Source organism: Pseudoalteromonas sp. SR45-4 (assembly GCF_014163535.1).
Classification (GTDB): Bacteria; Pseudomonadota; Gammaproteobacteria; order Enterobacterales; family Alteromonadaceae; genus Pseudoalteromonas; species Pseudoalteromonas nigrifaciens.
Window position 1 is genome coordinate 1 of the sequence record NZ_JACJDO010000013.1, and the last position, 57,671, is coordinate 57,671.

Consider the following 57,671-nt stretch of genomic DNA (forward strand, 5'->3'; position numbering starts at 1 on the left):
CCACCAATACTGCCGAAACAGGTTACGGTTAGTTGTGTACCTCTAACTTCTTATGGCTTCCTTCAGACCCCACCGTTGGCCAGTGACGCCCTTGCCATTCAGATTATCTTCCCCTTAGTCAGGGTAATAAGGCATCTTTCAGCCTATCGGGTTTGCCAGCTTCGCTGGGCAAACAAAAAACCCAGTAATGACACTGGGTTATGGTATGCTTAGATCTTTATTCTTACACTCTTAGTTTAACTGTGTGCTAGAACGGTATGTCGTCATCAAAATCAATGGTTGGTTCCATTGGGTTAGACGCGCCGCCTTGTGGAGCACTTTGCGGTTTAGGAGCAAAGCCACCTTGCTGTTGTGGTGCACTACTTTGCTGTGGTGCAAAACCACCTTGTGGCTGCTGATATTGGTTATTTTGCTGTGGTGCAGGAGCAGACTGTGGCTGTGCTGCTGGTGCAGACTGCTGTTGTGGAGCATAACCACCTTGCTGTTGGTTATTCTGCCCTTGGTTGTTTTGGTAACCACCACTTTGTTGGCCGCCTTGTGATTGATTATTTTGATAACCACCACTTTGCTGTCCGCCTTGAGATTGATTACCTTGGTAACCACCACCTTGCTGGTCGCCACCACGACTCCCTAACATTTGCATTTGGCCGGTAAAACCGTCAACTACAATTTCAGTCGTGTATTTTTCTTGGCCTTGTGGGTCAGTCCATTTACGTGTTTGAAGTTTACCTTCAACATAAATTTGTGAACCTTTACGGCAATATTCACCAACAATTTCTGCTAACTTGCCAAAAAATACCACACGGTGCCACTCAGTTTTATCAACCATTTGGCCAGTGTTTTTGTCTTTGTAGCTATCTGAAGTTGCTAAGGTGATATTTGCTACACCGTTGCCATTAGGCATATAACGTACTTCAGGATCTTGTCCTAAATTACCAACCAAAATTACTTTGTTCACACCGCGTGCCATGGAACTATCTCCTATAAACGTTAGATTAAACCAGCTACTTTACGTGCTTGGTCTAGGTCAAATTCTTTATCATTAATCTTTAAGTAGCTGCGGCTTTCGTCGCGCACTACAGTTGCTTCTATTACGCCAGGTAAAGCAACTAACAGAGAAGCAAGCGACTGTGCCTGCTCTTCTGAGTCTAATTTGGTCATTAAGCTAATAACTTTACTTTTGGGTGGGACTTGCATTTTCCACGCAATAATAAGCCATATTAACCCAACAAGTGCCGCTGCCGCAAACACCGCTTGCGTTGTTGTGGTTTGTGCTACATAACCGCCAAGCATACCGCCTAAAAAGGCACCTAAAAACTGGCTAGTAGAATACCCACCCATGGCAGAACCTTTTTGGCTTGCTGGTGCAATACGCGATACTAGCGCTGGCATGGTGGCTTCTAAAAAGTTAAATGCAACAAAATACAACAGCATACAAACAGCAATACCTACAATACTGTTAACCCATACCGACATAGCCAGCATGCTCAACATTAACAGTATAACGGAGCCAATAAATGCCTGCTTTTCTTTCTCTTTTTTAATGGCGATTATCATAATAGGCACCATTAATAAAAAAGCTAAAAATAATACTGGGATATATAAATGCCAGTGATTATCGGCCACTAAGCCATCTTTAATAAGCTGACTCGGTAACACTACAAAAATAGTAGTGAGGGTTAAATGTAATAGTAATACGCCCGCATTTAAGCGCGCTAGCTGCGGGTGTTTAATCAATTTTTTAATATCGCTAAAGCTGGCGAGGGTATCGCCTTTAGGGGCTTTATTAACCGCATTAGGCACTAGCATAGTCACTATAAATATGCCGATTATAGCTAATATTGCGGTTAACCAAAATACCCCCGAAATACCCCACGAGGCAGCAACGATTGGCCCAAGTAACATAGCAAACGCAAAGCTCATGCCTATGCTCATACCAATAACGGCCATTACTTTAGGGCGTTGTTCATCGCGGCTTAAATCGGAAGCAAATGCCAGTAATGCACTGGCTATAGCGCCCATGCCTTGTAGCGCACGCCCAACTGTAACCATTTGAATTGAATCGGCTAATGCAGCTATTACCGAACCCAGCGCAAACATTAGTAAGCCGCCAACAATAACCTTTTTACGGCCAATTTTATCAGACAGTCGGCCCATAGGTATTTGCAACACCGCTTGAGTTAACCCATACGCGCCAATAGCAAAGCCTATCCAGATAGGCGAAAAGCCCTCCAATGATTGGCCATAAATAGCTAATACAGGCATCAGCATAAATAAGCCGAGCATTCTAAATGCAAACACACTAGCTAGCGATATGGCAGCGCGTTTTTCTCGTGAATTAAGTGAAGATGCGGTCATTATTTGCGTGATCTTACTGTGTGGAAAATTTAGGCTGATATTCTACCATAAGCTTACTAATAATTAATCGTCATAAGTAAGGATTTTTCATTGATCATAGATTAATAATGTTACGTATTATGCGATACTGGACAAATAATTTTGGTAATAGACGAGATAGCATGGAAAACATTGAAGTCCGAGGCGCCCGCACGCACAATTTAAAAGACATCAGCCTAACCATCCCACGTGATAAGTTAATTGTTATTACTGGCCTATCTGGTTCGGGTAAGTCTTCGCTTGCATTTGATACTTTGTATGCAGAGGGGCAGCGTCGTTATGTTGAATCACTTTCTGCGTATGCAAGGCAGTTTTTATCACTGATGGAAAAACCCGATGTAGATCATATTGAAGGTCTTTCTCCGGCTATTTCTATTGAGCAAAAGTCAACATCGCACAACCCGCGTTCGACTGTGGGTACGATTACCGAAATTTATGACTATTTACGTTTAATGTTTGCCCGCGTGGGCGAACCGCGTTGCCCAACTCACGACCTACCGTTAGCCGCACAAACTATTAGCCAAATGGTCGATACTGTTTTAGCTCTGCCTGAGGGCAGTAAACTCATGTTGCTTGCACCGGTAATAAAAGAGCGTAAAGGTGAGCATGTTAAGCTCCTTGAGCAATTGGCGAGCCAAGGCTACATTCGTGCCCGTATTGATGGCGAAGTATGTGACCTATCGGATCCACCGCCACTTGATCTACATAAAAAACATACTATAGAAGTAGTTGTAGACCGCTTTAAAGTAAAAGATGGCCAACAACAGCGTTTAGCTGAGTCATTTGAAGCTGCATTAGAAATGTCGGGTGGCGTGGCTAACATAGCTTATATGGATGACAGCAGCGCAGAAGAAATGCTGTTTTCGGCTAATTTTGCCTGCCCTACTTGTGGCTATGCCATGACCGAGTTAGAGCCAAGATTGTTTTCGTTTAACAATCCAGCCGGAGCATGCCAAAGCTGTGACGGCCTAGGCGTACGCCAATATTTTGATCCAAACCGCGTAGTACAAAACCCTGAACTAAGCTTGGCCGGTGGCGCAATTAAAGGCTGGGATAAACGTAGTTTTTATTATTACCAAATGCTACAAGCCGTTGCGCAGCATTATAATTTTGATTTAGATGTGCCATATCAGGATTTAGATAAAACCTCGCAAAAAATCATTTTAGAAGGCTCAGACACTACTAAAATAGCCTTTAGCTACCGTAACGACCGCGGCGATTTGATTACCCGTAATCACGAGTTTGAAGGGGTACTTAATAATATGTACCGTCGCTACCGTGAAACTGAATCAAACTCGGTACGTGAAGAACTAGCAAAGTATCAAACCAGCCAGGCTTGCCCTAGCTGTCATGGCTCGCGTTTACGCCAAGAGTCACGCCATGTATTCATTGGCCAAACTAACTTACCCACTATTACTCATATGAGTATTGGTGAAGCAATGGACTTTTTTGAAGGGTTAAAACTAACCGGACAAAGAGGCCAAATAGCTGAAAAAATATTAAAAGAAATTCGCGACCGTTTATCGTTTTTAATTAACGTGGGTTTAAACTACCTCTCACTCGATAGAAGTGCCGATACGCTTTCGGGCGGTGAAGCACAACGTATTCGCCTTGCAAGCCAAATTGGCGCAGGCCTAGTGGGTGTTATGTATGTACTGGATGAGCCATCAATTGGTTTGCATCAGCGCGATAACGACCGATTATTAAAAACATTGGTGCATTTACGTGATTTAGGTAACACGGTCATTGTGGTTGAGCACGACGAAGATGCCATTCGCGCAGCCGATCACATTATTGATATTGGCCCAGGTGCTGGTGTGCATGGCGGGCATATTATTGCCCAAGGTACTCGCGACGATATTTTAGCCTGTAAAGAGTCGGTTACTGGGCAGTTTTTATCCGGCGTACGTAGAATAGAAATACCTAAATTACGCCACCCCACTAACGACAAATGGCTGGAGTTATTTGGCGCTACTGGTAACAACTTAAAAAATGTTGATTTAAAAATTCCATTTGGCTTAATGACCTGTGTAACAGGTGTGTCTGGCTCGGGCAAGTCTACGCTCATAAACGACACCTTATTTAAGCTTGCGCATACTGAATTAAATGGCGCAACAACTGCCGAAGCTGCTGCGTATAAATCAATTTCAGGGCTTGAGCATTTTGATAAAGTGATCGACATTGATCAAAGCCCCATTGGCCGCACACCACGCTCTAACCCGGCTACTTATACTGGTATTTTTACTGGTATTCGTGAATTATTTGCCGGTACGCAAGAGTCGCGCTCTCGTGGTTATAAAGTAGGTCGCTTTAGCTTTAACGTTAAAGGCGGACGCTGTGAAGCTTGCCAAGGCGATGGCGTAATTAAGGTAGAAATGCACTTTTTACCTGATGTGTACGTGCCGTGCGACGTATGTAAGGGTAAACGATATAATCGCGAAACCCTTGAAGTACTGTATAAGGGTAAAAATATTCATCAAGTACTCGACATGACAGTGGAAGATGCCCACGACTACTTTGATAAAATACCGGCCATTGCACGCAAACTTAAAACCCTGATGGACGTAGGTTTATCGTACATTCGTTTAGGCCAAGCAGCTACAACGCTTTCGGGCGGTGAAGCACAGCGAGTTAAATTAGCCCGCGAGCTGTCAAAACGCGATACCGGTAAAACGCTATACATACTTGATGAACCAACAACAGGCTTACACTTTGCCGATATTGAACAGCTGCTTGTTGTACTTCATCGCTTGCGCGATCACGGTAATACTATTGTTGTTATTGAGCATAACCTCGATGTTATTAAAACCGCAGATTGGGTTATCGATTTAGGCCCTGAAGGCGGAGCTGGCGGTGGTGAAATACTCATTGCAGGTACACCTGAGCAAGTAGCCGAGTGTGAGCGCTCGCATACTGGTCGTTATTTAAAAGAACTGCTTAAATAACGAGTGCAGCTTAGCTGGGTAGCTGGGTAGCTATTCATTTTTTTGTGTATTTGGTGGTTAACTTCTTTTATTAACCGCCAAATATACTAATAAAACAAAAATGCCGCTTTATAAATAAAGCGGCATTTTTATTGATCATTTTAACTAGCAAGGTTTAGCCGCGAGGAATAAAACCGAGTGCATCGTACACAGCTTTTAACGTACCTTCGGCTTGGCTGCTGGCTTTTTCTGCGCCACGCTTCATGATGTTATTAAGGAGTGTTTGATCTTCTCTGATCTCTTTAAAACGCGCTTGAATTGGCTCAATCATTGCCACCACCGCATCTGCTGTGTCTTTTTTCAGATGGCCGTACATTTTGTCTTCGTACTCTGGCACTAAATCTTCAATTGAACGTTTAGTTGCCACACTTAACAAGGTAAGTAAGTTTGACACTCCAGGCTTTTCAGCTCGGTCAAAGTAAATACGCGCTTGTTCGTCTGAATCGGTAACTGCTTTTTTCAGTTTTTTCTCAATCTTTTTTGGCTCATCTAACATCATAATAAAACCATTTAGATTTTCATCAGACTTAGACATTTTTTTCAGCGGATCTTGCAAGCTCATTACTCGCGCACCAAACTCTGGAATATACGCTTGAGGTATTTTAAATACCTCGCCATACAGGTTGTTAAAACGTGTTGCGATATCGCGGGTTAGTTCAAGGTGTTGCTTTTGATCTTCCCCTACCGGCACTTGCTCTGCTTGGTATAATAAAATATCGGCCGCTTGTAATACTGGGTAAGCAAATAAGCCCACGTTAATATTGTGCGCGTGCGTTGCCGACTTATCTTTAAACTGGGTCATACGATTAAGTTCGCCCATTTGTGCATAACAGTTTAATACCCAAGCAAGTTGTGCATGCTCTGGTACTTGCGATTGCACAAATAACGCGGCTTTTTCTGGGTTAATACCACAAGCAGTATAAAGCGCTACACCATCTAAAACTCGCGAGCGAAGTAATTCAGGGTCTTGACGCACAGTTACTGCGTGAAGATCTGCAAGCATAAAGTAGCTATCATAGTCTTCCTGTAACTTTAGCCACTGGTTAATAGCGCCAACATAGTTGCCTATTGTCATACCACCGGTTGGCTGCACGCCACTTAAAACTACTGGTTTACTCATGATTTTCCTTTATTTTGCTTAATTAACAGCACTTAGCGCTGTGTAAGAACAGGTATTATATCTAAGAAGTTATCGCATAGGTACTGTGGATTATAGTCCTTAAGGTTTTCACCTTGATTATAACCATAGCTCAGTGCAATAACGTCAATTTTAGCTGCATTGGCAGCTAGTATATCGCTTTTAGAGTCGCCAATCATAATCGCTTTACTGGGCTCAACATTTAGTTTATTACAGGCAAATAACAACGGCTCTGCTGATGGCTTTTTAGCCATGTCATCACCACAAATTATTAGCTCAAAATGACTCGTTAAGGCTAACTTATCCAGTAATTTTTCGGTAAATAAACGATCTTTATTAGTGATCAATGCCTTGGGCATACCACGTAGGGCAGCAAGCCCAGTTTCAACATGTTGGTAAAGTACGCTATATTCACCTACTTGCTGTTCATAATGTTGGTAAAATAATGTAAATGCTTTATCGCTAAGTACTTTATCTAAATGCTCACTTATTTGCATTTCGCCACTCAGTGCGCGTTTTACTAATACTTCTATACCATTACCAACCCAGCTTTCTACTAAGCGCTGGCTAACAATCGGAAATGCTAAGTCGCTCAAAGTAAGATTAAGTGCTATGTATAAATCGTATACACTATCTACTAAGGTGCCATCTAAATCAAACAGGGCTAGGTCGTACTTCATTATTTAACACTTCCTAATTGCTCACGCATTTGATCGATAACTTCTTGGTAATTTGGCTGGTTAAAAATGGCTGATCCCGCTACAAACATATCAGCTCCTGCCTCTGCAGCAGCGGCAATGTTATCGACTTTTATTCCGCCATCAACTTCTAAGCGTATATTGCGACCCGATTCTACAATACGTTGTTTTGCTTGGCGTAGTTTTTCTAAAGTATGCGGAATAAAGCTTTGCCCACCAAACCCTGGATTAACCGACATAATTAAAATAACATCAATTTTATCCATCACATGATCAAGAAAGCTCAAGCTAGTACCTGGATTAAACACTAAACCAGCTTGGCAGCCATGATCTTTTATTAATTGTAATGTGCGGTCAATATGCTCACTGGCTTCTGGATGAAAGGTAATAATTGAAGCACCGGCCTCGGCAAACTGAGGAATAAGGCTATCAACCGGTTTAACCATTAAATGCACATCAATAGGCGCTTTAATGCCGTAATTTCTGAGCGCTTTACACACCATAGGGCCAATAGTTAAGTTAGGCACATAGTGATTATCCATCACGTCAAAGTGAACCACATCGGCACCCGCAGCAAGTACACTATCAACATCTTCACCTAGTTTAGCGAAATCAGCAGATAAAATAGAAGGGGCTATTAAGTATTTTTTTTCTGGGTTCAACATAGTTAATCCGGCAATGAATAATATATTGCGTTAATGTAACTTAATTAATGATGTTACCCAAGTAATCGCGACAAATATAATGGCTTAATAAAAATAAAGATTATTGATAAGCCTTTATTTTCATTCGACTTTAGAAGCTAATGATAAAATTTAAGTTTGTTATTTAAGCAATTTTTGTTATGCTTAAAAAAGGATCAAATTATTAGGTTTAAATCATGCGTGCTTTTAAAACGGGGATATTAATGGCGTCAGCACTTTTGTTTGTTGGAGCGTTAAATTTTATCTCAAGTTCTGAGCAAGATTTAACAGCAATTAACAATTGCCAGCAAAAACAAACAACCACTACAGATACAGCTGTAAGTGCTTGCCTTAAAGTAACAGATGAGTCGTCTTGGTCTTCATGGATAACAGGCGACAGCCGCAGTGCACAGTTTCATTATTTAGATTTATTAGAGTTGCTTACAAGCTCTGGTGATTCTAAAAAGCTTCCCTCTTTAAAACCATCATTTTAAATATGCGACAGTTTTTTAGCGCCTTACAAAGTGTACTTGCTGCATTTTTTGGGGTGCAATCTAACCATAAACGCCACGCAGACTTTAAACACCACTCGCCAGTTAGCATTATCATAATAGCTATTTTGCTTTTTATTGTTTTTATTATTTCGATTTACGCGATTGTTGTTTCGGTGCTAAGTACATAGCCATTAGCTCGCTCACTTTATTACGCGATCCGCCTTTTGGGCTAATAGTACGCTTTACCTGAATTTGATCTAATGTGGCTTGGCTATAAATTTTACGCGTCCATACCGTATCATGGTTAGAGATAAGCACTGGAGTATCGTTTTCAAACGCCGCTTGCTCGGCTAAATTTGCTAGATTTGCTTGATCATCTAAATTAAAACCGCCCTTCGCATACGAGGTAAACGAGGCTGTTTTACTTAAAGGCACATACGGTGGATCACAATAAATAACTGCATTTTTAGGTACTAGTTTAAAAATATCATCGTAATCAAGGCAGGTAAACGTAGCCTGTTGCGCTTTTTTAGCAAAAAAGTACATTTCTTTTTCGGGAAAATAAGGCTTTTTGTATTTACCAAAAGGTACATTAAAAATACCCTTTAAGTTATACCTACAAAGCCCGTTATAACCGTGTCTATTCATATATAAAAACAGCATTGCGCGTTCGTATATATCGCTACTTTGATTAAATTGCACGCGGTATTCGTAGTAAGCATCGGGATGATTATTTAAATCCACAAACAGCTTTTTAGCATCACTTATAAACTCATCGGGCGAGTTTTTAAGTTCTTTGTATAAATTAATTAAATCGGCATTAATATCATTAAGAATGTAGTGTTTAAAATCGCTATTTAAAAACACTGAGCCGGCACCAACAAAAGGTTCAACCAAAGTATCAGCCTGCTGGCTAGCTTGCTTTAGTCGCGCGTTAATATCTTCAACTAGACTGTATTTTCCGCCAGCCCATTTAAGGAAGGCTCTACTCTTTTGCTGCATTGGCTCTTTACTTCAATCTGGTGTTGCGCGATTTTACACTAAAGTTGCTTAGTTTACTGATCAACTAATACAATTTCTTGTTTTATTTTGCTTATTTTTTTATAGAAAGGCTTATTTATTTTAGCCTCTGCAGGCAAAGCGCTCATAGCTAACTTTGCAGCATCCATATTAGTAAAACTACCTACAGTTACCACCCACCAAGTTTTATTATTTCTTTTAGTTTGATAGGTATGCGCTACTTTTTGTAGTTTATGCTGGCTAATAAATTCAGCACTGACTTGTTGCTGAGTAATCGCTAATAATTGAATAACTGTATTTGTGTCGGGCTGTTGTAAGTACCATGCATTACCTGTGAGTATTTTGCTCTCAACCTGAGCTGAAATATTACTGTGTGGCTGCGTTGCTAATATCTTTGGCTCTACCGATGGTGTATTTTTAGAGCTGGGAGTTGTTTGCTTCGCAGTCAGACTTTGCATAATTGCAGGCACATCATTATGCGGTGTTTGTAGCTCAACTGTGCTTGCAGGTAAGTTAGGTGACGCTGCAATAGCGCTATTGTCGCTAGCTATCGCTAATGGCTGCTGTATTTGCTTAACCGAAATTGCCGTTGTGAGCACTTCAGGCTCAGCTTGCTGATAATATTGTTGCCACCATTGGGTCATGTCTGATTTATATAACAAGCCAATTATTAAAAACAGAATAATTAACATCAAAATTAATAAATGCAAACGCCAAGATACTTTATCTTTTACAACAACATCCGCTATGTGTTCTGTTGCTTGCCAGCTCAGTAATAAATTGGGATTACCCTGTGCCGCGGCTATAAAAGCTTGGTAAACTGGGTCTTCATCATAAGGCAGGTCGCTAAAATACCAACGCATTAACTGCTTACTTTCACTTTGGTTTAATGGCTCTAAGTGAATGTTTATTGCCGCTGCAAAGGCCAGTTTTGACTGCGCAGCAAGCATAATATAAAGCGTACTGGGGGAGTTTTTAGCCAGTAGTTCTAACTCTACCTGTAATTCTTCTGATAAGTGCCTGGCGTTATCTAGCACCCATAAACAAGGGCCACAAGCTTGCTGTTGTAATAATTGATAAAAGTTTTCGGATAGGCTCAAGCTATGATCAATTAAAGGTGCATTAAAGCTTTGCTCTAATAGCTCGCTCATTAATTGAATGTCTGTCATTTGCGCTGTTACTTGCACAAATGCTTTATTAAAATCGTTATATTTATCAGTAATAAAAGTTTCGAGTAGGTAGCTTTTACCTAGGCCAGAGGTGCCTAGTAAAACAATCAGGTTTTGTCCGTACTCAAATTGCAGTGCGATTCTATCCACCAATGCCGCACGGCTTGGTAAAATTTGTGGCTGCATTATTGCTCGATTAACGCTCGAACTTGGTCATCTGAAACATCATCCACTAATGCACATTGTCCAAATTGGGTGGGCAGAATAAAGCGGATAGTACCCTTTTTATTCTTTTTGTCTTTACGCATATGCTGCAAAAAATGCTCGCTGGTCATTACCGGCGGGATCTGCGTGGGTAAGCTATATTGCGCAATTAAACCAGAGATACGAGTAACGTCCTCAGCGGTTAAATCTTGGCGTGTATATGCTAGTTTTGCAGCAAGTACCATACCTGTTGCTACTGCTTCGCCATGTAGCCAAACACCGTACCCCATTTGCGCTTCAATTGCGTGCGCAAAGGTATGACCTAAGTTTAATAGTGCTCTTAGGCCTTGCTCTTTTTCGTCTTGAGCTACAATTAGCGCTTTAATTTCACAGCACCTATAAATTATATGCTGTAAACAGGCTTCATCTAATTGCTGTAAACGCTCAACATTTTGCTCTAAGTAAGCAAATAGCTCAGTATCGTAAATCAAACCGTATTTAATCACTTCAGCCATACCGGCTGCAAACTCGCGCGCAGGTAAAGTATGTAATGATTGTGTGTCGATAAAAACAGCTTGTGGCTGATAAAATGCCCCAATCATATTTTTACCTAGTGGATGATTTACCGCTGTTTTTCCACCTACCGACGAATCAACTTGTGATAATAGTGTCGTTGGCATTTGAATAAAGGGAATGCCACGCTGATAACATGCAGCAACAAAACCAGTTAAATCACCAACAACGCCGCCACCTAATGCAATTAAGCAGGTGTCACGACCACAGTTATTTTCGAGTAAGAATGCCGATATTTTTTCAAACCAGGTAAGCGATTTATATTGCTCGCCATCAGGAATAATAAAGTGCAGTGGATTCAATGTTGCTAACTGCGCTAATAAGCCCTGTAAATACAAAGGCGCAATAGTGTCGTTAGTAATGATGATAGGCCGACAATCACCAATGTGATGAACTAGGCGGCCATTATCTTGAAGTGTAGATTGACCAATATAAATAGGGTAACTTCGCTCGTCTAAATTAACAGATAATTCAAGCATGCTTAGCTATTTCCTTTAATATTAGTAATTAAAAATCCAATTTCTCGATGATTTGGTTAGCAACAACTTTAGCGCTTTGCTCATCAGTGCGTACAACAAAATCAGCCACTTCTTTATATAACGGTTCGCGTTCTTCTGCTAAACGTTCTAATACATCACGAGGTGCTTCTTCTGTTTGCAGTAATGGGCGACGCTTGTCGCGTTGTGTGCGTGCAACTTGTTTTTCAATCGGTGTCTCTAGGTATACTACAATACCGCGAGCCGAAAGCTTGTTTCTAACTTCTTTACTCATTACTGAACCACCACCGGTTGCAAGTACAATACCCTGCATTTCGGTTAGATCGCCAATAACAGATTCTTCACGAAGTCTAAAGCCTTCTTCACCTTCAAGATCAAACACCCAGGCAATATCTGCACCGGTACGGCGTTCGATTTCTTGATCAGAATCAACAAATTCAAGGTGTAATTGGTCAGCGATGTGACGACCAATCGTACTTTTGCCAGCCCCCATGGGGCCAACTAGAAATATATTACGTTTCTCAGCCATATCTTTTAGTACAAACGAACTCTAAAATTTGAAATAAAACCCCGCCTAACGACCTGGCCCCAAAATTAAGGAGAGGATTATCTCAGTAATCGGTTGGGTATTTCAAGTCAATTAGCATAAAAAGCCATATAACGAGCAATTAATCTAAATAATCATCCATTAGTTAACAAAACATTAGCTTATTTTAGGGAGTATTTATTTTTCATGGTTAAAATTTGTGCAACCCAAAGTTATATTTATCAAATTACTGATAACTTTACTACGTAATGTTATGTAAAACTCACACAGTAAAGCGCAAAATAACACTAGAGTGCACCCGAAGGGCAGCGCATGTTGGTTTTATGCTGCTATCGCATATTTTGGGAAGTAACCACACTGCATATTCTCTACTTAGTAAACTAAGTAGAGTGCTGCAAAATCAATATTCAAATATAATCACGCCCTAATCAACTTGTATCTTAGGAGTGACGAAAATCAGTAGTTCACGCTTTTCGTTAAACTCACTGGTACTTTTAAACAGTCTTCCAATGTATGGAATGTCGCCCAATAAAGGAACTTTTTTGGTCGAATTAATAATTTGCTGTTGAAAAATACCACCCAAAACAACTGTTTGGCCATTTTCTACCAGTACCTGCGTTTCAATTTGTTGCGTATCAATTGCAACCGCAGGGCCTGTTCCGGTCTGTACTGTATCACCTCGGGTATCTTGAGTGATAATTAAATTCAAAATAACTTTGTTATCAGGTGTTATATGCGGTGTTACTTCTAAGCTAAGTACTGCTTTTTTAAAGCTTACTGTTGTCGCACCACTAGAGGCTGATTCAACATAAGGTATTTCGGTACCTTGTTCAATCCTCGCCTTTTGCTGGTTAGCCGCAGTAATTCGCGGACTGGCAATAATTTCACCTTTATTTTCTTCTTCAAGCGCAGTTAGCTCTAAATCAATTAACGTACCATTAGCTAGTTTAGCAATATGCATACCTATGCTAGCTGAAGGATTGGCAACCGGCAGGTTTACATTTAATCTATCAGACAAGCTTGGAATATTACCATTAGAGATGTTTTCAGCCCCCTCTAGGGTGCCTGAAATACCATCGGTTCCTTGCTGATCACTAAAGCCCCAACGTACCCCTAAATCTTCTGTAACGTTGTCGCGTACGGTTACCATGCGCGCTTCAATTACAACCTGCTTTACGGGTATATCTAGCGTTTCGACCATGCGGCGTACGCTTTCGATACTTTTTGCCGTATCTTTCATTAATAATGTATTGGTACGCTGATCAACCGACACACTCCCTCTTGGGGTTATAATGCTGTTAGTGTCCGTTTTTAGTAAATCTGCAAAATCTTCGGCCTTTGCATAATTTAAGCGAATGTACTCGCTGTACAAAGGCTCTAAATCTTCTACTTGTTGCTTTGCTTTTAAATCTTTTGCTTCACGTGCTGCAAGCTCTTCTGATGGGGCTACCATTAAAATAGAGCCATCCATGCGCTTATCAAGGCCTTTTATTCTGAGTACCACATCAAGCGCTTGATCCCATGGCACGCCATCTAAACGTAGCGTTATATTGCCCGTTACAGAATCACTGGTTACTAAGTTAAAGTCGTTGTATCCGGCTATAATTTGCAAGACTGCACGTACCGAAATGTCTTGAAAGTTCAGGGTCATTGGTCGACCTTGATATTCTTTACCACCATCAAGGTAAGCATTTTGGGTTTCGTCTTTCTCAACATTTAAGGTAAAAATATTATCTATTTGCTGATAAGTAAACGTAAATGCTGCGTTTGGCTCAATAACAATTCGGCTCAGGTTATCTTCTTTAAAGGTTTCTATATTGCTTACGATAGTACCAAAATCAAGTACATCTAATTCGTATAATAAATCATCTAAAATATCAGTGTGATGAAACTCTGCAATAATTTTACCGCCACTTTCATGTACTTCTATTGCAGCTTGAGTATCTTGCAAAAATACCAATACTTTAGCTTCGCCCTTTTCACCACGGCGAAAATCAATAGATTGAATACGATTAATGTAACTACCGCCAATGCTATCTGCAGCATCATCAGTCGTTAGCGCTTGCTCGGTTAATGGATTATCAGAGATACGCAGCGAGACCAGATTATTATTAACCTGGGTTTCATAAATTTTCAAACGCTCAAGATGTACCGTTACTTTTAAACCGTTACTTGTCATTACGCTGGTTACATTATTTATTCCAGCCAAATTAACAGCAACATCGGCTAACCCTTGATCTAACTGTGCATTGGTAAACAGCATTTCTATACGCGCTGGGCTATTGAACACTTGAATACTTGGTTGCAGGGTTAATTCTTCATCAAATACCAGTTGTAGTTCGGTTTCGCCTTTTAATAATGGATTATAGCGCACGTCATAAAGTAGCGGCTCAGCTACCGCAGTTTTGGCTATTAATAGTGCAAAAATCACTAATAAAGCTGACAATACACGATGAAGCGAACCTACATCCTTATACATATTTGTATGACCTTTTTTGTTATTAATTTGCGCCATCAATTGTCGCCTCTAACATTTCTAATTTAGTCTGACGCTCTTTCCAACAGCCAGATCCATCAGGGATTAATTCTATTAACTCAATATAGTCACTACTCACTTTTTTTACTTTTCCGTCGTAAGTGCCCAAGTAACTCCCTACGGTTACTCTATGCAGCGTTGCATCAGCAGCAGTAATAAGTGCCCATGTTTGGCTATTAGAACCTAGCGTGCCTTTCATCGCTAGGTTATCTAGCGGGTATTTTTCTAATGGCTCACGAACTCTATCTGGATCTGGGTGCAAACAATTTTTAATTTGCGTTAACTTATTTTGTATAATTTCAGGTTGTGGAGCTACAAATGGGCTACGCAATTGACCTGCATTGTATTCAAAATACTCAAACTGAATGAGCTCTGGTATTTTTTCCACTCTGGGGGTAGTACTTGCTTTTACCTGATCAATAAATTCTTTTTGTTCAGAAGTGTCACTATTACAGCCACTCAATAACATTGTAAAAATAGCCACTAAAGGGAGTTTATTCATTATTTAGTCCCCTCTTCGTAGCGATAAGTTTTTGCAATCACACTAAATGTTAACTGCTTTTCTCCAGATGATAAAATAGAAAAGTCATGTAAACTAACAATTCGCGGTAATTGAGCCACTTTACCTACAAACTGACCAAATTCATGGTAGGTCCCTACCACTTCTATTTTTATTGGCAGTTCGGTATAAAATTCTTTTTCAACTTCAGGCAACCAACCAATTTTTAAAAAGGTTAAGCCACTGGTAGTACCCACATAAGATAAGTCATCTAACAAGCCTGGGGTTTCATTAGAGGTTGGTAGGCGTTTTAATAGCTGAGAAAACTTATCTTCCATTTCAATCATTTGCAGTCGATAAATATCTAGTTTACTGGCTACCGCATATTTGGTGCGATAAGTAGTGCGCAGCTCCACCTCTTTGGCTACCGCGTTGTGATAACTGTCTATTTCATCTGAAACTAATAAGCTATAGCTAAAAAACAACACTAAACCCGCAATAAAAGCACCGCAAATAACTTTAACAATAACCGGCCATTCACCTATATTATCAAGTTCTATTTCATTCCAATCTACATCTTTAAATGCTTTAAAATCAAGGTTCATCATGTACCTCGCCAATTTTATCGAATGGTTTTACATAAAATTCCATATTAAAATCACTCAACAAACGCGAAGATTTATCGCCAGCAACAATACCTTGCATTACTGGGCGCTCTAATAAATAAGAACCTTGCACTTCACGTAACAAGGTTGAAAGGCGATTATTCGATTCGCTTTTTCCAAGTACATGAATTTGATTACCGCGTCGCTCTAGCTTAGTTAAATAAACCCCTGCAGGTACTATTTTTGCGACTTCATCCATAATTTGCGTGCCTAAATTACGACTCCTTTGAAGGTTTTCAATTAAGCGCATACGCTGCTGCAGGTTTTCTTTTTTCTTATCTAGCTCTCTAATGTCTCTTATTTCTTTATCTAGCATACTTATTTCTGCACTAAGGTAATTGTTTTTTAGATTTTGACCCTCTTTTAAAGCGCCATAAAATGAGCTCAATAAATACATACTCAAAAAACACAAAACAACAACTGCAATTAATGAAGTAATAAACTTCTTTTTTGAGTCTTCACGCTGTTGTTCACGCCAAGGCAGTAAATTTATATGTGGCATGATGAAAAGCTCCTCAAAGCGAGTCCTGTTGCAATAGCAAATTGCGTGCGATGACGCTGTAATACATTACGGTCAACTCTAGGAGATATTTCCATATTTACAAATGGCTCGGCTACAATTGTGTGTATACCTAACTCTTCGACTAATAAGCGCTCAAAACCGCTAATCATAGCTGTACCACCGGTTAATACAATATAATCTAGCTGATCTTTACCCGTGGTGGTTAAAAACATTTGCACCGCGCGGCGCACTTGTTGTAGCAAGGCTGTTTGAAAAGGTGCAAGTACTTCAAAGGTATAATTTGGCGGTAAGTCGCCGGTTGCTTTACCAATTTCAGCTTCATCAAAGCCTTTATTATAATAAGTAACAATACTATTAGTGTATTGATCGCCACCAAACACTTGGTCGCGGGTATAAATTGTATCGCCCGCTTGCACTACACTTACGAGTGTTAATACCGCGCCAATATCGACAATTGCAACGCACTTATTAAATGCATCACTTGGTAACTGTTGATAGTACACATCCATTGCTCGGCTTAATGCGTAGCTTTCTACGTCAACCACTTTAGCAACCAAGTTAGCCGCTTCTAACGCGCCAACACGTGCTTCAACGCTTTCAGTACGCGCAGCCGAAAGCAATACATTCATTTTACTAGGATCGGCGGCATTGGTTGATAGCTTTTCAAAATCAAGATTAACTTCATCTAATGGATAAGGAATTAAGCTGTCTGCTTCAATTTCAATTTGCGATTCTAATTCAGCGTCACTTAAGGTGACATCCATGAAAATCACCTTGGTGATCACGGTCTGGCCTGAAACAGCCACCGCAGCTTCTTTTAGTGATTTAGGTAATTTTCGTTTTAATTTAGTTATTACATTACCAATTGCTTCAATATCTTGAATAGTACGCTCACTCATGGCGCCTTTTGGCATAGGTTCAATTGCAAGTGCTTCTAATCGAAGCCCAGTGTCTGTTTCACTTAACAGTACAGCTTTGATAGAGTGCGATCCTATATCAATGCCTACCATCATCGGCGATGGCTTTTTAAATAGTTGACTTAGCATGTTTGCAACTTTGCCTTTGTTTTAATAATAAACAAGTTATAATTCTTATCTGAAAAAATACTATTCATTTTTTAATCAATATATACTAGCAGCCTCAACTTGTAATTGGGAGTCCATTTAGGGAAATATCAGTGATTTTATTAAAAAGAACTTTACAATTTTTTATCATTTGCACATTATTTGGACTGATCACTTTGTTCAGCCTTTATTATTACGTTAAACCTGATATCCCAAGTGTGCAAGTTTTAAAAGACGTGCAATTACAAACTCCTATGCAAGTATTCACTAAAGATGGTCTGTTGATCAATCAATTTGGTGAAAAACGACGAATTCCGGTCACAATAGACCAAATACCACAACCCCTCATTAATGCATTTTTAGCCACCGAAGACAGCCGCTTTTATGATCACCTTGGTATTGACCCAATAGGTATAGTCCGCTCTGCGCTTGTACTTATATCTACCGGAGAGAAAAAACAAGGCGCTAGTACTATTACTATGCAGCTAGCACGTAATTTTTTCTTAACCCGCGAAAAAGCCTACATTCGTAAAGTAAAAGAAATTTTTATCGCGATACATATTGAAAACTTATTAAGCAAAAACGAAATTCTTGAGCTGTATTTAAATAAAATTGAATTAGGTAATAGGGCGTTTGGTATTGGTGCAGCAGCGCAAGTTTATTACGGTAAAGAACTAAAAGACTTAACCCTTGCGCAAATGGCAATGATTGCCGGCCTGCCAAAAGCACCTTCAGCGCTTAATCCTATTCGCAATCCAGTGCGTGCTAAAGCGCGTCGTAATGTCGTACTTGGTAGAATGTTGTCTGAACGTTATATAACCCAAAGCGAATATGAAGAGACTATTAATCAACCTATAACGGCCGTTTTTCATGGCGCTGAAATAGATTTATACGCACCTTATATATCTGAAATGGTGCGTGCAGAAATGGTTGCTAAATACGGTATTGATAAAGCGTATAACTCTGGCTTTAAAATATTTACCTCGGTAGAGTCCCACGTTCAACAAGCTGCGCAAACGGCTTTAGTAAATAACTTACATAGTTACGATATGCGCCACGGTTTTAGAGGCCCAGAGCGTTTATTATGGGATGCGCAAACACAACCAGCATTAAGCCAAGCGCAAATTCTTAACCAGCTAAAAGACGTAAAACAGCTTGGCGACTTACAAGCCGCGGTAGTATTGGCGGTTAACGAAAAAACAGCCGACGTTTTACTAAAAAATGGTGAGCTGGCAACACTTACATGGGATAACTTAAAGTGGGCACGTAAATATATTACGCGTTACCGCCAAAGTTTTGCTCCTAAAGCTGCAACTGAAATATTAGTACCAGGTGCACAAATATGGCTACGTAAAAACGACGATAATAATTATTTATTGAGTCAAATTCCTGAAGCCTCTAGTGCCATTGTCTCTTTAGACCCTCAAGATGGCCGTATTAAAGCAATTGTTGGTGGTTATAGTTTTGAGCAAAGCCAGTACAACCGTGCAGTGCAAGCTAAACGCCAAGTCGGCTCAAACATTAAACCCTTTATTTACTCTGCAGCTCTGGAAAAAGGCTACACTTTAGCATCCATTTTAAACGACGCTCCAATTAATCAATGGGATAAAAGCCAAGGTATTGCATGGCGCCCAAAAAACAGCCCTGCAGTTTATAATGGCCCAATTCGTATTCGCCGCGCATTGGCGCAATCTAAAAACGTTATTTCGGTTCGTCTTCTACGTGGTGTAGGCTTGCAACGTACTGCTGATCATTTACTTAAATTTGGTTTTGATAATAAAGACATTAACCGCAGTGAATCTTTAGCGCTTGGTAGTGCTTCCATTTCTCCATTAGAACTTGCTCGTGGTATGAGCGCGTTTGCTAATGGCGGGCATTTAATAGAACCGTATTTTATATCTGAAATTCAAGATGCCTTTGGTACAGTGTTATTTAAAGCAAACCCAGCCCTAGCCTGCGATGAGAACACGCAGCCCCTCGCTATCGAAAATAACAGCAGCCTAACGATAGAAAATACTGAGCAAGGTGAAAAAGCGCAGCAAACAGTGCAATGTGCCCCACGTATTATTTCTAAACAAAATGCTTTTTTAATTGCAGACGCTATGAACAGCGCAATTTGGGGCGGCGGAAGCTGGAGCAATAAAACAGGCTGGACGGGGACTGCATGGCGAGCACAGCGTTTAGGGCGTCGTGATTTATCGGGTAAAACAGGTACCACAAACGATTCTGTTGACACTTGGTTTAGTGGTTTTAACCGCAATGTACTCACCTCAGTATGGGTTGGCTTTGACAACCCTGGCAATACTCTAGGTCGTTCTGCTTATAACAACAACCTTGATAGTGGTCAAATAACAGGGGCTGAATCGGGCGCTAAAACAGCTCAACCGGCATGGAATGAATTTATGAGGGCAGCTCTTGATGGGCAACCAGAAGCGCCAATTGAACCACCTGAAGGATTAGTTTCTATTCGTATTGATTTAGCGACTGGCTTATTAAGCCACAAAAATGATTACACTAGCCGCTTTGAATACTTTGAAAAAGGCACTACCCCAACTAGTTATGTGCTTTCGCAGCCAAGCGATATTTTTGAAGAAAATACCAAAACAGAAGAAGAGCTATTTTAACCATAAGCATATCTCTCATTAGCTAAATGGTTAATTACGCTAAAAAACGGCAACCTTCTTAGGTTGCCGTTTTTTGTTTTATTTAATTATTACTTTAAGTTTTTTATCAGCCAATATAAGTCAGAATGAACGCCTGCTGCAGTCACTTCCTTACCAGCACCTGGGCCTTGTATAATCAAGGCATTATTGCTGTACCACTGGCTGTTAATAACAAAAATATTATCACCCGGGGTTAAGTTTGCTAATGCGTCATTGGGCGTAACATACGCTAACCCTACTTTGGCCGTTACGCTATCGGGCTCAATACTCAGTAAACCTGTATAACGAAGTACCGCGTTTTGTAATTTTGCATTGCGTGCATGCTCTTCAATAAAAGTGTCGAGCTTATGTTTATTAGCTAAAAAGTCATCCCAGCTACCTAGTGCTAGCTCATCGGGCATTAACGGCGCTAAGGCAATGTCGTTAAGGTCTAATTCAACCCCTAACTCTCGCGCTAAAATAAGTAGCTTACGCTGCATATCTCGCCCCGATAAATCTTCGCGCGGATCGGGTTCAGTAAAACCCATTTGTTGCGCTTCAAGTAATAACTCAGAAAATGCAGTTGCGCCATTATACATACTACATAACCACGATAACGTACCCGAAAAAACACCTTCTATACGTGTTACTTTATCGCCACTGTTTTGTAAATCTGCAAGGGCAAAATTAATTGGTAAACCGGCACCCACACTGGCGTTATAGCGCCAATATAAATTGCGCTGCGCAATATTGTGCTGCAACGCTTTATACCAAGGAGTTGGCGCGGTACCAGCATACTTATTAGCACTAATTAAATGACAATCAAGCGCAACAAAACCTGGGTATAACTGACTAAATTGCTCGCTGGCGGTTATATCTATAACCACTTTATGCTCGTAATCAAGCTGGCCAATAGCGGTTAATAAATCTTGGCTGCTATAGTCAACAGCCTCTAACTGCCATTGGTTCTTCCAGTGCTGTACATTTATGCCGCTGGGATTAAATAGCAGTTTTTGCGAACGTGCTAATCCCACTAACTTAATATTAAAGTCGGTTGATAAGCGTGCTAGCTGCGCCGATAGTTGGCTAACAAATACATCCCCTACGTTACCAAGCCCTGCCACTATTAAGGCAATTTCTTGGCCTTTAGTGATCAGTTTATCGTGCAGCACATTAAGCACATCACTATCAATAAGCTGATCCGTCAGTAGCAATACATAACCACTATCTTGATGCACAAAGCGAGGTTCAATATTATGCAAATTGAGCAACTCGCGTGCCTGAGTACTCAATGAGTTTATATCTTGCTCAGGAGCAACTAGCGCGCAACCATGTAGGTTAGACTCGCTAATATTGGCTCTTCCTGCAAAGTAACTAACTACTTGATGGGTCGCTACTGCCGGTACTATTAGGTAAGTTTCACCCGCGCTACTAAAATGATGCAAGCTATGTTGAATAAGCTGGCTAACCTGAGTTACCTCACCCTCAACTAGCCCTTCAACACTAAGTAAATCTATATTTTCTAATGTAGTAATAAAGCGTTTTTGTTTTACACAGCCCTCTTTCACTACATTTGTTGAGCTTGCTTGCACGTCAAAACTACTGCGCACCGCAAGCTTTATATCGGTATTTTTAAGTGGCGATAATGTTTTAGCGTGTAAAACGGGGTTACCTAATCTTGCCAATAAGTTAGCTTGCGCTCTACATACCTTAGCGTATTTAATGGCCTTGTTAACTTTACGTGGGTCGGTACTAAATATCCCTTGTGTATCGGTCCAAATATATACTTGTTTAGCATTGCAATAACTTGCCAATAAGGTTGCACTGTAATCACTACCATTGCGACCAAGAGTGACCGTATCGCCTTGGGTATTAGCCGCAATAAACCCTGTTACCACGTTAATTTTGTGCTGGCTAATAAGCTCACTACACTGCTGTGTATTTTGGCTATGCAATAATTGTCCATCACTTAGCGTAAACAAGCCTCTTGCGTCTTGCATGCATGCAGCAACATTAAGTTGCTGTAAATACGCAGCGAGCAAACGAGCTGACCACAACTCACCATGGGCGAGTAGCGCCGCTTCTTGCAACTGCTCAGTACTCGCTAATTTAGCAACTAAACTTAGCTCTTCATTTAGAGTGGTTAAAGCGCTGCGCTTTAAATCGCCCTGCAGTAGCTGCGTTATTAAATCACTTTGATGATTGTTTAATTGCAATACAATATCAGCGAGCGCTTGAGTATCGTGCTGCTGATAACTTTGCCACAGTTTTACTAATGTATCTGTGGTTTTTCCTGCAGCCGATACCACTACACAATCACCGGGCTGAGCTTGCCCTATAATTATTTTTGCAACGCTTTTATAGCGCTCGGCTGAGCTTAAACTCGAACCACCAAACTTATGAATATTATTAGTCATATTAATTACCACAACGCCGGGTGAGCAGCGCTCAATTTAACATTACTACTTGCGCTAGCACCTGCTTTACCTGCGTTATTGTGCTGACCTGGTTGCACTAAATTAAATACCCGATCAAAGTCTGCTAATAAATCTGCTACATCTTCAATACCTACCGACACACGAATAAGCGTATCGCCAACGCCAGCGGCTAAACGAGCCTCGGCTTCCATTCCTGCATGCGTCATTGTTGCTGGGTGGCATATTAAGCTCTCTACGCCACCTAAAGATTCAGCTAAGCTAAATGTTTTAAGGTTTGTTAAAAATGCAGCTGCGTCATTTACATCACCTTTAATGTCAAAACTAACCATGCCACCAAAACCAAGTTGCTGTGCTTTAGCCAATTCATGTTGTGGATGCGACTCTAGCCCCGGGTAATATACTTGGCTAACAAATTTTGAGTTTTCAAGGTACTTAGCAATAGCTAAGGCATTTTCTTGATGCTGCCGTAAGCGTACATTTAAAGTACGCAAGCCACGCAAAGTTAAGTAACTATCAAACGGTGCCCCCGTTATACCAATATTATTTGCCCACCAAGCCAGTTCTTCACCTAGTTCGTCAGTTGCAGCAATAACCGCACCGCCAACCACGTCTGAGTGGCCATTTATGTACTTAGTGGTTGAGTGCACCACAATATCAACGCCAAATTTAATCGGGTTTTGTAATGCAGGCGATAAAAAAGTGTTATCTGCGGCTACCAAAGCACCGCATTGTTTCGCAATATCGGTTACTGCTTTAATATCAGTTAAACGTAAAATAGGGTTACTAGGGGTTTCTATCCAAATTAACTTAGGTTTGATTACTAAAATTTGCTGCAAACTTTCTGGTTTAGTTAAATCTAACACTTCGAGTTTTAATAGGCCGCGCTTTTGTAATGAGGTAAATAAGCGATAGCTGCCGCCATAACAATCATGGGGGATCACTAACGTATCGTCACTATTAAGCAGCTGAGTGGCTAAATGTACGGCAGCCATTCCTGTTGCAGTAATAATGCCGCGAGCACCACCTTCGAGTTCGCTGAGTGCTTGGGCTAAAGTATCACGATTTGGATTACCACTGCGGCCATAGTCATATTGACGTTTTGTATCAAAGTCGGCAAACGAATAAGTGGTTGATAAATACAGCGGAGGCACAACCGCGCCATGGTGCTTATCAGCATCGACACCACTGCGAACTGCAATTGTCGCTTTATTTTTTTCACTCATATTTATTACCTGCTTTATTTAGATGTTTAGACGTCTAAAACAGTAATTCATTCAACTTAAGAAGTCAAAACATTTAAACACCTAGCCATCTGTGCAACAAGTATTTGACTAATTTGTTTAAATCGATAGAATTTCACGCATATTCGCGCTATTTTTTAGTAGGGTGAGCAATTAATAATCTGAGGCAACGATACATCTTATGGCAAAATGGAATGGCGAGTATATTCACCCATACGCAGAACACGGGAAAAAATCAGAGCAAGTTAAAAAGATCACCGTTTCGATCCCGCTAAATGTATTAAAAGTACTAACCGATGAACGCACCCGTAGGCAAATTAATAACTTACGCCATGCAACTAATAGCGAGCTATTATGTGAAGCATTTTTGCATGCGTTTACTGGGCAACCGTTACCTAACGATGATGATTTACGTAAAGATAACGCCGAAAAAGTGCCTGAAGAAGTGAAAAAAATAATGCAAGAAATGGGCTTAGAGGTTCCTGTTTTAAACGAAGACTAAACAGCGGCTTTTAAACAAAAAAACCTCAGCCATGCTGAGGTTTTTTTATGGCTATAAATTACACTGAAGTAACTTAATACCGAGCAACATAATGCTGCTTATTCCATATAGTTTGCTGGCAGCTCTATTTGCGCTACGCCTGAAGCAATGGCTGCTAATGCAACTGCTTTAGCAATACGCGGCAATAAACGCGGATCCATAGGCTTAGGAATAATATACTCTGCACCAAACGCTAGCTTATCTACACCGGCAGCTTTTAGTACTTCTGGTGGAACCGGCTCTTTGGCAATACTACGAATAGCTTCAACTGCTGCAATTTTCATTTCATCGTTAATTTCACTAGCACGCACATCAAGTGCACCACGGAAAATAAACGGAAAACACAACACGTTATTAACTTGGTTAGGGTAATCTGAGCGTCCTGTTGCCATAATTAAATCGCTTCGTGCGCCGTGTGCCAGTGCCGGATCAATCTCAGGGTCTGGGTTCGAACAAGCAAATACGACTGGCTTTGCTGCCATTAATTTTAAATCATCGGCCGATAATAAGTTAGGGCCCGACACACCAACAAATACGTCAGCATCTTCAATTACATCTTGTAATGTACGCTTATCGGTATTGTTAGCAAATAACTGTTTGTACTCGTTTAAATCATCACGGCGAGTGTGAATAACACCTTTACGATCAAGCATATAAATATGTTCACGCAGTGCACCACACTTAATTAATAACTCCATACAAGCAATCGCTGCAGCGCCGGCACCTAAACATACAATAACTGCATCTTCAATATCTTTGCCTTGCACTTCCAGCGCATTTATCATACCTGCAGCCGTTACAATAGCCGTGCCGTGCTGATCATCATGAAAAACAGGAATACTACAGCGTTCAATAAGCGCCTTTTCAATTTCAAAACACTCTGGTGCTTTAATATCTTCAAGGTTAATACCGCCAAAAGTATCAGCAATATTAGCCACAGTATTTATAAAGTCTTCGGTGGTGCGGTGTTTTACTTCAATATCAATTGAGTCAATGCCTGCAAAACGCTTAAACAACAACGCCTTGCCTTCCATTACCGGTTTTGACGCTAAAGGCCCTAAATTTCCTAAACCTAAAATAGCAGTACCATTGGTGATCACTGCAACCAAATTACCTTTACCTGTGTACTTATAGGCATTTACAGGGTCAGCAGCAATTTCACGCACCGGCTCAGCTACACCGGGGCTATAAGCTAAAGCGAGATCATGAGCCGTTTCTGCAGGCTTGGTTAGCTCAATGCTGATTTTACCTGGAACGGGGTGAGAGTGATAATGTAGTGCTTGTTCACGAAAGTCCGACATAACGCGATTATATCCTGCAATTTAAGTTAAAGTGAGAGGGAGTAAAGCGACACTTAACATGCCTTAAAGTACGATACCCTTATTATTTTTAAATTCCAAGCAATATCAGGTCTATCCTGTTATATGCTAGATCTGTTAATTTTAAGCGAATTTTCAGCAACTTCGATAAAAACATCGCTACTTTTCATAAATATAAATTGTGCTAAAAGGCACTTTTCAAGCTTATTTTAGTTAAAAGTATTATTCACAAAACAGCGTTTTTAAAATGTGAATAAAATCAGCTAAAAGCGATTATTTATTCTGCTTTAACAACACATAGCTTCATGTTGGCTACTTTTAGAAACCGAGTTTAAAATTTAGCTATTAAAAATATAGAGAATATTAGGTCATTTGTCTGCAAAGGTTTATGCATACCGAGAATAAGAACAGGAAATAGTTATGCAAAAGCAATAAACTTAAAACTAGCGAGGTTAGGGGGAAGTTAAAGGATTTTTAGGCATAAAAAAAGCATCCTAAGATGCTTTTTTTTAACTAAATAGCAATAATTACTTTTTGCTACCAAGTGCACCGAAACGCTTGTTGAAACGATCAACACGTCCGCCAGTGTCTAAAATCTTTTGCTTACCAGTGTAAAACGGGTGACACGCAGAACAAACGTCTAGGTGAATATTTTTACACAGAGTAGAGCTAGTTTCGAATTCGTTTCCACATGAACAAGTTGCAGAAATTACTTCGTACTTAGGGTGAATACCTTCTTTCATAGAAACCTCTAGTTAAGGCCGCATCGCTCTCCAAACCCGGAGTCTGGCACCATACGTCGTTAAAACAAATTTATTGGTGGCGGATTTTATCCAACAACCATCAAGCACACAAGCATTAATTAGTATTTTTGCTAAAAAAATAACCATTTTGAGTAAACAAGGTTATTTGGTAGTAGGTTTTTAGCTGTATTTTTAGTACATTAGGGCCGAGTATTAGCACGCCCTCCCCCATTATTTTTTTAACAGTTGAGTTACTATGTATTTTGTTGAAGTTGCTATAAAAGTTCCACTACCGCGCACCTTTGATTATAAAGTAGATAGCCAGCTTGGTGAAGCTTCTGCGCCATTAAAACCCGGAATGCGGGTGTTAGTACCCTTTGGTAATCAACGTAAAGTAGCCGTGGTTTTAGCGCTTAAAACAACAACCGAAGTGCCTGAAAACAAAATAAAGGCAATTTTTGAAATTATCGACGATACGCCAATTTTATCTGCAGAGCACATAGAGTTACTGCGCTTTACTGCCCGTTATTATTGCTACCCGCTGGGTGAAACCATTCATATTGCATTGCCAAGCGCACTACGCCAAGGCGAATCGCCTGATAAAACCAGCATTAATATGGTAGCCCTAACGGAAAAAGGCGCGCTGCTGCCGTCATTAAAAGCTAAGACTCAACTTAATTTACTAAAGCAGCTATCGCAATCAGGCAAGTCGTCATTAACCGAGTTAAAAGCTTTGGGCTTTAGTAAAAAAACCATTGATAGCTTAATAGATAAGGCACTCATAACACAGTCAATTGAGCATGATAACCACTGGCAAAGTGTAGCCCCAACAGTGGGCAGCAAACCAACACTTAACAAAGAGCAAGCGGTTGCCTGCACCACAATTAATCAAAGCAGCGGTTTTAGCAGCTTTTTATTAGAAGGTGTAACCGGTAGCGGCAAAACAGAAGTGTACTTACAATGTTTAGAAGAAGTACTAAAGCGCGGCGAACAAGCACTAGTATTAGTGCCCGAAATAGGCTTAACCCCGCAAACCGTTAACCGCTTTCGCCGCCGCTTTCCCGACACCCCCATTATGCTTTGGCATTCAGCTTTAACCGATAATGAACGTTTACAAACCTGGCGTTTTTGCGAAAAAGCCAGCTGCGCCATAGTAATAGGCACACGTTCGAGTATTTTTCTGCCATTTTTAAAGCTCGGCATGATAGTGGTTGATGAAGAACATGACTCGTCTTTTAAACAGCAAGACACGCTGCGCTACCATGCCCGTGATTTAGCTGCGTATCGTGCATATCAGCATAAAATTCCGCTTATATTAGGCAGTGCAACACCGGCACTCGAAACCCTGCACAAAGCAATTAATAATAAATACCAACTACTGAGCCTTACTGAGCGCGCGCAAACCGCTACCGATAACCAATTTAAATTACTCGATATGAAAGGTCAGCCCGACCAAGCAGGCATTGCCCATGCCAGCCTTGCTACCATGCGCCAACATTTAAAACGTGGCAAACAAGTGATGGTGTTTTTAAATCGTCGTGGATTTTCGCCCACGTTAATTTGCCATGAATGTGGCTGGTTAAGCGAATGCAAGCGTTGCAGCACCAGTGCCACTTTTCATAAAGCTATTGGGCAAATGATTTGCCATCACTGTGGCGATCAATATCATGTTCCACACCAATGCCCCGACTGCGGTAGCACGCAAATTTTTCCTAATGGTAAAGGCACTGAGCAAATAGAAGAGTTTTTATCGAGTGAATTTCCACAAACCCCTGTTACACGTATCGACCGCGACTCTACTCGTCGTAAAGGCAGCCTTGAAAAAGCACTGGATGAAATAAACCTAGGCGGCGCGCGCATTCTAGTGGGCACGCAAATGTTGGCTAAAGGGCATCACTTTGCCGATGTAAGTTTAGTGGTTATTTTAGACGTAGACAGCGGCTTATACTCCTGTGATTTTAGAGCAACTGAGCATTTAGCCCAACTTGTTACGCAAGTGGCCGGGCGTGCTGGGCGCTCAGGTGAGGCAGGCCAAGTGTTATTGCAAACACATTTTCCTGAGCACCCACTATTACAAGATTTGGTTAATAATGGTTATCAGGATTTTGCTCGCTTTGCACTGCGTGAACGTGAAGATGCAGACCTACCACCAATCACAAATATGGCCATTGTTCGCGCCCAAGGACACAATATAAAACAAGTCGTCGATTTTTTGACAGATTTGGTTCCAGTAAGCGGGGTAACTGGTATACAATTGCTCGGTCCAATACCTGCTCCTCTTGAAAAAGTAGCAGGTATGTATCGTTTTCAATTACACATTCAAGCGCAAGATCGCCGCGTATTGCACCAATATCTTGCGCAAATGGTTGATTATCTAAGCACTAGCAAACTTGCACAAAAAGTACGCTGGAGCCTAGACGTAGACCCTATAGACATGATTTAGGTTAAGGCCAAAATAAAGCTATGGCACAGCACGATTACATTAACAAAAAACCAGCAAACCGCAAAAAAGCGAAATCAGCGCCCGCTAAAAAACCCTTTCCAATACTGTTAGTTTTAATTGTTACTTTATTGGTGGCAGGTTTTGCTTATGGCTTATGGTTTATTAAAAATAACGCCGATCCTGAGCTAGTTGAAAAACAAGCTAACCCTGTACCTACAACTCCTGTAGAAGTTGTTGTACCACGTACGCCTGCGTTTATTAAAGAAATTAGAAACCACGAAATTCAGGTTGAAGTAAAAGAACTTGAACAAAAAGGCCCTTACGTTATGCAATGCGGTTCGTTTAGAACCTACCCGCAGGCTGAATCGCTAAAAGCTAAAATAGCCTTTGCAGGGCTTATTTCTGAAATAAAAGAGACCACAGGCAGCAGTGGCATTTGGTATAAAGTACGCTTAGGCCCCTATAAAACCAAGCGCCAAGCTGAGAGCGATAAAAATAAACTTAAACGTGTAAAAATAGTCGGCTGCGGAATTTGGGGCTGGACTTGAAAATAAACCATTCACCCATATAACCTCTTCATAATCGTTTTTTACGAGTTGCCCCTGCAGCTCGATGATGAGGAATAATATGACTACTATCGTAAGTGTACGCCGCGGCAACAATGTTGTAATTGGCGGCGACGGCCAAGTTTCGCTTGGTAACACAGTAATGAAGGGCAATGCCCGTAAAGTTCGACGCCTCTATAATGGCAAAGTAATTGCTGGCTTTGCCGGCGGTACTGCTGATGCCTTCACCCTTTTCGAACGCTTTGAAAGCAAACTAGAAATGCACCAAGGTAACCTCACTAAAGCCGCGGTTGAAATGGCCAAAGACTGGCGCAGCGATCGCGCTTTGCGCAAGCTCGAAGCACTGCTTGCTGTAGCCGACGAAACAGCCTCTTTAATCATTACCGGTAATGGTGATGTAGTACAGCCAGAAAATGACTTAATTGCCATTGGCAGTGGCGGTAACTTTGCCCAATCGGCAGCAACTGCCTTACTGGAAAACACCGATTTAAGTGCTCGCGAAATAGTAGAAAAAAGCCTAACCATTGCAGGCAATATCTGCGTATTCACTAACGACTTTCAAACTATCGAAGAATTGTAACAGGAACCGCTATGTCTGCTATGACCCCAAGAGAAATTGTTCACGAGCTAGATCAGCACATTATTGGTCAAGCAAAAGCTAAAAAAGCCGTTGCTATTGCACTGCGTAACCGCTGGCGCCGGATGCAGCTAAGTGATGATTTACGTAATGAAGTAACACCTAAAAATATTTTAATGATTGGCCCAACGGGTGTTGGTAAAACCGAAATTGCGCGCCGTTTAGCTAAGCTTGCTAACGCGCCATTTATTAAAGTAGAAGCAACTAAATTCACCGAAATTGGCTATGTTGGTAAGGAAGTTGAAACCATCATCCGCGATTTAGTCGATGTTGCGATTAAAATGACGCGTGAGCAACAAACTAAAAAGTTTAAGCATCGCGCTGAAGAAGCAGCCGAAGAGCGTATTTTAGATGCGCTTTTACCACCAGCTAAAGATCAATATGGCGAAAGCCAACGCGATGACAGCTCTTCAACTCGTCAAACGTTTCGTAAAAAGCTACGTGAAGGCCAATTAGATGACAAAGAAATCGAAATTGATTTAGCTCAAGCACAACCAAACGTAGAAATTATGGCCCCCCCTGGTATGGAAGATATGACCAACCAGTTGCAAAGCATGTTTCAAAACATGGGTGGCGATAAGCGCACTAAGCGTAAGTTAAAAATTAAAGAAGCCTTTAAATTATTAAGTGAAGAAGAAGCCGCTAAGCTAGTTAATCCTGAAGAACTAAAAGAGCAGGCTATTTTTGCAGTTGAACAAAATGGTATTGTATTTATTGATGAAATAGACAAAATTTGTAAACGCGGTGACTCATCAGGTCCAGACGTTAGTCGTGAAGGCGTACAGCGCGACTTACTACCATTAATTGAAGGTTGTACGGTTAGCACTAAGCACGGCATGGTTAAAACTGACCATATGCTATTTATTGCTTCGGGCGCATTTCAAATGGCTAAGCCATCAGACATGATCCCTGAGCTACAAGGTCGCCTTCCTATTCGTGTAGAGCTTGAAGCACTTACTGCTGATGACTTTAAACGTATTTTAACAGAGCCGCATGCATCGCTTACCGAGCAGCAGCGTGAACTGCTTAAAACTGAGCAAGTTACTATTGAATTTAGTGATGATGCAATTGAGCGCATTGCTAAAGCCGCTTGGCAAGTTAACGAAAAAACCGAAAACATCGGTGCTCGTCGCTTACATACGGTAATGGAAAAACTAATGGAAGAAATTTCATATGACGCTTCAGAGCAAGCCGGAACATCACTGGTAGTTGACGCCGCTTATGTTGAAAAACACTTAGGTGCGCTGGTTGAAGATGAAGATTTAAGCCGCTACATTCTTTAATTAAAATTAGCTGCATAAACAGTTATACTAAAAGCCTCCGCACTGGGGGCTTTTTAATGAGATAAAAATGAAACACGTAACAAAAGTACATTACCACAGCGTTAGCAAAAATTTAGATGTTTACTTTGATGATGACAGCCAAGCCGTATTTAGTTGTGAATTTTTACGTGTGCACTCTCCTTCTGCAGAAGTGCAAGGACATGGCTCAGGGCCAATGAAATTAGTATTCAATAAACAATCCGTTGGTATTAAAAACATTGCTCATGTTGGTCATTACGCACTGCGTTTAGATTTTGACGATGGCCACAATAGCGGGTTATTTAGCTGGCAATATTTTGCAAAACTACAGGCGCAGCAAGCAACTCTATGGGATGAGTATTTAAAGCGGGTTAGTGAACACAATAACTCTAAAGACAGCGTACCCATAAAGTTTATTCCTTAAACTATACGGGTACTTTATTGCTAAGTTTTAAACCTTAAATTTGTCAATTGCAGCAAAAAGCACTCGTGCTTGCGCTGATACTTCTTCGCTTGTTTGCGCATTGTTAGCAGCGTGCCCTGAGGTGTTTCTGGCAATATCACGAATACTCACCACATTTTTATTTACTTCAGATGCTACTTGGCTTTGTTGATCAATTGCCACAGCAATTTGGGTGCTCATTTCCATAATCGTTTGCACATCTTCGGTTATTGCTCCGAGTAACTCACCAGCTCTATTTGCTTGCGATGCACTTTCATCACCTTGTGAGCGGCACTGATGCATAATACTCACCACTTCTTGAGTGCGCTGTTGTAGAGTATTTATTATACCTTCTATTTCACTTGTAGATTCTTGTGTTCGTTGAGCCAATGAGCGCACTTCATCTGCAACCACAGCAAACCCTCTGCCTTGCTCACCCGCTCTAGCGGCTTCAATAGCAGCGTTTAACGCTAACAAGTTAGTTTGATCGGCAATCGCACGAATAACATCAAGCACAGAGCCTATTGTTTCACCGTCTTTTTCTAATAAAGAAACGACACTTGACGCATGCTCTAAAGAGTCAGACAACCCTCTAATATGCGCGACGGTTGACTCAACCTCACTACGACCTTGTTGCGCACTTAAATTAGTTGATTCTGCTTTTTTAGCAGCAGCTTCGGTATTATGTGAAATATCTTGAATGGTCGCCTGCATTTCGGTCGCCGCAGTGGCCACCATATCGGCTTCATGTAATTGATCTTGCATACCCGAGCTGGTTGCGGCGGTACTTTCTGATAAATTTTCAGTCGCGATATTTAACGCATTTAAAGCCCCACTCACCTCATTTATAAGGTTATTAAAGTCACCAATTAAACTATTAAAATCTTTCGACATAATCGTAATTTCGTCATTGCCAATTTGCTCAATGGTTACTGTTAAATCATTATTGCGTCGAATCTTGTTTATAGATTGGTAAATACGCTCTACAGGTACAATGATAGAGCGACTGGTTAAGTAAACCAGGGTTAAAACTATAATACCCGATATAATAAACACCATAATAGCGACCGACTGTGCTTTAGCTATACTGGCTTCAACTTGCAATTTAGTATCTGCTACTAGCTGCATTACCAACTGATCACTTTGCTCTACACTTTGTTGCATGCGCCCAAGTGCGCCAGAGTCTAGATCAACACCTAATTCAAGCTGCGTTTTTACCAATGTTTGAAAAGCACTTTGATAATTAGACAGTAGGTTTTTTAAATTACTTTTAATGTTTTGACTTAGTGATGAGCTCGTTATTTTTTGCTGTAACGTATCAACATGATCTTGAAAACTTGCTAAATATTTTTCATCCAAACGTAACATAAAGTCTTTTTCGGCACGTCTTAGCTGTAGCATTAGGGTCAATAGCTGGTATTCATCTTGTTGATTGAGCAAACTTTCTACTTCATGTACAGCACTTCGCAGTTGCCCATAAAGCCCATCGTCTTGATGTAAGCCAATACTTTTTTGCAGTCGCACAACCTCATTAAAATCACTATAAAAGCTTTTTATTAAACGCATATAGAGGGTTATCTGCTGTGTATCAATCTCTGAATCTTGCATTTGCGATTGTAATTGAATTATTTGTTTATTTAATTGTGCGTATTCTTGTTCAAATAATGAGAGTGCTTGTGGCTGTTTATAAAACAAAAAGGTTTTTTCATGTGCACTTAACTGCAACTGATGAATGTTTAACTGCTCGGCCTGTTGCGTGATGTTAGTTAACTTTAACGTGGTTTGTGAACCTGTGATAATTACATATAAAAAAGCCAGCATGGCCAAAGCAACAGTTAAAGCATTTAGCTGTAAACGCCGCTTAATGGTCAAGTTTTGCAAAACAATCATTGTTACACCTTTAAAAATTTAATGAGCAACTCTGTTACTTACACTTAAATAACTTAAGCTTTTAACAAAGAAAGAAATACCGAAAAACACTAAAACACCTGCACTGCTGAGCACTTTTTAAAGTGACGTTATTTAGCTTAATTAACCGCGCAATTATTTAGTTGCGGATTATATGCCAGCAATAACTTAAGGCCTATACATTGTATAGGCCAATGATTACAAATTATTTATTAGCCGCCTATTTTGCCTAAATTTACTGCGATTAAGTCGTTGTTATTGCATATAAGGAGGGTATACTGAAGCATAAACTAATGTATCTTTTGAGGATAAAATAATGGATTACAGCACTTCTGACTTATGTGACCACTTTGCCGATGTGGTTGACGTGCTTGAACCTATGTTCATCAACTTTGGTGGCCGACACAGCTTTGGTGGCCGCATTAAAACGGTTAAATGTTTTGAAAATAATGAACTTATCCGTGAATTACTTTCTCAAGATGGTACAGACCTAGTGCTACTTATTGACGGTGGTGGCTCTACTCGTCGTGCGCTTATCGATATTGAACTGGCCGAACTTGCACTTGAAAACAACTGGCAAGGTATTATTGTTTACGGGGCTGTACGCCACGTAGACGAAATTGAAGAGCTTGATTTAGGCATTCAAGCTATTGCCTCTATTCCGGTTGCAGCAGATAGCCAAGGCGCAGGCGAAGACGGCATTGGGGTTAACTTTGCTGGCGTATCGTTTTTTGATGATGACTTTATTTATGCCGACAGCACCGGCATTGTATTATCTGCAGAAGAGCTAGAACTGGAAATCGTAGAAATATAACGTGGCGCACTATTTAAACGTTTACGATGAAAGCGCGGTTAAGTCGTTTTGCACTAGTCGCGCTAACGAAACCAAAGTATGGCAGTCAATGTCATTACTCGATACCGACGTAAATATACAACAAGCGCTTAGCGATGCCGCACAATTTGGCATGCGCTACGTGTTACTGGGTATTTGTGAAGATATTGGCCCAAAAGCAAACTTAGGAGCCGGGGGTGCAGAGCAAGCATGGCCGGCTTTTTTACAACGTTTTTTAAACCAGCCTTATAATCAATTTATTGCCACGCAAAAAGTACTGTTACTTGGCGAAGTGCACACAGCTGATTTAATGGCGCAAAGCGCTCTACTCGACAACCAAAAACCTGCCCATTTAACACAGTTGCGTGAGTTATGTGAGCAACTTGATCAACGCGTAGAAGCTATATTAAGTTTAATATTTAAAGCGGGGCTTGAACCCATTGTTATTGGTGGTGGCCATAATAATTGCTTAGGTATTATAAAAGCGTTAGCTAAGTATAAAAACACCGCTATTAACGCTATAAATTTTGATCCCCACGCCGACTTTCGAGAATGCGAAGGCCGCCACAGTGGTAATGGCTTTAGCTATGCGTACAGCGCGCAGTGTTTAAAAAGTTACCATGTTATTGGCTTGCACGAGCTAAAAAACAATCAAGCTATTATAGATGCGTTAGCCGCTGCTAATTTTACTTTTAATAGCTATCAGTCAATCGCCGTTAAACGTGAAATTAATCTAACTCAAGCAGTGAGCAATGCGCTGAAGAGTTTTGATGCAGCGCCTCTAGGTGTTGAGGTTGATTTAGATAGCATTGCATTTATGCCTGTAAGTGCTTATACCTGTAGTGGTTTTAGCGTAAGTGACGCTGAGCACTTTGTGCATTTAGCTGCAAGCAACCGCCACTCTCACTACTTACACTTATGCGAAGCAGCTCCCATTCAACATCCCAGCGGGATTAAAGCCGGTAAAGTGCATTGCGGACAAGTTATTAGCGCACTAGTGAATAGTTACCTGCAAGCCAAAGAGTGTGCTTAATTACTTTGCTGCTGCGCTAATTGCCACTGCTTTAACCAGCTCATTAAACCAACACTGCTTAATGGGTGGCCAAAATAATAGCCTTGTGCAGCATAGCCTTTTAGGCTTTTTACAAATTTAAGCTGATCTAGGGTTTCAACCCCTTCAAAAATAACCTTAGTACTTTGTTGATTATGCATTTGTACCATACCAACAACTAGGCTGCGAATATTGTTTTGATTACTAAAATCAGCAGTTAATGCTGGCGCGACTTTAATGTATTCTACCGCTAAACTAGGTAACTTAGAGAGCGAAACGGGGTTATCGCCCAAACCATCAACACACACTTTTAAGCCTATATTATTAAGCCGCGCAATCATGGCTCGCCCTTTGTCATCTAGGTTAGTAAAAATATGTAGCGGGCACTCAACAATTAAATCGCCAGGCCTTAAGTTATGCTCTTTCATAGCACTCGTTACAAATTCTACAAACTCTTCATTGAGCATTTCAGGGCCAAATACATTAATGCTCAATGGCACTGCAAAGCCCTCCATACGCAATGCCATTGCAAGTTCAGCAGCGCGCTCTATAACAAATATAGCCAGTGGGTAAGCAAGCCCTGCAATTCTAATATCATCAATAAAACGACTCGCTGAAAGTATGCCTTGCTTAGGATGCTGCCAACGCAGTAATAGTTCTAAAAATTCAATTTGGCCATTATCATTTACAATAACCGGCTGAAAATACAGCTCGAACTCATTGGTGAAATCAATTTCTGCAAGCTCTTTTAATCGTGCTTGCTGCTCTAACTGCTCGATCATCATTTGTTGATGATAAGCAACCACCTGTTGTTTTGGCTGGCTATCAAGTGCTAAATAAGCCGACTTAATTAAATTATCAAAGTCTTCATCTTGCTCATTACAATGCACATAGCTTGCTCTTGCGGTCACTTCTATAGTGCAGTTAGCCACATTAAAAGGTTTAAGTGTAGCGCCAAATATTTCGGTAATTATTTTTTCATGCAAGTGTTTATGGCTGGCTAAGTTACAAATAAAGGCAAAATTAAGCCCTCCTAAATGGGCTAGTTTTTCATCGTCCTCTAACGATACAATGCCATCATTATTGAGTAATTCTTTTATTCTATTCGCCGACTGAGCAAGCAGTAAATCACCAAAATCACGCCCAATATGCTGATTAACTTGCTCAAAACCTTCTAAACGAAGAATTACCAACGCCCCTAGTGACGGTGCTTTATTACGCCACGTATTATAACCTTGACGTAATTTTTGTTTATCGGCAAAAGAGGCCAGCGGAGAGCTTTCGATGTAATGTTCAGGTGCTGCTTGCTGCTGCTTCAAGGGCGCTTGATTAAGTGTCTCATTATTAGTAATAAACCCAGTTAATGATAATAACAACACCGCACTAACAATCCAAAACAGTGCAATGCCAAACGCTGCAATGGCTATAAGTAATGCTATAAACAACACCGCAGCAAGTGCACTTAATATAATTAACAGCTTGTTTTTATGTACAATTGCATGCCACAAATTAAAGCCAAAACCTAATGCGAGTAAAGCGCTAAGCCATGCAGCACCACTGCTTAAAATAGCCAACCCTATTAACCCTGTGCATAAGTAGCTTAATCTAGATGCTGTATTTTTTACGCTCAGCAAGGTAGCGATCATCGCCATAAGTAAGGCGCCACTAAAAAAAACCGGCAAGCCACTGTCGCTAATCAAGCTCAAATTAGCACTACTGGTACTGGCTAAAAAATTAAATAAAAGCATAAATATTAAGGCCTACTTATCGGTCTGGGGTAAAGGTGTGACTAAATAAGTTTACCCATAATCCATAAGTTTAACAGTTTATTTACCCCAAACTGGTAACTTAATTGTGCTGGATGGCTTATTTGCCAATGTGCAATGTCGGCCCTCGCACCTACTTTTAAAACTCCGCGGTCTGTTAATCCTAAAGCTTTAGCAGCATTACGAGTTACTCCAGCAAGTGACTGCTCGGGTGTTAATCTAAATAATGTGCATGCCATATTCATCATTAATTGTAGCGAACACAGCGGTGAGGTGCCCGGATTAAAGTCGCTAGCAATCGCTATAGGCACTTTATATTGATTAAGCAAAGCTATTGGCGGAAGTTGTGTTTCTCTTAAAAAGTAAAATGCGCCAGGCAACAATACTGCTACTGTGCCGGCCTGTGCCATCGCTTTTACGCCATCTTCATCTAGGTATTCAATATGATCAGCCGATAGCCCGTTAAATTGCGCCACCAGCTCAGCACCGTGTTGATTAGAGAGCTGCTCGGCATGGCATTTTACTGGCAAGTTATGTTTTTTTGCCGCCTCGAACACCCGCTTAGTTTGGGTATAGCTAAAGCCTACATTCTCACAAAAAACATCAACCGCATCAGCAAGGTTATTAGCCACTACCTGATCAAGCATATCGTTACATACTAAATCAATATAGTCATCGCTACGCCCTTTGTACTCTGGTGGTAGCGCATGCGCCCCTAAAAAGGTGGTTTTAATATTAATAGGGTGATGCTCATCAAGTAAGCGCGCCACTTCTAATATTTTTACTTCGTTGGCAGTATCGAGTCCATAACCCGACTTTATTTCAACAGTTGTCACGCCCTCTGCCAGTAACGTATTTAACCTATCTTTGGCGGCTACAAATAACTGCTCATGATCGGCAGCGCGGGTGGCTTTAACTGTACTAGTTATACCGCCACCTTGGGCAGCAATTTGCTCATAACTCACCCCTTGTAAGCGCTGCTCAAACTCCTCTGCTCTAGAGCCTGCAAACACTAAATGCGTGTGGCAATCTATTAACCCTGGGGTTAACCATTGCCCTTTTATACTCAAGGTCGGCGTTGCAAACACATCAAAACTAGGTAAGTTTTTTTGCTCACCTAGCCACATAATTTTTCCATTTTTGATTGCTAAGGCTGCATTTTCTATCGCGCCATAAGGCGCCTCTACAGCAGTATCCATAGTGGCAATGTTGGCATCGGTAAGCAGTAAATCAATATCTTCTAATTCATAACCTGGTGTTGCACTTTGCATATTGCGCGCCCTTGTGTTTTTTATAATGACTAAAATATAGTCTAACAACCCGTCTTGTATATACAAGGCAATTATGCCATCTTAATCTTATAGTTTATTTTTAATACAATTAAATACACCATGACAACGCCTAAATTTGCACAAATAAAACAGTTTATAGTTGATAAAATTAGCAGTGCTACATGGCAAGAAAACCAGCGTGTGCCTTCTGAAAACGAGCTAAGCAATCAATTTTCTGTAAGCCGTATGACCGCTCGACGCGCATTAAGCGAGCTAACCGAGGCGGGAATTTTAACTCGCAGCCAAGGGTTAGGCACCTTTGTTGCTAGCTTTAAATCGCAGTCGTCATTGCTTGAAATTAAAAATATTGCCGATGAAGTAAAAGAACGCAATGGTAATTATAGCTGTACGGTATTGGCCCTTGAGTCGCTACCCGCAATCACTAGTATTGCCATTGCACTGGGTATTAAAGTTAACAGCACTGTGTATCGCAGTGTATTGCTGCATAACGAAAATACTAAACCACTGCAAATAGAGGAGCGCTTTGTAAATCCCACTTTTGCCACGCAGTACTTACAACAAAATTTTACGCTACTTACTCCACATGAGTACTTATCGAATGTAGCCCCGCTTACCCAAGCAACGCATACGGTGGAAGCCATTATGCCCAATAAACAAATGTGCCAGTGGCTTAACTTATCGAGTCATGAACCTTGCCTGCAACTCATTCGCCGTACTTGGTCAAGCAACGGCATTGTGAGTTATGCCCGACTTGTTTCACCAGGGAGTAAGTATCGTTTAGGTGGTCACTTAACTTTTAAAAATAATAATTAAAAACTACAACAGGAGTAAATATGAACAATCGACTCGACAACAACCGCACAATACGCGCCCCCCACGGCGATAAAATTAGCGCTAAAAGTTGGCAAACCGAAGCCGCTAAACGCATGTTAATGAATAACTTAGACCCTGACGTTGCAGAGCATCCCCATGCATTAGTTGTTTATGGCGGCATTGGTCGCGCTGCACGTGACTGGCCCAGTTACGACAAAATTATAGCAACTCTCGATAGACTCGAAGATGACGAAACGCTACTCGTACAATCGGGTAAACCTGTAGGGGTATTTAAAACCCACAGTAATGCGCCGCGAGTACTCATAGCTAATTCTAACTTAGTACCGCACTGGGCTAATTGGGAGCACTTTAACGAGCTCGATAAAAAGGGCTTGATGATGTACGGGCAAATGACCGCGGGATCTTGGATTTACATTGGCTCACAAGGCATAGTGCAAGGCACTTACGAAACTTTTGTGGCCATGGCTAAACAACATTTTGCTGGCAGTGCTAAAGGTAAATGGGTATTAACTGGCGGGCTTGGTGGCATGGGCGGCGCACAACCTCTTGCTGCAACTATGGCAGGCTTTTGTGCATTAGTGGTGGAATGCGATGAAACCCGTATCGATTTTAGAATAAAAACCGGTTACGTAGATATTAAAGCCAACAACCTTGAACACGCGCTACAACTTATAACTAATGCGTGCGTAAAAGGTGACGCCCTTTCGGTCGGGTTACTTGGTAATGCTGCCGATGTGTTTAGCACTTTAGTTAAAAGTGGCGTTACTCCCGATGTGGTCACCGATCAAACCTCAGCACACGATCCGCTAAATGGCTATTCACCGCAAGGCTGGAGCATGGAACATGCAGCTAAAATGCGCGAACAAGACCCAAAAGCGGTTGTAACAGCAGCTAAGCAATCAATGGCGGTGCAAGTAAGAGCTATGCTCGCGCTGCAACAAGCGGGCGCTGCTACCACTGATTATGGCAACAATATTCGGCAAATGGCATTTGATGAAGGAGTAAGTAACGCATTTGATTTTCCGGGGTTTGTCCCTGCGTATATTCGTCCTTTATTTTGCGAAGGCATTGGCCCATTTAGATGGGTGGCACTGTCGGGCGACCCCGAAGATATTTATAAAACCGATGCCAAAGTTAAAGAGTTAATCCCCGATGACGCACACTTACATAACTGGCTTGATATGGCGCGTGAACGTATTCAGTTTCAAGGCTTACCGGCGCGCATTTGCTGGGTAGGATTAAAAGACAGAGCCCGTCTTGCGCTCGCTTTTAACAACATGGTTAAAAATGGCGAGCTTAAAGCCCCGGTTGTTATTGGTCGCGACCACCTCGACTCTGGCTCGGTTGCTAGCCCTAACCGCGAAACCGAAGCTATGCTAGATGGCTCTGATGCGGTATCTGATTGGCCATTACTCAATGCACTTCTTAACACAGCCAGTGGTGCAACTTGGGTATCGCTACACCATGGCGGTGGCGTAGGTATGGGCTTTAGCCAACATGCAGGCGTAGTTATTGTGGCTGATGGCAGCGACGAAGCAAAACAGCGTATTGCCCGCGTACTGTGGAACGACCCTGCAACTGGAGTTATGCGCCACGCGGATGCAGGCTACGATATAGCAAAAAATTGTGCAAAAGAGCAAAACCTAGACTTACCAATGTTAAACGAGGAATGATCATGCTTGAACTAACTCTCACCCCCGGCTCGCTTGATTTAAACACACTAAGAAAAATTAATAATTCACCGGTAAAATTGAGCCTTATAAAGCATGCCGAGTCGCAAATAGCTGCCAGCGCACAAACAGTGCAAAACGTAATTAACGAGCACCGCACTGTATATGGTATTAATACCGGTTTTGGCTTATTAGCTAACACCAAAATTGCCGATAACGAACTAGAGCTATTACAACGCTCTATTGTACTTTCGCATGCGGCAGGTATTGGCGAGTATATGGATGACAGTACCGTACGCTTAATGATCATCTTAAAAATTAATTCACTGTCGCGTGGTTATTCTGGTATTCGTTTGCAGGTCATTGAATTTTTTATCCAGTTGCTTAATAGCCAAGTATACCCTTGCGTGCCTAAAAAAGGCTCGGTGGGTGCATCGGGCGATTTAGCACCGCTTGCTCATATGTGCTTGCCGTTACTAGCCGAAGGCCACATGCGCCACCAAGGGCAAATAATCAGTGCCGAGCAAGGGCTTAAAATTGCGGGGCTAAAACCACTTACCTTAGCCGCTAAAGAAGGCTTAGCCCTTTTAAACGGCACCCAAGCCTCGACTGCTTTTGCATTACAAGGGCTATTTAGAGCAGAAGATTTATACGCACAAAGCTGCGTAATTGGCGCTATGAGTATTGAAGCGGCCATGGGCAGCCGAGCACCATTTGATGCGCGTATTCATGAAATTCGAGGCCAACAAGGGCAAATAGATACTGCAGCTATATTTAGAGCCTTGTTAGGTCCACAATCACAAATTAGTGAATCACACGTAAATTGCGAAAAAGTACAAGACCCCTACTCTTTACGCTGTCAGCCACAAGTGCTTGGTGCTTGCTTAACCCAAATTCGCCAGGCGGCAGAAGTTTTATTATGTGAGTCTAACGGCGTAACCGACAACCCGCTGGTATTTGCTGATGTGGGTGATATTATTTCTGGCGGTAATTTTCATGCAGAGCCGGTGGCAATGGCCGCCGATAACTTAGCAATTGCCATTGCTGAAATTGGCGCACTTGCCGAGCGCCGAATTGCTTTACTAATTGACTCTAGCCTATCTAAATTGCCGCCTTTTTTAGTTGAAAATGGCGGCGTAAACTCAGGCTTTATGATCGCCCAAGTAACTGCCGCAGCCCTGGCATCTGAAAACAAATCACTTGCCCACCCAGCTTCTGTAGATAGTTTGCCAACCTCGGCGAATCAAGAAGATCATGTGTCTATGGCCACTTTTGCGGCAAGGCGCTTGAAGGAAATGGCCGATAACACCCAAGGCGTACTTGCTGTTGAATGGTTAGCGGCCGCGCAGGGGTTAGAGTTTAGAAAGCCGCTTACAGCTGCTGCTAAAGTAGAGCGTGCTAAAAGCTTACTGCGCGAGCATGTAAGCTACTACGATAAAGACCGTTACTTTGCCCCCGATATTGAAGCTGCAAATGCGTTATTAAACGCAGGCAAGTTATGCAACTTTATTGAGGGTGACTGCTTAGTATCTTATTAAATTGCGTATTGGTAACTAAACCCTAACGCCTCAATGGCTGAGCCAAGCACTTTGCGCTCAGCCGTATCTGTTCCCGTAAAGCGTGGCATTTCGCCGCCATGTTGTTGGCACTTTTGCGCATAGTAATCGCGCTTACAAGGATGCGACGGATTAACCACATTATAAATACTCTGCCCTTGATGCCAATGCTCAAGCACCGCAAAAATAGCGTTAATCACATCTTGCTGATGCACCATATTAACGACTTGCTCGGCAGAGGTATTTAGCTCTTTACCTGCAATAAAACGCCCCGGCTCTCTGTTGGGTCCAACTAAACCGGCTAAGCGCAGCACTTTACCGTTTTGCTCTAGTACTTGCTCTTCAGCTTCATATAGCTTTATTTGTCGCTCGTTTGTACACGAAATATCGCTGCTTTCGCTATATACTCCTGGTTCTTGGTCGTACACTCCCGTTGATGAGCAAAGTAAAAAACCCTTAGCATTCAGTTTTTTTGCCAGTGTAAGTGATGCCGTTAATGTTTGCGCATAATTGTTTTCACTATGGCGACTACGTGGAGGAATAGCGCACACCCAGTAGGCATTTTGTAAATCAATTTGATGCGTTAACTGGCCATTTTCTAGCAAAAACTGACGTTCAAAATCATGCTCATGCACTGCTGAGCGGTGTGTACCCTGCACTTGCCAACCTGCTTGCTGCGCATTAACGCATAAAGCACTGCCTAGCCAGCCCGCGCCTAGTACCACTAAGTTGTTACTCTGATGATTCAATTTATATGACCCCGTTTATTTAAATGTATAATTCTTAACTCATTTCATAGAGTTCTAAAATTAAATATGCTTAGATATCTGTTACAAAAACAATAACAACATGTGCACTTATGCTAAATAACTTATCATTAAGAAAAAAAATATTATTATTGATTGGCGGAACAATTACTATTTTACTGCTCATCGCCTCTACTTTTTTTGTTAACCATATTGCCAAACTATCCAGAGTTAATATAGAGCGTGAGGCTCAAAGCTACTTACAAAGCGAGCAATTATCAATGCAAAGTTACTTTGCTACATACGGTAAAGTAGTTGCCACCTTTATTAATAATCCGCATTTGGTGAATTTTTTTACCGCGTGGGATAAGCGCGATCAAGCCCTAGAAAATGCCAACGGCTACTTGGCTATAAATCAAGACTTTGTACGCATAAGTGCAAATGATGAAAATATTTTATCTGCTTTTTTTGCCTCAGCCACTACCGGCGAGTACTTTAAAGAAAACGAACGTACTGCATATTATAATGGCGAACCTTACTACGCGTACAAACGAGGTTGGTGGCAAGAAGCAATGCAAATTAATAAGCTTTACGTAGGCCCTATTTCGGTAGACTTAACCACCGGCGATGCCTCAGCAGTTGTACAACAACCTGTTTATAACCCACAAGGCAAATTAATTGGTGTGGGCGGCGTTGACTTACAACTTAATAAAATTAACGACATGGTCGAAAACATTCGCTTTAACGGCCAAGGCTATGGCTTTTTATTAGATGATCAACAAAAAGTTGTGCACTTTTCAAAAGCATCTGGGCATAAACTCTCTGTCACCGACGAAGGCCCTAACGGTAAAGACGGACTCGATGCGCTTGAACAACAATTTAATAATACCTCAGGGTTTAAAACACTTAACAGTGCAATGCAAAATAACCTCGCGGGTAGCCAAACTGTTATGCTTAAAGGCGAGCAATTTTATGTGGTTTATAACCGCCTACAATTAGAGCAGCCTCATTTAGATTGGTATGTGGGTTTATTAATTCCAACCAGTATGATTGAAGCCCCGGTAAATGCTGCGGTTACAACCACTACAACCGCCGTTATCATTATTTTAGTGATTATTTTAGCAATGATTTTATGGGCCACCCATATGATTTCAAAACCAATCACTACACTCACGCATATTATGCGCGACATTGCTTCTGGCGAGGGTGATTTAACCCAAAAAATTAATATTGATAGCCAAGACGAAGTAGGCCAACTGGCTAATCATATGAATACCTTTATTGATAAGTTGCGAGCGATGATGCTAGACACCGCAGCACAAGCTGAGCAATTAAGTGCCGCTGCCGATCAGCTTAAAACGGTATCGCAACAAACGAATTCAGAAATTCAGCAAGAAAAACAACAAGTAGATAGTGTTAGTGCCGCAGTGACAGAAATGGCCACTACCGTGCAAGAAATATCACGTAACGCACAGCAAACAAATACCGCGGCAGAAGAAGTACAAGCAATTACTGCCGATGGTGCAAGCCGCTCAAGCCAAGCACAAAGTGTAATGAGTGCGCTGGCTGAACATATTGGCGAAGCCTCTAAGGTGGTTGCCGGGCTTGAGCAAGAAAGTAATAACATAGGCGCATTGGTTGATGTAATTAACTCAATTGCCGATCAAACCAACTTACTCGCGCTTAATGCAGCCATAGAAGCGGCCCGCGCCGGAGAACATGGCCGCGGCTTTGCCGTTGTTGCCGATGAAGTTCGCTCGTTGGCGAGTCGTACACAAGAGTCAACCGACGATATTCGCAATATGATTACCCGTTTACAGCAAATTGCTCAGCAAGCCTCTAGTATGATGCTACAAGGGCAAAAACAAACCGAGGACTCTGTGTTGCAAACAAAAGAAGTACTTAGCTCACTACAAAGCATTGCCCTGTCGGTAACTAAAGTACAAGATCAAAGTCATCAAATTGCCACCTCTACCGAGCAACAAACGGTAGTAGCAGAAGATATTAATACCAGCCTTAGTGCTATTAATAGTTTAGTTAATAGTACCGCAGAGCATGCACACACACTTGCCAATGAAGCACATGATTTAAGTGACCTTGCAGGGGCATTAAATAAAACGGTAAACCAGTTTAAACTATAAACGCCGGCTACTTATATTTAAGCGCTTGAGGATAAACTTTAAGCGCTTATTCCCCCCCTTGTTTTTAATTTATTCAGCACCATATCTTTGAGTGACTGTTGATATTTCAAAGTGGAAACTTACTTAATATCACTAGCTTTGCTAGCAGTTTTCACCTCGTATAAAAATATATAGCAATTTTATGTACTAGATTAAGTTTTTCTGTTTTTAATCCATATCTTTTTAGTGAGATGGTTTGTTGTTTAGCAGAGTCTGGTATAGTAGCACACGTAATAAACAGTGCTTTTTGAACGGTTTAATACAAAATTGCTAATTAATGTGTCCTCGGTGTTACTTTAAAGAATACATTAATTATCAATTGTTAAAAATGGGTTAGCCGATGTACGGCTGGCAAAAAAATACATTGTAACGGTTTTATCATGATATCTAATTTATTTACCAAGATTTTTGGTAGTCGCAATGACCGCACTATTAAAAACCTAAGAAAGACGGTCGCACTGATCAATGCACTTGAAACGCAATTAGAAGCGCTTTCTGATGACGACTTAAAAGCGAAAACAGCAGAGTTTAGAGAACGTTACGATAACGGACAAAGCCTTGACGACTTACTGCCTGAAGCATTTGCTGTGGTACGTGAAGCATCTAAACGTGTAAATGGCATGCGTCACTTTGACGTACAGCTACTCGGTGGCATGGTACTGCACCAAGGCCGTATTGCAGAAATGCGTACCGGTGAAGGTAAAACTCTCACAGCTACATTACCTGCTTACTTAAATGGTTTAACTGGTAAGGGCGTACACGTAATTACCGTGAACGACTACCTAGCTAAACGCGATGCGGAAACTAACCGTCCGTTATTTGAGTTTTTAGGTTTAACAGTAGGCTGTAACGTACCGGGTATGATGCCACAGCAGAAAAAACAAGCTTATGTTGCCGATATTACGTACGGTACTAATAATGAGTTTGGTTTTGACTACCTGCGTGACAACATGGCATTTAGCATAGATGAGCGTGTACAACGTCCATTATTTTATGCTGTTGTCGATGAAGTGGATTCTATCTTAATTGATGAAGCCCGTACGCCCCTTATTATTTCAGGCCCTGCTGAGGACAGCTCAGAGCTATACACTGAAATTAATACCATGGTGCCTTTACTTGAACTACAAGAAAAAGAAGACGAAGAAGGTATTGAAGGCGATGGCGATTTCACTATTGATGAAAAGTCTAAGCAAGTTCATTTAACTGAACGTGGCCAAATTAAAGTTGAAGAGCTACTTACTGAGCGCGGCTTAATTGCAGAAGGCGATTCGCTTTATTCTGCAGCCAGCATTACGCTACTAAGCCATGTTTATGCAGCGCTTCGTGCTCATAAGCTTTATCAAAGAGATGTTGATTACGTTGTAAAAGAAAACGAAGTTATCATTATTGATGAGCACACTGGTCGTTCAATGGAAGGTCGTCGTTGGTCAGAAGGTTTACACCAAGCTGTTGAAGCTAAAGAAGGCGTAAATATTCAAAACGAAAACCAAACGCTTGCATCTATTACCTTTCAAAACTATTTCCGCTTATACGAAACACTTGCGGGCATGACAGGTACAGCCGATACGGAAGCATTTGAGTTCCAGTCTATTTACGGCCTAGACACTGTTGTTATGCCAACTAATAAGCCGATGGTTCGTGATGATCGCGCCGACTTAGTGTACCTAACGCAAGAAGAAAAATACGAAGCTATTTTAGTTGATATTAAAGACTGCCAAGAACGCGGACAACCTGTACTTGTAGGTACTATTTCAATTGAAAGCTCTGAGTATTTATCGCAATTTTTACGCAAAGAAAAAATTAAGCACAACGTACTTAATGCTAAATTTCATGCGCAAGAGGCTGATATCGTATCAGACGCTGGCCTACCAGGCACAGTAACGATTGCCACTAACATGGCTGGCCGTGGTACCGATATTGTACTTGGTGGTAACTGGCACAGCGAAGTTGAAAAGCTTGAAAACCCAACTGATGAACAAATTGCTGAAATTAAAGCTGCATGGAAAATACGCCATGACGCAGTAATTGATGCAGGTGGTTTACACATTATTGGTACTGAACGCCATGAATCTCGTCGTATAGATAACCAATTACGTGGTCGTTCTGGTCGTCAAGGTGATGCCGGTTCAAGCCGTTTTTACTTATCGATGGACGATGCGTTAATGCGTATTTTTGCTGGCGAGCGCATGACTAACATGATGCGTAAACTAGGTATGCAACGCGGTGAAGCTATTGAACATCCATGGGTTAACCGTGCGATTGAAAATGCACAGCGTAAAGTAGAAGCACGTAACTTTGATGTGCGTAAGCAATTACTTGAGTACGATGACGTAGCAAACGATCAACGCCGTGTGGTTTACTCACAGCGTAACGAACTACTTGAAGAAGGCGATATTTCAGAAACTATCACGGTTATTCGTGGTGATGTGCTGAGTAATATTATTGATCAGTACATTGCACCGCAAAGCTTGGCTGAAATGTGGGATGTACCTGGCCTTGAAGAGCGCTTAAAACAAGACTTCTTAATTGAATTGCCAATTACTCAGTGGCTAGCTGATGACAATAAACTCTATGAAGAAAAACTTCGTGAGCGCATTGAAGAGTCGGTTGGGCAAGCATATAAGCAAAAAGAAGAGATGGTAGGCGATTCAGTACTACGTCAATTCGAAAAAGCGATTATGTTACAAAGCCTAGATCAGCATTGGAAAGATCACCTGGCAGCAATGGATCATTTACGCCAAGGTATTCATTTACGTGGTTATGCGCAAAAAAATCCAAAGCAAGAGTACAAGCGTGAATCGTTTGAGCTATTCGCTGAAATGCTAGAAAACTTAAAAATAGATGTAGTAAGTATTTTAAGCAAAGTACAAGTACGCGCCGAAGAGGATGTTGAAAAAGTAGAAGAGCAACACCGTAAAAGTGAAAACGCTCCTCGCGAATATCAGCATGAAGAAGTTGAGCATGTAGGCGGAGAAGCACCACAAAGCGCAACTGTAATGGCACGTAGCGAGCCAAAAGTAGGCCGTAACGATCCTTGTCCTTGTGGCTCAGGTCAAAAATTTAAGCAATGTTGTGGTAAATTAAAATAATCCAATAGTGTAATAAATTTCGTAAAAAGCGGCGCTTGCGTCGCTTTTTTTATGGTGTTTAAGGGAGATAAAATGACTAGTATAATTGTAAATGTGGCTGTTGGCGTAATTAAAAAAAATAACGCTCTGTTTATTTGCAAGCGGGCAAATGATCAACATCAAGGAGGTTTGTGGGAGTTTCCTGGTGGTAAAATTGAGGCCGGTGAAAGTGTATTTAGAGCACTTAAGCGTGAACTTCAAGAAGAGATTGGCATCACTATTTTTAGTTCCAGTGAGTTGCTAACAATAAAACACGATTACGATGATAAAACGGTAAAGCTGAACGTACATGTGGTGAGTAACTTTAGTGGTGAAGCACATGGCGCAGAAGGGCAAGATAATGCTTGGGTAAGTATTGACGAGCTAGATAACTACGAGTTTCCAGCAGCTAACGTCGATATTATTAGCGCTATAAAAGCGAAATATATTTAACGCTTAATATTTGGCTATACTCTTTTAGTAAAATAATAATAACAATAAACCGCCATTATTAGGCAGCTACAAAAAGGCCAGCAAGTTAACACTTGCTGGCCTTTTTAGTTAGATACTTTCTAGTTAGGTACTTTCTAGTTAGGTAATTAAATTACCAAATTTTTACGCGGTCCTCTGGTTTAATATACATTTTGTCGCCTTCTTTAACGTCAAATGCTTTATAAAACTCAGGCATATTCGATAAAATACCAATTACGCGGTAATGACTAGGCGAATGCGGGTCGGTCATTAAGCGGTTACGCAGCGCTTCATCACGATACTTACGACGCCAAATTTGTGACCAGCCCATAAAGAAGCGCTGATCGCCAGTGTAGCCATCAATCACTGGAGCCTTAGAGTTACCTAAAGATAGCATATACGCTTTATGTGCAACCGTAAGGCCGCCTAAATCGCCAATATTTTCGCCTAACGTCAATTCACCATTTACGCCAGCATCAGTAAAAGGTTTGTATTCATTATACTGAGCAACTAAAGCCGCGGTTCGCTGTTCAAACTGTTTAAGGTCTGACTCGCTCCACCAGTTACGTAAATTACCGTCGCCGTCGTATTTAGCACCTTGGTCGTCAAAACCATGGCCTAACTCATGACCAATTACCGCGCCAATAGCACCGTAATTTACTGCATCATCTGCTTCTAAGTTAAAAAATGGCGGCTGTAAAATAGCTGCTGGAAACACAATTTCGTTATTTACTGGGTTGTAGTATGCATTCACAGTTTGTGGTGTCATGTGCCACTCTGAGCGGTCTACTGGTTTACCCAATTTGGCAATCATATCGCTGTAAGCCCATTCGCTATAACGAATGTAGTTACCGACTAATTCATCAGGGTTAATCTCTAGTGCTGAGTAGTCTTTCCACTTATCTGGGTAGCCAATTTTAGGTGTAAACTTGTCTAGCTTTTGTTGAGCGGCAATTTTAGTTTCCGGGCTCATCCACTCTAAATTTTCAATCGCAACACCGTAGCCTTTAATTACGTTATCAACCAACTCTTCCATACGCGCTTTCGCTTCTGGTGGAAAGTTCTCTTTAACGTACACTTTACCTAAAATCTCACCTAGCACACTGTTTGAAGCATCAACCGCTTGCTTCCAAAGTGGCGCTTGTTCTTCTACACCACGTAAAGTTGTACTGTAAAAGTTAAACTTAAGGTCCACTAACTCTTTATCGAGTAACTGCGCGTAGTTACTTACAAAGTGAAACTTAAGGTAATTTTGCCATGTTACTAAATCGGTGTTTTTATAAATAGTCGCAAATTTTTCAAAGTAGCTCGGCTGGCTAATAATTAACTCTTCGGTGTTTATGCCTATCGCTTTAAAGTAACTAGCAAGATCAAAGTCACCCATCAGTTTATTTGCTTGTGCAAGGCTCATTTTATTATAAGACTTGGTTGCATCACGGCTCTCTACTCGACTCCACTGCACCTCAGCAAGATTTTTTTCCAGCGCTAATACATTTTTAGCCACAGCCTCTGTATTTTCAACCCCTGACTTGGCTAATATTTTAGCAATGTAAGCTTGATAAGAAGCACGAATTTTAGTGAACTTTTCATCATCTTTTAAATAATAATCACGATCGGGTAAACCTAACCCAGCTTGATACGCATACAATGCATTTTCGCTGGAGTTTTTAGCGTCATTATTTACATACCAACCAAATGGCAAGTCGCCGCCTTTAATCTGTAATTGCGCCATTAAAGTAACTAAATCTTTTTTACCTTTAACGGCGTCAATGCTTGCCAATGATGGCTCAAGTGGCTGGATGCCAAGTTCTTCGCGCGCTTCTTCTGCCATGTAGCTATTATAAAATGCCGCCAACTTTGCTTCATCACTGCCTTTTTCAACATTGCTATTTGCTGCCGCACTTTCAAGTACTGTTTTCATCGCCTTTTGCGACTCGTCATATAATTGCGAAAACGAACCATAGTTAGATTTATCGCCAGGAATTTCGGTTTTAGCTAGCCATTGACCATTTACATGGTAATAAAAGTCATCTTGAGCGCGTACCGATTTATCCATATTTTCCAGCTCAATACCCAAGGTAAAAGGAGCTGGAACTGGAGCGCTAACCGCGGGAGTTTCGTTTACTTTAATTTCTTGTTGTTCACCACAACCAACCAACCCAAGTGCCAGCGCAATACCTGCGGCGGTCATTGTTATTTTAATCATAAGGATTCCGTTTGTTAGTTAAAATAAATACCTATTTCATTAATATTCAAATACCAGCAGCATAAAGCTGCGTAATGACATTTTATGTACTTTTACTTAATGAAATAAGCATTAACTGCAACCTAGTTAATAGGCGTATTAAGTAGCTATCATAAACCCCATTGGGGTAACAATAAAATTGAATATGTAACAAAGTATTTTAATGCGATGAGTGACCCACATAGTGCTATCAATAACTATGTGAGCTTATAAACGAGTTATTAGCAGCTAGGTTTTACGCTTTGCGTGCAGCGCTAAACGCTCTAACTTTTCTTTTAGCGAAGGGGGGGCTGAGGCGGCTATGGCATTTAAATAATCGGCTGTTTGTTCGCTCATTTTACGAGAATTAGTTATTGGGGTATTAATGGTTTTACTTACTGCGCCCAAGCGTTGTGTTGCTTGTGGATTAGCGGTAATTTTTATTTGCCCAAGCTCAGCCATGCCCGCGGCTCTAAAATGCGAGAGCATATCCATTTTTAAGTAATTTAGTCTAAGCGCAATAGGCGCAGATACCGCTTCGATCATTAAAGTACCATCGCGGTAGTTACTCACGCGGCATTTATCACCCAGTTTGGGGCCTAAAAAGTCTTTAAGTAAGGTTTGCTGGGTATCGAGTGCTTGGCTTTTACCTGCATAAGCCGACAAGCGGTTATTCAGTCCTGCCATAATGTCAGTTAATGGTTTTGGCGCATACCTGTCTTTAGCCATTTAACACCTCGTAAAAACTCAATAATGCGGTTACTCAAATCGAAATAACCCTCGACTTGAGTATACACTGAGCGCAGTGACTAAGCGCCCGCTATTTGCATTTGTTCAATTAACACAGAGCCAGTTTGAATGCCACCACGGCGCTCTATGTCGCCACCAATAGCTGATATTCCTTTAAACATATCTTTTAAGTTACCGGCAATGGTAATTTCGCTTACTGGATATTGGATTTCGCCATTTTCTACCCAAAAACCAGCCGCACCACGCGAGTAATCACCAGTTACTGTATTTACGCCCTGCCCCATTAGCTCTGTTACTAATAAGCCTGTACCCATGGTTTTAAGTAGCGCGGTTAAATCGCTATGTGTTTGCTCAACTAACCAGTTATGTATACCGCCAGCGTGCCCTGTTGGTGTCATATTCATTTTACGCGCAGCATAGCTTGCAAGTAGGTAAGTTTGTAACTCGCCACCTTGAATGATTTCTCTATCAAAGGTTTTAACACCTTCGCTGTCAAACGGCGACGATGCGAGCCCTTTGAGTATATGCGGACGCTCGGCAATATTTACGCAATTGCTAAATACTTGTGTACCTAGGCTATCGAGTAAAAAACTCGATTTACGATACAGCGCACCACCACCAATGGCCGACACTAAATGGCCAAATAATGAATTAGCAATGTCAGCTCTAAATATTACCGGTACTTTCATGGTGCCTAATTTTTGGCTATTTAATTTAGCTAAAGTTTCGGCTGCAGCTTCAAGCCCCACTGCTGCGGCATCATTTAAACCAGCTTGATCGCGTGCTACGGTGTAAGCAGAGTCGCGTTGCATTTGCTCGCCATCTTTACCAATTACCATAGTACTTATGCTGTGGCGAGTACGCGGAAAACCAGCAATTAAACCATGGCTATTGCCATAAACACGCAAACCTTGGTGCGATGAAAAACTTGCGCCGTCTGAGTTAACAATGCGCTCATCCGCATTTAACGCTGCTTGCTCTGCAGCATGACAAAACTCAATACCTTGCTCTGGGCTTACATCCCATGGATGGTATAAATCGAGATCTTTGGGTGAAAACTCAAGTAGCTCTTTATCTGCAACACCGTTAAAAGGGTCGTCTGAGGTGAATTTTGCAATATCAATGGCTTTTTCAACCACAGTGCGTAGCGTTTTAGGGCTTAAATCTGCGGTAGACGCAGAGCCTTTATTATTACCTACATACACACTAATGCCTAAACCGCCATCTTGGTTAAACTCAATGGTTTCTACTTCGCCCATGCGAGTGCTAACCGACAGCCCTGAAGTGCTAGACATAGCCGCTTCTGCCGCTGTGGCACCGAGTTTTTTCGCATGCTCGAGCACTGCTGCTACCGCATCTTTTACTTGAGATATTTGAGAATAAATTGGATCGTGTTGTTGGCTTTTCATAAATTAAGTCCTGAGCCTTGAAGGCAATGTTGCACACATTTTTTATATTTAAATGCTAACACACTCAATGCATCACATCAGCTAATATTCCTCTGTATGATAATCATGTATAATGGCAGAAGTTATTTTTATTTAAGAGCACCCCATGGCGAAGAAAAAAAGCAAGCCTGCTGATATTGAAGAAGAAATTGAATATGTCTCAAAAACCGAACTGAAGCGTGAAGCACAAGAATTTCATCAGTTAGGGACTGAAATTGCCAAAATGGGTAAAAAGCAGCGTGAGCGCTTGCCATTAAATGATGATTTAAAAGCCGCAATGGTTGTTGCCGATAAAATTAGCAATAAAAGCGATGCTTATCGTCGTCATTTAAACTACATAGCTAAAACACTGCGCACCGTAGAGAACATCGATGCTATAAGATCAATTATCGATGTTATGCTTAATAAAAATAACCAAGCTGAAGTGTTGGTCAAAAAAATTGAGCAATTACGTGCAGACCTAATTGAACAAGGTGATGACCTAATCAATGAGACTATAGAGCAGTTCCCATCGCTTGATCGTCAACAAATGCGCCAGCTAGTTCGTAATGCAGCTAAAGAAGCGAAAGATGAAAAACCTGGTAGAGGTTACAAAGAGCTATTTCAATATTTGAAAGATGCCCATCAAGTTACTTACTAACAGATTAAAAAATATACTTTAAAAAGGTGCTACGGCACCTTTTTTTGTTGTAGATCAACCCGCCCTGCTAAACATTTTTTTATAATCAGCACCTAAATAATATACCAAGGTGCGCGTGATGATTAAACTTCCAAAATGGGATCAAACCCTAATAAATAAATATAATGTGTCTGGCCCACGTTATACATCGTACCCCACGGCACTGTCGCTAACTGAGGGCTATCAACAGCAAGACTTACTCAGTGCGATTGAGTCATCAAACAGCCGTGCATTGTCTTTATATATACATATTCCGTTTTGTAGTCAGCTTTGTTATTACTGTGGCTGCAATAAAATTATTACTCGCCATCAGTCAAAAGCCGACACCTACCTTGATTTTTTAGCCATAGAAATTGCAGCCCAAGCGCCTCTATTTAAAGACTACACCCTAGAGCAACTACATTTAGGCGGTGGTACACCTACCTTTTTAACTACGCAGCAAATGAGCCGTTTAGTTAAACTTTTGGAGCTGCACTTTAATTTTACCGACGCCACTGAGCGTGGTATTGAAATTGACCCTCGATCGCTTGCCGATAACATGTTGGTTGATTTAAGTAACTTAGGTTTTAACCGCGTATCATTTGGTATTCAAGACTTTAATGATGAAGTGCAGCTAGCAGTAAACCGTCCGCAAAATGCCGATACAGTAAAGCAGTTAATCACCCAAGCCCGTGAATTAGGGTTTAAATCGATTAATGCCGACATGATTTACGGCCTCCCATTGCAAACGCCACAAAGCTTTAAACAAACCATAGAGCAGTTGCTTGAGCTTAGCCCTGATCGTGTTTCGGTATTTAATTACGCTCACCTTCCAGAGCGTTTTGCAGCACAACGTAAAATTAAAGATGCCGACTTACCCAGTGCACACAACAAGCTAACTATGTTTAAAAACACCTTAGAGCAAATGACTCAAGCCGGTTATCAATTTATTGGTATGGACCATTTTGCTAAAGTTAATAACGAACTCGCTGTGGCACAAAATGCGGGGCAATTACACCGTAACTTTCAAGGGTATACTACCCACGGAAACTGCGATTTATTAGGTTTAGGGGTTTCATCTATATCACAAATTGGCACTGCCATTTTACAAAATCAAAAAGAGTTAAAGCATTATTATCATAGTGTAGAAACGCAAAGCGGCTGTGCCATCACCAAAGGCATGCACTTAAGTGCCGATGATGTAATACGCGCTGATGCAATTAAACAGCTTATATGCCAGTTTGAGTTAGATATGGAGGCATTTAGTGCCAAACATGCACTTAACTTTAACCACTACTTTGCTGATGCACTAACGGCAATTGAGCCTTTAATTGCTGATGGGATGGTCACTATTGAAAATAATATGATTAGTGTCACTGCTAGAGGTAATTTATTTATTCGTATTATTTGTATGTGCTTTGACGCTCACTTACAAAAACAGCTAAATGCAACGCGTTTTTCTCGGGTTATTTAACCCTCAGCCCGAGTAGTAAATTTAAAACGAAAAAGCAGACCTGAGGTCTGCTTTTGTATTTTGTGCTTTAAATTATTTAAACGCTGATTAATTAAATACCACGTTTTCGCTGCCAGGGGCGGCTTTAAACTCAATAATAATTTTAGCACAGTCAGCTATAATCTCATCTTTATGTGTCTCTTCGGCACGCCAGCGAGCTGTATCTAACTTAAATATTTCTTTTTTGGTATATTTTTTACGCGCATCATGAGTCGGCATTTCTTTAACTACTTGGTACATTTTATAAATGCCCGAGTATTTTGTCGTTAAATCTTGCTCGTCTTCAAAACCATATTGCGACATAAGTACCCAAATACGTAAACAGCCTTCTGAAAACTCACACTGCTGTTCATGCATTGCACGCGCGATTAAATGAATGCTGTCGGCTAATTTGGCGTTACGCTTTAAACGCGACTGCTTAAGCTTTTGCTGTTGCTCAGCCTGCTTTTTAACAATCAGTTTTTTTTGCGCGCTTAACTTATAAAGCAACTGACCCGCATAAAATGCTAAGCCCACTATAATAGCAGCACCTACAAATAAGGCTAAGATCACCGCTGTACTCATTTAATAACCCTTATTACTTGTCTTCTTCGTCTAACCATTCGTTAGCAAGATCGTTCGATAAATACTGATCGAAGTCTGAATTACTTTCTTCGCTAAAGTCATCTTCAAACTCTTCTTCATCTTCATCCTCGATACCAAGCAATTTACACAATGCTTGATGACGAGCAATACGACTATTAAAGTACTTAGCATCTTTACCCGTTAGCATTTCGCCATTTTCATGACGCTCTACTAATTTAAGTAAGCGCTCATCATTTTCAAGTGCTTCTAGCTCTTGCTCAGGCGTAAACTCTGGCTCTGCTGACTTTTTAAGCTCAACAGTTGGCTTTAAGTTACGTTTTATTTCTACTTTAGGTGCAGCTGCAACAGCTATTAATGGCACAGGTTTTTTACTGCCAATGCGTTTATCTTTAGTTCCCGTGTTACTTTTTTGGCTATCATCATTTAATAGCTCAGGGGTATTACGAGATCCAGGCTTAGCACCTTTGGTTTTTTTAACACGTTGCTCTTTTAATGCACGCATTTCTTTAAGCTTATCTTGGCTTAAACGTACTGGTCCATTTGCTGGGCTTTTGCGTGACTTTTTAGTTCTACTCATATCTTGATCATCTCACTTAAGAGGTTTTGGGCGAGGCGCAAATCAATGGGCATCGCAATGCTGGCCTAGCCAGAAGAATTCAGTTTGCGCTTTAGAGGCTGGGTTTCTCTATTTAGCGCTTAAAACAGCTTACTGCTCGTTTTTAAACGGTGGCTATTGTAACAGGACAAATAAAAAGGCGGTAGAGAAAACATCTCTACCGCCTACTAATCTGAGCGCCATTATCTGGACACTTCTCCCTTCGACTTTTTAGTCTTTATTATTGTTATTATTTTTACCTATCCCTATTATTATTATTTTTACCTTCCGTGTAGCATTCCATTTTGTTTTTATTATTAAACTTCCATGAGTTTTTATTATTTTCGGTCTTCCTAACGCTTTTTTGTTATTTCCTTTGCTAGCACCAATTTGTGCTATGTAGTCGTGTCGCGCTACTGTCCTTATAGCTTATTCCATTTTGTTATTGTTTTTTGCGACAGGGGTTAATGTACCTGTTAAT

General features: G+C 41.1%; 47 protein-coding genes. 20 read left to right on the top strand and 27 right to left on the bottom strand.

The window, feature by feature from the left end; all coding sequences use genetic code 11:
- Positions 1-247: 247 nt before the first annotated feature.
- Together ssb and H5058_RS07575 are read right to left on the bottom strand one after the other, a co-directional pair.
- Complete coding sequence (gene ssb / locus H5058_RS07570; protein WP_182677553.1) at positions 248-970, bottom strand: single-stranded DNA-binding protein; 723 nt, start codon at positions 968-970, stop codon at positions 248-250.
- 20 nt (positions 971-990) lie between these two features.
- On the bottom strand, positions 991-2,358 hold the full coding sequence (locus H5058_RS07575; RefSeq protein WP_089368797.1) for an MFS transporter: 1,368 nt from the start codon (positions 2,356-2,358) through the stop codon (positions 991-993).
- A gap of 161 nt (positions 2,359-2,519) precedes the next feature.
- Between H5058_RS07575 and uvrA the strand changes: the two genes are divergently transcribed.
- The gene (uvrA, locus tag H5058_RS07580; protein WP_182677587.1) at positions 2,520-5,342 is read left to right on the top strand and encodes an excinuclease ABC subunit UvrA; all 2,823 of its coding nucleotides are present in this window, start codon (positions 2,520-2,522) and stop codon (positions 5,340-5,342) included.
- 154 nt (positions 5,343-5,496) lie between these two features.
- Here the strand turns inward: uvrA and trpS are convergent, their stop codons facing one another.
- Genes trpS through rpe form a run of 3 tightly spaced genes read right to left on the bottom strand, consistent with a single transcriptional unit; the run spans position 5,497 to position 7,882 of the window.
- Positions 5,497-6,501, bottom strand: a complete 1,005-nt coding sequence (gene trpS, locus H5058_RS07585) for a tryptophan--tRNA ligase (RefSeq protein WP_011329353.1) — start codon at positions 6,499-6,501, stop codon at positions 5,497-5,499.
- Positions 6,502-6,533: 32 nt separating this feature from the next.
- Entirely contained in the window at positions 6,534-7,199 is a 666-nt protein-coding gene (locus H5058_RS07590; RefSeq protein WP_089368798.1) for a phosphoglycolate phosphatase, read from the bottom strand.
- A complete protein-coding gene (gene rpe / locus H5058_RS07595) occupies positions 7,199-7,882 on the bottom strand; it encodes a ribulose-phosphate 3-epimerase (protein ID WP_179808010.1) in 684 nt (227 codons plus the stop codon). Before rpe ends, H5058_RS07590 begins: the two co-directional genes overlap by 1 nt.
- A 215-nt stretch (positions 7,883-8,097) precedes the next feature.
- On the opposite strand from rpe, the gene H5058_RS07600 reads away from it, so the two are divergent.
- Together H5058_RS07600 and H5058_RS07605 are read left to right on the top strand one after the other, a co-directional pair.
- Complete coding sequence (locus tag H5058_RS07600; RefSeq protein ID WP_089368800.1) at positions 8,098-8,394, top strand: hypothetical protein; 297 nt, start codon at positions 8,098-8,100, stop codon at positions 8,392-8,394.
- Between the two features lie 2 nt (positions 8,395-8,396).
- Positions 8,397-8,582, top strand: a complete 186-nt coding sequence (locus H5058_RS07605) for a DUF2970 domain-containing protein (RefSeq protein ID WP_058374262.1) — start codon at positions 8,397-8,399, stop codon at positions 8,580-8,582.
- Here H5058_RS07605 and H5058_RS07610 read toward each other — a convergent pair.
- The 9 genes from H5058_RS07610 to H5058_RS07650 form a co-directional block, all read right to left on the bottom strand.
- A complete protein-coding gene (locus H5058_RS07610; protein WP_011329357.1) occupies positions 8,539-9,396 on the bottom strand; it encodes a Dam family site-specific DNA-(adenine-N6)-methyltransferase in 858 nt (285 codons plus the stop codon). The two genes, H5058_RS07605 and H5058_RS07610, sit on opposite strands and share 44 nt — an antisense overlap.
- Positions 9,397-9,449: 53 nt before the next feature.
- Positions 9,450-10,769: an AAA family ATPase gene (locus tag H5058_RS07615; protein WP_089368801.1), complete on the bottom strand. Its 1,320-nt coding sequence runs from the start codon at positions 10,767-10,769 to the stop codon at positions 9,450-9,452.
- Positions 10,769-11,839 carry a 3-dehydroquinate synthase gene (gene aroB, locus H5058_RS07620; RefSeq protein ID WP_089368802.1) on the bottom strand — a complete coding sequence of 357 codons (1,071 nt, stop codon included), beginning with the start codon at positions 11,837-11,839 and terminating at the stop codon, positions 10,769-10,771. Before aroB ends, H5058_RS07615 begins: the two co-directional genes overlap by 1 nt.
- Positions 11,840-11,867: 28 nt before the next feature.
- Positions 11,868-12,386, bottom strand: coding sequence for a shikimate kinase AroK (gene aroK, locus H5058_RS07625; RefSeq protein WP_008466255.1), 519 nt, complete (start codon positions 12,384-12,386; stop codon positions 11,868-11,870).
- A gap of 442 nt (positions 12,387-12,828) precedes the next feature.
- Positions 12,829-14,919: a type IV pilus secretin PilQ gene (locus H5058_RS07630; RefSeq protein ID WP_011329360.1), complete on the bottom strand. Its 2,091-nt coding sequence runs from the start codon at positions 14,917-14,919 to the stop codon at positions 12,829-12,831.
- Positions 14,906-15,442, bottom strand: a complete 537-nt coding sequence (locus tag H5058_RS07635; protein WP_011329361.1) for a pilus assembly protein PilP — start codon at positions 15,440-15,442, stop codon at positions 14,906-14,908. The genes H5058_RS07630 and H5058_RS07635 overlap by 14 nt, the downstream gene beginning before the upstream one ends.
- Entirely contained in the window at positions 15,442-16,044 is a 603-nt protein-coding gene (locus tag H5058_RS07640) for a type 4a pilus biogenesis protein PilO (RefSeq protein WP_182677589.1), read from the bottom strand. The genes H5058_RS07635 and H5058_RS07640 overlap by 1 nt, the downstream gene beginning before the upstream one ends.
- On the bottom strand, positions 16,034-16,606 hold the full coding sequence (locus H5058_RS07645) for a PilN domain-containing protein (protein WP_089368805.1): 573 nt from the start codon (positions 16,604-16,606) through the stop codon (positions 16,034-16,036). Before H5058_RS07645 ends, H5058_RS07640 begins: the two co-directional genes overlap by 11 nt.
- Complete coding sequence (locus H5058_RS07650; protein WP_011329364.1) at positions 16,594-17,673, bottom strand: pilus assembly protein PilM; 1,080 nt, start codon at positions 17,671-17,673, stop codon at positions 16,594-16,596. The genes H5058_RS07645 and H5058_RS07650 overlap by 13 nt, the downstream gene beginning before the upstream one ends.
- A gap of 131 nt (positions 17,674-17,804) precedes the next feature.
- Between H5058_RS07650 and H5058_RS07655 the strand changes: the two genes are divergently transcribed.
- Positions 17,805-20,315, top strand: coding sequence for a penicillin-binding protein 1A (locus H5058_RS07655; RefSeq protein ID WP_011329365.1), 2,511 nt, complete (start codon positions 17,805-17,807; stop codon positions 20,313-20,315).
- Between the two features lie 89 nt (positions 20,316-20,404).
- On the opposite strand, the gene metL is transcribed toward H5058_RS07655, so the two are convergent.
- Complete coding sequence (metL, locus tag H5058_RS07660; RefSeq protein ID WP_182677555.1) at positions 20,405-22,750, bottom strand: bifunctional aspartate kinase/homoserine dehydrogenase II; 2,346 nt, start codon at positions 22,748-22,750, stop codon at positions 20,405-20,407.
- 5 nt (positions 22,751-22,755) lie between these two features.
- On the bottom strand, positions 22,756-23,994 hold the full coding sequence (metB, locus tag H5058_RS07665; protein ID WP_182677557.1) for a cystathionine gamma-synthase: 1,239 nt from the start codon (positions 23,992-23,994) through the stop codon (positions 22,756-22,758).
- Between the two features lie 199 nt (positions 23,995-24,193).
- On the opposite strand from metB, the gene metJ reads away from it, so the two are divergent.
- A complete protein-coding gene (metJ, locus tag H5058_RS07670) occupies positions 24,194-24,514 on the top strand; it encodes a met regulon transcriptional regulator MetJ (RefSeq protein WP_006793094.1) in 321 nt (106 codons plus the stop codon).
- Between the two features lie 98 nt (positions 24,515-24,612).
- Here the strand turns inward: metJ and H5058_RS07675 are convergent, their stop codons facing one another.
- Positions 24,613-25,854: a malic enzyme-like NAD(P)-binding protein gene (locus H5058_RS07675; RefSeq protein WP_011329368.1), complete on the bottom strand. Its 1,242-nt coding sequence runs from the start codon at positions 25,852-25,854 to the stop codon at positions 24,613-24,615.
- A gap of 545 nt (positions 25,855-26,399) precedes the next feature.
- The gene (rpmE, locus tag H5058_RS07680; protein WP_011329369.1) at positions 26,400-26,615 is read right to left on the bottom strand and encodes a 50S ribosomal protein L31; all 216 of its coding nucleotides are present in this window, start codon (positions 26,613-26,615) and stop codon (positions 26,400-26,402) included.
- 256 nt (positions 26,616-26,871) lie between these two features.
- Here rpmE and priA point away from each other — a divergent pair, with 256 nt between their 5' ends.
- The 5 genes from priA to H5058_RS07705 all read left to right on the top strand — a co-directional run bounded on the left by priA (position 26,872) and on the right by H5058_RS07705 (position 31,986).
- Positions 26,872-29,058 (top strand): primosomal protein N', encoded by a 2,187-nt coding sequence (priA, locus tag H5058_RS07685; protein ID WP_011329371.1) that lies wholly within the window; start codon positions 26,872-26,874, stop codon positions 29,056-29,058.
- Between the two features lie 20 nt (positions 29,059-29,078).
- On the top strand, positions 29,079-29,606 hold the full coding sequence (locus tag H5058_RS07690) for an SPOR domain-containing protein (protein ID WP_011329372.1): 528 nt from the start codon (positions 29,079-29,081) through the stop codon (positions 29,604-29,606).
- Between the two features lie 79 nt (positions 29,607-29,685).
- Entirely contained in the window at positions 29,686-30,204 is a 519-nt protein-coding gene (hslV, locus tag H5058_RS07695) for an ATP-dependent protease subunit HslV (protein WP_011329373.1), read from the top strand.
- A gap of 11 nt (positions 30,205-30,215) precedes the next feature.
- The gene (gene hslU, locus H5058_RS07700; protein WP_011329374.1) at positions 30,216-31,544 is read left to right on the top strand and encodes an HslU--HslV peptidase ATPase subunit; all 1,329 of its coding nucleotides are present in this window, start codon (positions 30,216-30,218) and stop codon (positions 31,542-31,544) included.
- 67 nt (positions 31,545-31,611) lie between these two features.
- Positions 31,612-31,986 (top strand): gamma-butyrobetaine hydroxylase-like domain-containing protein, encoded by a 375-nt coding sequence (locus tag H5058_RS07705; RefSeq protein ID WP_011329375.1) that lies wholly within the window; start codon positions 31,612-31,614, stop codon positions 31,984-31,986.
- Positions 31,987-32,013: 27 nt separating this feature from the next.
- Here H5058_RS07705 and H5058_RS07710 read toward each other — a convergent pair whose 3' ends face one another.
- Entirely contained in the window at positions 32,014-33,894 is a 1,881-nt protein-coding gene (locus tag H5058_RS07710; RefSeq protein WP_182677559.1) for a methyl-accepting chemotaxis protein, read from the bottom strand.
- A gap of 334 nt (positions 33,895-34,228) precedes the next feature.
- Here H5058_RS07710 and rraA point away from each other — a divergent pair, with 334 nt between their 5' ends.
- Positions 34,229-34,726 carry a ribonuclease E activity regulator RraA gene (rraA, locus tag H5058_RS07715; protein ID WP_011329377.1) on the top strand — a complete coding sequence of 166 codons (498 nt, stop codon included), beginning with the start codon at positions 34,229-34,231 and terminating at the stop codon, positions 34,724-34,726.
- A gap of 1 nt (position 34,727) precedes the next feature.
- Positions 34,728-35,777: a formimidoylglutamase gene (locus H5058_RS07720; RefSeq protein WP_179808229.1), complete on the top strand. Its 1,050-nt coding sequence runs from the start codon at positions 34,728-34,730 to the stop codon at positions 35,775-35,777.
- Here H5058_RS07720 and H5058_RS07725 read toward each other — a convergent pair.
- Together H5058_RS07725 and hutI are read right to left on the bottom strand one after the other, a co-directional pair.
- Positions 35,774-37,543 carry a GGDEF domain-containing phosphodiesterase gene (locus H5058_RS07725; protein WP_080516820.1) on the bottom strand — a complete coding sequence of 590 codons (1,770 nt, stop codon included), beginning with the start codon at positions 37,541-37,543 and terminating at the stop codon, positions 35,774-35,776. The two genes, H5058_RS07720 and H5058_RS07725, sit on opposite strands and share 4 nt — an antisense overlap.
- Positions 37,544-37,584: 41 nt before the next feature.
- Entirely contained in the window at positions 37,585-38,832 is a 1,248-nt protein-coding gene (hutI, locus tag H5058_RS07730; RefSeq protein ID WP_089368813.1) for an imidazolonepropionase, read from the bottom strand.
- A 120-nt stretch (positions 38,833-38,952) separates the two neighbouring features.
- Here hutI and hutC point away from each other — a divergent pair, with 120 nt between their 5' ends.
- Genes hutC through hutH form a run of 3 tightly spaced genes read left to right on the top strand, consistent with a single transcriptional unit; the run spans position 38,953 to position 42,895 of the window.
- Positions 38,953-39,666 carry a histidine utilization repressor gene (hutC, locus tag H5058_RS07735; RefSeq protein ID WP_182677561.1) on the top strand — a complete coding sequence of 238 codons (714 nt, stop codon included), beginning with the start codon at positions 38,953-38,955 and terminating at the stop codon, positions 39,664-39,666.
- 20 nt (positions 39,667-39,686) lie between these two features.
- Positions 39,687-41,360, top strand: a complete 1,674-nt coding sequence (gene hutU, locus H5058_RS07740; RefSeq protein ID WP_182677564.1) for a urocanate hydratase — start codon at positions 39,687-39,689, stop codon at positions 41,358-41,360.
- A 2-nt stretch (positions 41,361-41,362) separates the two neighbouring features.
- Positions 41,363-42,895, top strand: coding sequence for a histidine ammonia-lyase (hutH, locus tag H5058_RS07745; protein WP_086997263.1), 1,533 nt, complete (start codon positions 41,363-41,365; stop codon positions 42,893-42,895).
- Here hutH and H5058_RS07750 read toward each other — a convergent pair.
- Entirely contained in the window at positions 42,892-43,662 is a 771-nt protein-coding gene (locus tag H5058_RS07750; RefSeq protein WP_089368816.1) for an NAD-dependent epimerase/dehydratase family protein, read from the bottom strand. The genes hutH and H5058_RS07750 overlap by 4 nt on opposite strands.
- A 110-nt stretch (positions 43,663-43,772) precedes the next feature.
- Here H5058_RS07750 and H5058_RS07755 point away from each other — a divergent pair, with 110 nt between their 5' ends.
- From H5058_RS07755 to mutT, 3 genes are all read left to right on the top strand, one after another.
- Positions 43,773-45,800, top strand: a complete 2,028-nt coding sequence (locus tag H5058_RS07755; protein ID WP_089368817.1) for a methyl-accepting chemotaxis protein — start codon at positions 43,773-43,775, stop codon at positions 45,798-45,800.
- Between the two features lie 419 nt (positions 45,801-46,219).
- On the top strand, positions 46,220-48,928 hold the full coding sequence (gene secA, locus H5058_RS07760) for a preprotein translocase subunit SecA (RefSeq protein WP_089368818.1): 2,709 nt from the start codon (positions 46,220-46,222) through the stop codon (positions 48,926-48,928).
- Positions 48,929-49,000: 72 nt separating this feature from the next.
- Positions 49,001-49,399 (top strand): 8-oxo-dGTP diphosphatase MutT, encoded by a 399-nt coding sequence (mutT, locus tag H5058_RS07765; protein ID WP_011329387.1) that lies wholly within the window; start codon positions 49,001-49,003, stop codon positions 49,397-49,399.
- A 151-nt stretch (positions 49,400-49,550) separates the two neighbouring features.
- Here mutT and H5058_RS07770 read toward each other — a convergent pair whose 3' ends face one another.
- The 3 genes from H5058_RS07770 to pmbA all read right to left on the bottom strand — a co-directional run bounded on the left by H5058_RS07770 (position 49,551) and on the right by pmbA (position 53,800).
- The gene (locus H5058_RS07770; RefSeq protein ID WP_089368820.1) at positions 49,551-51,623 is read right to left on the bottom strand and encodes a M13 family metallopeptidase; all 2,073 of its coding nucleotides are present in this window, start codon (positions 51,621-51,623) and stop codon (positions 49,551-49,553) included.
- A 267-nt stretch (positions 51,624-51,890) separates the two neighbouring features.
- Complete coding sequence (locus H5058_RS07775) at positions 51,891-52,370, bottom strand: DUF721 domain-containing protein (protein WP_011329389.1); 480 nt, start codon at positions 52,368-52,370, stop codon at positions 51,891-51,893.
- 80 nt (positions 52,371-52,450) lie between these two features.
- A complete protein-coding gene (gene pmbA / locus H5058_RS07780; protein WP_089368821.1) occupies positions 52,451-53,800 on the bottom strand; it encodes a metalloprotease PmbA in 1,350 nt (449 codons plus the stop codon).
- A 145-nt stretch (positions 53,801-53,945) separates the two neighbouring features.
- Here pmbA and yjgA point away from each other — a divergent pair, with 145 nt between their 5' ends.
- Positions 53,946-54,479 (top strand): ribosome biogenesis factor YjgA, encoded by a 534-nt coding sequence (gene yjgA / locus H5058_RS07785; RefSeq protein WP_011329391.1) that lies wholly within the window; start codon positions 53,946-53,948, stop codon positions 54,477-54,479.
- Positions 54,480-54,597: 118 nt separating this feature from the next.
- Entirely contained in the window at positions 54,598-55,971 is a 1,374-nt protein-coding gene (hemN, locus tag H5058_RS07790) for an oxygen-independent coproporphyrinogen III oxidase (RefSeq protein WP_011329392.1), read from the top strand.
- 87 nt (positions 55,972-56,058) lie between these two features.
- On the opposite strand, the gene H5058_RS07795 is transcribed toward hemN, so the two are convergent.
- Entirely contained in the window at positions 56,059-56,574 is a 516-nt protein-coding gene (locus tag H5058_RS07795) for a DUF2489 domain-containing protein (RefSeq protein WP_011329393.1), read from the bottom strand.
- Positions 56,575-56,587: 13 nt separating this feature from the next.
- Positions 56,588-57,172: a Der GTPase-activating protein YihI gene (yihI, locus tag H5058_RS07800; RefSeq protein ID WP_011329394.1), complete on the bottom strand. Its 585-nt coding sequence runs from the start codon at positions 57,170-57,172 to the stop codon at positions 56,588-56,590.
- Positions 57,173-57,671: the final 499 nt, after the last annotated feature.

Excerpts from the sequence above, each read along its gene's own strand:
- ssb (WP_182677553.1), bottom strand. The coding sequence starts at position 970 with ATGGCACGCGGTGTGAACAAAGTAATTTTGGTTGGTAATTTAGGACAA.
- H5058_RS07575 (WP_089368797.1), bottom strand. The coding sequence starts at position 2,358 with ATGACCGCATCTTCACTTAATTCACGAGAAAAACGCGCTGCCATATCG.
- uvrA (WP_182677587.1), top strand. The coding sequence starts at position 2,520 with ATGGAAAACATTGAAGTCCGAGGCGCCCGCACGCACAATTTAAAAGAC.
- trpS (WP_011329353.1), bottom strand. The coding sequence starts at position 6,501 with ATGAGTAAACCAGTAGTTTTAAGTGGCGTGCAGCCAACCGGTGGTATG.
- H5058_RS07590 (WP_089368798.1), bottom strand. The coding sequence starts at position 7,199 with ATGAAGTACGACCTAGCCCTGTTTGATTTAGATGGCACCTTAGTAGAT.
- rpe (WP_179808010.1), bottom strand. The coding sequence starts at position 7,882 with ATGTTGAACCCAGAAAAAAAATACTTAATAGCCCCTTCTATTTTATCT.
- H5058_RS07600 (WP_089368800.1), top strand. The coding sequence starts at position 8,098 with ATGCGTGCTTTTAAAACGGGGATATTAATGGCGTCAGCACTTTTGTTT.
- H5058_RS07605 (WP_058374262.1), top strand. The coding sequence starts at position 8,397 with ATGCGACAGTTTTTTAGCGCCTTACAAAGTGTACTTGCTGCATTTTTT.
- H5058_RS07610 (WP_011329357.1), bottom strand. The coding sequence starts at position 9,396 with ATGCAGCAAAAGAGTAGAGCCTTCCTTAAATGGGCTGGCGGAAAATAC.
- H5058_RS07615 (WP_089368801.1), bottom strand. The coding sequence starts at position 10,769 with ATGCAGCCACAAATTTTACCAAGCCGTGCGGCATTGGTGGATAGAATC.
- aroB (WP_089368802.1), bottom strand. The coding sequence starts at position 11,839 with ATGCTTGAATTATCTGTTAATTTAGACGAGCGAAGTTACCCTATTTAT.
- aroK (WP_008466255.1), bottom strand. The coding sequence starts at position 12,386 with ATGGCTGAGAAACGTAATATATTTCTAGTTGGCCCCATGGGGGCTGGC.
- H5058_RS07630 (WP_011329360.1), bottom strand. The coding sequence starts at position 14,919 with ATGGCGCAAATTAATAACAAAAAAGGTCATACAAATATGTATAAGGAT.
- H5058_RS07635 (WP_011329361.1), bottom strand. The coding sequence starts at position 15,442 with ATGAATAAACTCCCTTTAGTGGCTATTTTTACAATGTTATTGAGTGGC.
- H5058_RS07640 (WP_182677589.1), bottom strand. The coding sequence starts at position 16,044 with ATGAACCTTGATTTTAAAGCATTTAAAGATGTAGATTGGAATGAAATA.
- H5058_RS07645 (WP_089368805.1), bottom strand. The coding sequence starts at position 16,606 with ATGCCACATATAAATTTACTGCCTTGGCGTGAACAACAGCGTGAAGAC.
- H5058_RS07650 (WP_011329364.1), bottom strand. The coding sequence starts at position 17,673 with ATGCTAAGTCAACTATTTAAAAAGCCATCGCCGATGATGGTAGGCATT.
- metL (WP_182677555.1), bottom strand. The coding sequence starts at position 22,750 with ATGACTAATAATATTCATAAGTTTGGTGGTTCGAGTTTAAGCTCAGCC.
- metB (WP_182677557.1), bottom strand. The coding sequence starts at position 23,994 with ATGAGTGAAAAAAATAAAGCGACAATTGCAGTTCGCAGTGGTGTCGAT.
- metJ (WP_006793094.1), top strand. The coding sequence starts at position 24,194 with ATGGCAAAATGGAATGGCGAGTATATTCACCCATACGCAGAACACGGG.
- H5058_RS07675 (WP_011329368.1), bottom strand. The coding sequence starts at position 25,854 with ATGTCGGACTTTCGTGAACAAGCACTACATTATCACTCTCACCCCGTT.
- rpmE (WP_011329369.1), bottom strand. The coding sequence starts at position 26,615 with ATGAAAGAAGGTATTCACCCTAAGTACGAAGTAATTTCTGCAACTTGT.
- priA (WP_011329371.1), top strand. The coding sequence starts at position 26,872 with ATGTATTTTGTTGAAGTTGCTATAAAAGTTCCACTACCGCGCACCTTT.
- H5058_RS07690 (WP_011329372.1), top strand. The coding sequence starts at position 29,079 with ATGGCACAGCACGATTACATTAACAAAAAACCAGCAAACCGCAAAAAA.
- hslV (WP_011329373.1), top strand. The coding sequence starts at position 29,686 with ATGACTACTATCGTAAGTGTACGCCGCGGCAACAATGTTGTAATTGGC.
- hslU (WP_011329374.1), top strand. The coding sequence starts at position 30,216 with ATGTCTGCTATGACCCCAAGAGAAATTGTTCACGAGCTAGATCAGCAC.
- H5058_RS07705 (WP_011329375.1), top strand. The coding sequence starts at position 31,612 with ATGAAACACGTAACAAAAGTACATTACCACAGCGTTAGCAAAAATTTA.
- H5058_RS07710 (WP_182677559.1), bottom strand. The coding sequence starts at position 33,894 with ATGATTGTTTTGCAAAACTTGACCATTAAGCGGCGTTTACAGCTAAAT.
- rraA (WP_011329377.1), top strand. The coding sequence starts at position 34,229 with ATGGATTACAGCACTTCTGACTTATGTGACCACTTTGCCGATGTGGTT.
- H5058_RS07725 (WP_080516820.1), bottom strand. The coding sequence starts at position 37,543 with ATGCTTTTATTTAATTTTTTAGCCAGTACCAGTAGTGCTAATTTGAGC.
- hutI (WP_089368813.1), bottom strand. The coding sequence starts at position 38,832 with ATGCAAAGTGCAACACCAGGTTATGAATTAGAAGATATTGATTTACTG.
- hutC (WP_182677561.1), top strand. The coding sequence starts at position 38,953 with ATGACAACGCCTAAATTTGCACAAATAAAACAGTTTATAGTTGATAAA.
- hutU (WP_182677564.1), top strand. The coding sequence starts at position 39,687 with ATGAACAATCGACTCGACAACAACCGCACAATACGCGCCCCCCACGGC.
- hutH (WP_086997263.1), top strand. The coding sequence starts at position 41,363 with ATGCTTGAACTAACTCTCACCCCCGGCTCGCTTGATTTAAACACACTA.
- H5058_RS07755 (WP_089368817.1), top strand. The coding sequence starts at position 43,773 with ATGCTAAATAACTTATCATTAAGAAAAAAAATATTATTATTGATTGGC.
- secA (WP_089368818.1), top strand. The coding sequence starts at position 46,220 with ATGATATCTAATTTATTTACCAAGATTTTTGGTAGTCGCAATGACCGC.
- mutT (WP_011329387.1), top strand. The coding sequence starts at position 49,001 with ATGACTAGTATAATTGTAAATGTGGCTGTTGGCGTAATTAAAAAAAAT.
- H5058_RS07770 (WP_089368820.1), bottom strand. The coding sequence starts at position 51,623 with ATGATTAAAATAACAATGACCGCCGCAGGTATTGCGCTGGCACTTGGG.
- H5058_RS07775 (WP_011329389.1), bottom strand. The coding sequence starts at position 52,370 with ATGGCTAAAGACAGGTATGCGCCAAAACCATTAACTGACATTATGGCA.
- pmbA (WP_089368821.1), bottom strand. The coding sequence starts at position 53,800 with ATGAAAAGCCAACAACACGATCCAATTTATTCTCAAATATCTCAAGTA.
- yjgA (WP_011329391.1), top strand. The coding sequence starts at position 53,946 with ATGGCGAAGAAAAAAAGCAAGCCTGCTGATATTGAAGAAGAAATTGAA.
- hemN (WP_011329392.1), top strand. The coding sequence starts at position 54,598 with ATGATTAAACTTCCAAAATGGGATCAAACCCTAATAAATAAATATAAT.
- H5058_RS07795 (WP_011329393.1), bottom strand. The coding sequence starts at position 56,574 with ATGAGTACAGCGGTGATCTTAGCCTTATTTGTAGGTGCTGCTATTATA.
- yihI (WP_011329394.1), bottom strand. The coding sequence starts at position 57,172 with ATGAGTAGAACTAAAAAGTCACGCAAAAGCCCAGCAAATGGACCAGTA.